The sequence below is a fragment of the Achromobacter sp. MFA1 R4 genome (genome assembly GCF_900156745.1).
GTDB lineage: Bacteria > Pseudomonadota > Gammaproteobacteria > Burkholderiales > Burkholderiaceae_B > Achromobacter.
This window is the reverse complement of record NZ_LT707065.1, coordinates 4830361-4887444: the sequence shown is the minus strand read 5'-3', so window position 1 is coordinate 4887444 and position 57084 is coordinate 4830361. Positions and strand designations below refer to the sequence as shown.

The window sequence follows — 57084 nt, the reverse complement described above, 5'->3', positions numbered from 1 at the left end:
GACCAGCGTGATCGGGCGGCTGGGATAGGCATCCTGGGCCGCGGCGGGGGCAACGGCGCCGAAGGCGCTGGCGACGGCGAGACTGACTGCAAGAAACGAGGTTTTCATGGCGGTGCTCGAAGGGAGGTGGTGGAAAGGCGGCGCGTCTGTCGGCGCCTAGGTACCGGCCGCGAGCGATCGCCCGCGGCTCAGGAAACGGTCATATTCTTCGTCGGGCACGAACAGGCCGCCCGTGGTCCAGGCCAGGTGCGTGGCGCGCGGCAGGTGCGGCAGGAGCCCCTGCGCCTCCAGCCACGCCCGGCCGGCGTCGGTGCCGCACAGGTGACGCGGCCCGCTGAATCCGGCCGCGGCCGACGGTTCGATGCGCAGGCCCTCGCTGTCCTTGAGGCGGGCCAGGTCGGCGTAGAGCGTGTCGTCCTGCACGGTGTAGACCCCGCGCAGGTGCGCGCCCACCGCCGCATACGCCAGCTCCGAGGCGGTCGGCACGGCCAGCCCGTCGGCTTCGGTCACATTGGTGAGCCCCACGTCGTAGACCGACGCGCTGGCCGGCGCGCCGGGCAATTCGCCGTGGCCGGCCATCATGCGCACCATGAAGCACGGCGACTGCACCGGCTCGGCGAAGAAGCAATGGACGTGCGGGCCATAGAGCTGCGTCAGTCCGAAGGCAATGCCGCCCGGCGCGCCGCCCACGCCGCATGGCAGGTAGACGAAAAGGGGATGCTCGGCGTCGACGCGCACGCCGGATTCGCCAAGCTGGATGCGCAGGTGCAGCGCCGCGGCGGCGTAGCCCATGAACAGGGATGCGGAGCGCTCGTCGTCCACGAAATAGCCGTACGGATCGGCCTCAACCTGCGCCCGGCCGGCGGCCACGGCCTTTTCGTAGTCGCCCGCGTGCTCGACGACCTCGACCCCGCGCGCGCGCAGCCGCGCCTTCTTCCAGGCCTTGGCGTCGGCCGACATGTGCACGGCCGACCTGAAACCCAGCGCCGATGCGATCACGCCGATGGACAGGCCCAGGTTGCCCGTCGAGCCCACGGCCACCTGGTAGCGGCCGAAGCAGGCGCGGGCCACGGGGCCCGCCAGCTTGCGATAGTCGTCGCCGGGACGCAGCAGGCCCTCGCGCAGCGCCAGCGATTCGGCGAATTCCAGCACTTCGTGGATGCCGCCCCGGGCCTTGATGGACCCGGCGACGGGCAATGCATGGTCGGCCTTGATCCACAGGCGCCCCGCGCTGTGCGGCAGGCCGATGGCCGCCTGCATGGCGGCGGCGGGCAGGAGCGGCGACTCGATCACGCCGTTCGTCTCGGCCAGTTCGGGAAACAGCTCGGCCAGCAGCGGCGCGAATCGCGCAAACCGCTCCTGGGCCGACAGCACCTGATCCATCAGGAAATGCGCGCCAGGGCCCCCGGCCGAACCGGAGGCGACAGGTCCGGTCCACAACACCGGCCTTGCCTGCCGGAGCGATTCCAGAACGGGGGACGGGGAAGAAACGTCGGATTGAAACATTGCGGTGATACCCGGTTGTCGGCACGATCGATGCCCACATCCTAGAGTCGCTTCGCGGTTTGCAGCAATATCAATGGTTAGAATTCTTCTTTGCGCTTTCCGCAAACTTTGGATCCCGCCATGAACCCTCGCGTCCTGCAGGAAATCTCCCTGCGCTACTTTTTGGAAGTGGTGCGCACCGGCTCGGTCAGCGAAGCCGCCGCGCGCCTGGATGTCGCGCCCTCGGCGGTCAGCCGCCAGATCGCCCGTGTCGAACGCGAACTGGGCACCCTGCTTTTCGAGCGCCGCGCGCGCGGCATGGTGCCCAACGCCGCCGGCGAACTGCTGGCCGCGCACGCCAAGCGCATGCAACAGGACGTGGAGCGGGTGGCGGGCGACATCCTGGCGCTGCGCGGCCTGCGGCAGGGCCATGTGCGCATCGTCAGCACGGAAGGCTATGCGTCGGAGTTCGTGCCCGCGGCGATCGCCGCGTTCCGCCAGCACTACGCGGGGATCCGGTTCTCGCTCGACGTCTGCTCGCAGCAGGAGATACCCCAGCGCATCCGGGACGGCTCGGCCGACATCGGCGTCACGCTCAGCCTGACCTCGCAGCGGGACATCCGGGTGGAAATGCGCGTGCCCGCCCCGGTCCGGGCGATCCTGGCCGCCGATCATCCGCTGGCCGGGCGCCGCGAGTTGGCGCTGGCGCAACTGGTCCCCTACCCGCTGGCGCTGCCCACGCCGGATTCCACGCTGCGCCAATTGATCGACATCAGTTGCAGCCGCCAGCAGCTGCGTTGCGAGCCGGCGTTCACCAGCCGCAGCATCGACGCGCTGGTCGGCTTTGCCAGCGCGGGCGGCGGCGTCGCCTTCTGCGGTGAACTGGCGATCCGCAATCGCCTGCAGTGGGGCAGGATTGTCGCCCTGCCCTTGCGCGACCGCGAAATGAACGAACGCCATTTCGAGGTGCAGACGCTGGCCGGGCGCATCCTGCCCGAAGCCGCCAAGGCCTTCATCGCCAGCATCGCGGACGCGGCGCGGGCGCCGTCCGGCCAGGACGGGCCCGCGTGACGCGCTGAACGGCCAGCTCGGCCAGGCGGTCGGGACGGTCAGTACTGGTAGCGCATCGTCAGCATCGCGCTGCGGCCCGCGGCCCATGCCCCCTGGCTGTAGAAGCCGATCTGGCTGTAGTACTTGCGGTCGAACACGTTGTTCACGTTCAGCTGCGCCGACAGGCTGCGGTTGAAGCGGTAGCGGGCCATCAGGTTGGTGATGGCGTAGCTGCCCTGTCCCACGCGTTCATCGCCGTTGGGACCGCTGGCGATGGTGTAGACGTGGCTTTGCCAGTTCACGCCCCCGCCCACGGTCAGGCGATGCCAGTCGCCCGGCAGTTGATAGGTCGTGAACACGCGCACCAGGCTGCGCGGCTGGTCGGTCTGGATCGCGTTGCCTTCGCCGTCGCTCGCGGTCCAGTGCGACCAGCCGGCCGCCACGTTCCACCCCGGCGTCACTTCACCCGACAGCTCCAGGTCGAAGCCGCGGCTGCGCGTTCCCTGCGCGGCCGTGTAGGCCTGGTTCGTCGTGCCGGGCACGATCTGGCCCGGATCCACCTGCGCCACGTTGTCCTGGTCGATCTGGAAGATCGCCGCGCTGCCGTTCAGGCGGCCGTCCAGCCACTCGCCCTTGATGCCGGCTTCGTAGGACTTGCCCTCCAGCGGGTCGAGCCAGTTCGCGTCGCGGTCCTGATAGCTTTGCGGATTGAAGATGCCTGTGTAGCTGACGTAGGCGGTGTAGGTGTCGTTGATGTCGTAAAGCAGGCCCGCGTACGGCGTGAAGGCATTCTTGTCGAACTCGGTGCGGCCTTCGCCGCCGAAGCCGACCGAGTTCGTCTTCCAGGTGCTGTAGCGTCCGCCCACAATGAGCTTGAGCGGGTCGGCCAGGTTCAGGCGCAGGGCGCCGTACCAGCCGGTCTGCGTGGTGGTGTAGCGGCTGGCGATGATGGAATCGTTCCAGTCGGGCTCGGGATACGAACCGTTCCAGTTCAGGAAGTTGCCCACGCCGGCCGCGTCGATCGCGGAGCGGTAGTCGAAGTCGCCCTTCTGGCGGCTGAAGCTTGCGCCCACCACCGCCTCGTGGCGGCGGCCGAACAGCGTGAACGGCCCGTTGGCCTTCAGGTCCAGCGAATTCTGCTTGCGGTCGCCCAGGTACCACGCGGGCGATGCGCCCATGCCCTCGCCGGTCTCGCGATCGGGCCAGCCATACAGGTACAGCAGCTTGCCGTCCATTTCGTTCTTGGAATAGGACGCCGTGGCCTGCACGCGCCAGTCGTTGTCGAAGCGATGGTCCAGGGTGGCGAAGGCGCCCTGCGTGGTGCTGCCCCACGAGGTCCAACGCGCGCCGGTGTTCAGCGAACGGCGCCAGTCGGTGCGGCCGCCATCCGCGTACCAGAGCGGGAATCCGCCCCAGCTGCTGCCTTGCGGGTCGTTGTCCTGGTAGTTGTAGCCCACGCTCAGGGTGGTGCGCGAACTCAGGTCGGCGTCCACCACGCCGTAGAACACCTTCTTCTGGTTCTGGTAGTAGTCCAGGTACGAGTGGTTGTCCTGGTATGCGGAAACGATGCGCCCGCGCACGCTGCCGCTGGCGTTGAGCGGCGACGACAGGTCGGCCGTCACGCGATAGGTGTCCCAATTGCCCACGCCCGCGCTCAGGTCGGCCTTGAACTCGCGGCTGTCGGCATGCTTGCGCACCAGGTTGATGGAGGCCGACGGATTGCCCGCGCCCGTCATGAGGCCCGTGGCGCCGCGCACGATTTCCACGCGGTCGTAGATGATGGGGTCGACGGAAGACTCGCCCGCCGAGTAGCCCACGTCAAAGGCCGTGGGCACGCCGTCGTACATGTAGTTGGTAATGCTGAAGCCGCGCGAATTGAAGGTGTAGCGCTCGCTGTCGAAGTTCTGCACCGAAATGCCCGGGGTGCTGGACATCACGTCCACCAGCGACCGCATATCCTCGTCTTCCATGCGCTGGCGCGTCATGACGGTGACCGATTGCGGCGTCTCGCGCAGCGACAGCGACAGGCCCGTGCTGGCCGCGGTGGCGCGGGGCGTGTACGAGCCCGTTCCTTCCGTCGTCGCGGGATTGGCGTCGTCGCCCACCACCTGCACCGAGGGCAGCGTGGCCACGCCGGCGTCCTGGGCCGTGGCGGCGGCCGAGGCCAGCGCCAGCACGACAAGCGCAGGCGTGCGGCGCAGTGCGAAACGAGGGTGAAGGACGGGGCGTCGGCCGACGGGCCTTTCTGCTTGCATAGTGACTTCCTACCAGGTTGGTCTGCGATGACAAATTGGCACGAAGTGTAAATGCAAATCCCTCTCATATCCATGCAGTGTTGTTTTTTCCCATTGCTGCGGCACGCCCCCAACCTGCCTCAGTCCCCGCCCTCGCGGGACAGCGCGTGCGCAAGATGCGCGCGCATCGCCGACCACGATCGCGCATCGGCCAGGGGGTCATACACCAGCCCGCGTTCCGGAAACCGGGCACCCGGAAAGGTGAACGCGTGGCGCGCGTGGCCATAGGCATGAAGCTGCCAGTCCGCGCCGGCTTCGGTCAGTTCGCGGGCGATCGCCAGCACATCGGCGGGCGGCGCCACCGGATCTTCCCAGCCGTGCAGCAGCAGGACGCGGGCATCGATCCGCCCCGCCGGCAGGCCCGCTGGCGGATGCAGCACGCCGTGAAAACTGACGGCAGCGGCCAGATCGGCAGGCGCCGCGCGCGCCAGATCCAGGGCGCAGAGTCCGCCGAAGCAATATCCCGCCACGGCCATCCGCGCCGGGTCCACGCCGGGCAGGCGGCGCGCCGCCGCGTACCCGGCCAGCAGGCGGCGCCGCAGCAGCATCCGGTCCGCCAGCAGCGGGCTCATCAGCGAGGTGTTGTCGCCCAGCGGATCGCCGCGAACGCCCTTGCCATAGACATCCAGTGCGAAGCAGACATAGCCCAGTCCCGCATAGCGCTCAGCCAGCCGCCGGGTCGGATCGTTCAGGCCGCTCCATTCGTGCGCCAGCACGACGCAGGCACGCAAGCGCGCGGATGGGCCGGGATCGACCGCATACCCTTCAAAGGTGAGGTCGCCGTCGGTGTAGTCGATGGCCTGCGTGCGCAGGACGGGCGGGGGTTCGGGCAGCATGGCCGGCTCTCCAGAAAAAAAGGAAGGCCGATCGTAGGCGGCGGCCGCCGCGCCGTATTGAACGAATGGGACAGGGGGAGCGCGACGCTTGCCTAGAGGTAGAACGCGGGCCCCGGCGTTCCCGCATCCGGGCGGAACTGCGCTGCCAGCGCCGAGCCGCCGCCGCGCGCATAGCTGCCGGGCGTCACGCCCAGCCTGCGCCGCCAGTTCCGGATCTGGTGCGCCTGGTCACTAAAGCCGGCCAGCGGATCGCCACGTCCGGACTGCACGTCGCGCAGACTGCGATGCAGGCGCTCCAGATCGGCCATTTCCTTGGGCCCGACGCCCAGATGGCGGTGGAACCACCGTTGCAGCTGGCGCCGGTCGGTCTGCGCAGCCTGGGCGGCCTGTTCGACCCGGCCTCCGGCGCGCAGCACCGCGTGCGCCGCCGCGACGCGCATTCCTTCCGGCACGCACCGGGCGCGGTCCAGCCGGGCCAGGAGCCATCGGTCGATCTGGGCGGCGATGCGCACGGGTCCGGCCTGCGCGTCCACGCAGCCGGCCAGCGATGCCGCGGCCGCGTCGCCCGCGAGGGCGCCCAGGTCGGCGAGGCAGTCCGCGCCGCCGGCCTGCACATGCGGAAACAGGCGCAGGACGCCCGGGACGGTCAGCATCGCCATCATGAAGCAGGTCTCGGACCAGGAACGCCATTCCCGCACGCGGGACTGCAGCCCCAACATCGAGACGCGCGGCACCAGCGCGCCGTCGCGCGTGGCGTTCGGCCGCCCCATGTTGACGGACAGCACCGCCAGCGGAATCGGACTGGTGCGGATGGCCTGCCCCGCGAAGTCTCCCGGCAGGTCCTGGACGAACCAATAGGCCTGCACAAGGCCGGCAAGCGGCGGAGCGGGAGGCAGGGACAGGAACATGCGCGGCAATCTATCACAGGGCCGGGCGCGGCGGGCAGGTCTGGAACGCGGTCGAACCCGCCGCCCGGCCCTTCGCCTCGGCCTTCGTCATGAGGCAGCTTCGCCGCGGGCTCAACCCGGATCCTGCCTTCTCAACCCTCCCTGCCCGGACGCTGGACGGCGCGCACCTTGCCGCTTTCTCCGCCGCCGCAGTAGAACCGGGCGCCGCCGTCGGATTCCAGCCCGGACACGCCGATGCCCGCCGGCAGCTCCACCGCCTCCAGCACTTCGCCGGTGCGCGGCTCCACGCGCCGCAACTCGCTTTCGTCCGCCTCCCAGGTGCCGTGCCACAGTTCGCCATCCACCCAGGTCACGCCGGTGACGTAGCGGTTGGACTCGATGGTGCGCAGCACCTGGCCGGTGGCCGGATCGACCTGGTGAATCTTGCGGTCGCGATAGGCGCCCACCCACAGGCTGCCTTCCGCCCAGGCCATGCCCGACACGCCGTCGCCGCCAGGCGCGGGGATGGTGGACAGGACCTTTCCGGTCTGCGGATCGACCTTCTGGATGCGGCCGTCGGCAATCTGGTAGAGATGCGTGCCGTCAAAGGCCGTGCCCGCGTTGGCGGTCAGGTCGAGCGTGCGCGAGGTCTGGCCCGTGGCGGGGTCGAGGGCAACCAGGCTGGCGCCGGTGGCGAACCACACCTGTGCGCCGTCGTACGTCAGTCCATGCACGGCATCGACACCCGGGAACGGGCCGTACTCGCGCAGGATTCGGGCTTGCGATCGTTTCATGGTGGCTTCCTTTTGTAGGGGTCCGTCCATGCTACTGGCCCGGCAGGATGGCCGGGAGTAACAAGCTTGTCGTGAATCCGGGCACGGGCGGAAGCATCCAGCGCCGGGCGCGCCCCTGGCCGTAGGCCTGCACCCGGCCGGCCGCGGCCAGCGCGTCCAGCGCCCGCTGCACGGTGCGCTGGCTGGTCCCCATGACGAGCGCCAGCGCCGAACTCGACCACCCCTCGCCATCGGCCAGGAAGGCGAGCAGCGCGCCCTGCTCCGGGTCCACGTCCCCGGCGGCAGGCGCCAGCACCGCCACATCGCGGCCGCCGCCGGGCGTGAGCAGGTAGCCATGGCGGGTGGCGCTGACGCTGGCGAGTCCGCGGACCGCCGCGCGCAGGCGGCCCATTTCCACGCGCAGGCGCGCGCGGTGCGTGTCGTCGAAATAGCGGGTGCGAAACGCCTGCACGATGAGCGTCTCGCGGTCCACGTCGCGCGGCCAGCCCTGCGCCAGCGCCCGGACCAGCGCAAACAGCACCGGCCGGCCGGCGAGCGCGACGCACGCGTCCGCGCGGCGCAAGGCATGCCGGCAGCCGTCCACGACCAGCGCGCCGGACGCCATCAGCGCCTCGACCTCGTCCAGCAGCAAGGGCTGCTCGCCGTCGCGTCCCATGCGCCGCGCGACCGGCGCATCCATGGCCTGCGCCGCGCCGCGGACTTCCGTCACCAGCGCCGCAATGCCCGCCTCGCCCGCCGCGCGCTCGGCACGCGACAGCGCGGCCCTCGCCGTCCCGGCCGCCTGCCGGCGCATGGCAATGCCGGCCACGATCAGGTCGTGGATGGCGCGCGAAGCCCAGGGCAAGGAGGCCGGCTCGATGCCTGCAAGCGTGCGGTCCGCGTCGTCCAGCCGGCCCAGCAGCAACTGCCGGCGCGCCGCCAGATGCAGCGCGTGCGCCGCGTTGACGAGGTCACCGTGCGCCTGCAGCGTGGCGCGGGCGGCCTCCAGGCTCTTGTCGGGGCTGCCCAGATCGCGTGCCGCCAGCGCGATCTCCGCTTCCGCAACGACGCAGCGGGCCCGGGGAACGGCCGCCTGCGGGCCGAAGGCGCGAGCGGCGCCGCGCAGCAGCGTGCGGGCGCGCGCCAGATCGCCCAGTTGCGCCATGGCGATGCCGCGCAGGGCCAGCGCAGGGGCATCGTCCCGCAAGGCCACGTGGTTCAGCGCGGCCAGGGGATCGCCCGCCGCCAGCGCACGCGCCGCGGATGCGATCAGAAAGTCCATGAGGAATCCGCCAATGCCCACCCCGTTGCCCGGTCCGGCATCCAATCTACACCAGGCGCCCGCGGGCGCGGCGGCAAGCCCGGCCGCCCCGGGCGCGCGCTTCAGGCCGCCGGGAACGCCACCGTCAGGCCGACGCCGGCGCCGTCCAGCCCTTCGCTCACCGTCACGGACGCGCCGTGCTGGCGCGCGATCTGCGCCACCAGCGACAGGCCGATGCCGCTGCCCCCGGCCGGCGCGCCGGCGGCGCGATAGAACCGGTCGAACACCCTGCGGCGCTCCGCGGGTGCAATGCCCGGGCCGTCGTCCGCCACGCGCAGGAAAGCCCCGCCGTCCGGCACCGGACCGCAGGACACCGCGATCCGGCCACCGCCCGGCGTATAGCGAACCGCGTTGTCCAGCAGGTTGCCCAGCAGCACGCCCAGCGCGTCCAGATTGCCCATGACCGCGCAAGGCCGCACGTCCAGGGTCAGCCGCTGCCCCGCCCGGCCAGCGCAGGCTTCCCAATCGCGCGCCAGCAAGGCGACCAGCCCGTCCAGTCCGACCTTTTCCGGCGCCTGCGCGCTATCGACCAGGGCGTCCATGCGGGCCTGGTCCAGCAACTGCTCGGCAATGCGCGTGGTCCGCTGCGCGACCAGGCGCAGTTTTTCGGCGGCCTGCGTGGATTCGGCCGAGCCCGCGCTGCGCGCAACCAGTTCGGCGTGCGCGCTCAGCGCCGCCAGCGGCGTGCGCAATTCATGCGCGGCGTTTTCGAGGAAGCGCCGTTCGCGGTCCAGCGCCCCCTTGACGCGCAGGAGCAGCTGGTTGATCGAGCGAATGAACGGACGCAGTTCGCCCGGCATGCCCGCCAGCGGCAGCGCGGCCAGGTCGAACGGACCGCGCCGCTCGATGGCCGCGCCCGCGCGGTCGACCTTGCGGAACGCCCGCCCGATCACCACGCAGGTCACGGCGGCCAACAGCAGGAACAGGATGGAAACGATGACCAGGCCGCGCGTCGCGTTGGCCAGCATCTTGGCGCGCAGCTCGCTCTGCGAATACGCCAGCTGCACCTGCACCCTGCCGCTCGCGTCGGTGACCGAATGCACGCGCCAATTCACGCCGCCCGCGTCGCTGTCCGTGTAGCCGTCCTGAAACGACGGATTCAAGGGCTGCGCGGGCGATTCCCTGGATTGCAGCAACGGCCGCCTTTCGGGCAGGGACCAGACCTGGAAGCTCGCCCGGTCGCCGTTGAACTGGACGGTCGGCGGCAACGCGAAGCGCTCGGCCGGGGCCACGTTGCCCAGCAGGCTGACGGGCATGGCCGTCAGGAGCTGGTTCGCCCCGTCGTAAAGCCCCTGATCCTGCAGGCCTGTTTGCGCGCGCCGCGTCTCGAACTGCTGGAACGCGAACACGAAGATCCAGGCCAGCAACAGCGTCAGCAGCAGCGTGACGGTCAATTGCCGTTGCAGGTTTTTCATTGATCCGCCTCGATGCGGTAGCCCATGCCATGCACGGTCGTGATCAGCTTGTCTCCCAGTTTGCGGCGCAGTTGATGGATGTACACGGCCACCGTGTTGCTTTCCAGCGCGGCGCTGTGACCGTAGACGGCGGTTTCGAGCTGCTCGCGGTTGACGGTGTGGCCGATGCGCTCCATCAACGCCAGCAGCGTCCGGTACTCATGCGCGCTCAGGCTGACCTCGACCCCGTCGCGCGTCACGCAGCGCCGGGCCGGGTCGAGCGCAATGTCGCGGCAGCGCAGCGCGGAAACGACGGCATTGCTGCTGCGCCTGACCACTGCGCGCAGCCGCGCGTGCAGCTCATCGAGCTGAAAGGGCTTGACGATGTAGTCGTCGGCGCCCGCATCCAGTCCCTGCACCCGTTCGCTCAGGCGGTCGCGCGCCGTAATGATGAGAACCGGGGTGGCGTCATAGCGCGACCGCAGGTGCTTGAGCACCGCAAGGCCGCTTCCGTCGGGCAGGCCCAGGTCCAGCAGCACGGCGTGAAATCCATGCTCCACCAGCGCCAGGCGCGCCTCGGACACGCTGCGGACCCAATGCGCATCGGCACCCGATTGGTTCAGGCTGATGTGCAAGGCGTCGCCCAGCATGGCGTCGTCTTCAACTAGCAGGACACGCAAGACAGCTCCAGAAAAACATAACGGCGCAAGCATGCCCGCGCCGCTTTAAAAACTTTTTAAAACCCGGCGCCCACAATGCGCACCGTTCGCGGCGGGCATGACGCCCCTCGCGCATCCCTGTAGAAAGGAATGGAATGAAGCTGGGTATCTTAACAAGCGCTCCCCTGGCTGCCGCCGCCGTGCTGGCCGCGGCCGCCGGCAGCGCCCGCGCCGACGAAGGCGGCAACAACTTCATCGGACTGGGGGTAGCCGCCCTGCCCGTCTACGAAGGCTCGCGCGAATACCGCGCGCTGCCGGTGCCCCTGATCAACTACCAATCGGGCAGCTTCTTCATCTCGCCCCGCGCCGGCCTGCCCGCGATGGGCTTGAAAGCCGATCTGGCGCCGGATTGGAACGCCGGCGTCTTTGTCGGCATGGAGCTTGGCCGCGACGCGTCCGACGCCGACCGCACGCGCGGGCTGGACGATATCGATTTCCACGGCGCCTACGGGGCGTTCGTCGAATGGTCGCCGGGCCCGTATTCCCTGATGGCCGCCTACCGCCAGGCCGCGCACAGCGGCTACGGCGGAACGCTGGAGCTGCGGGCCACCTACGCCGCCTGGCACGACGCGAACAACCGGCTCTCGGTGGGCGCCAGCACGCAATGGGCCAACGGCGACGCGATGCAGACCTGGTTCGGCGTCACGCCGTCACAGGCCGCGCGCAGCCGCGAGGGCCTGGACGCGTATTCGCCGTCGGCGGGCTTCAAGTCCGTGGCGCTCTTCGGCACGTGGGCCCACCGCTTCGACGCAAAATGGAGCGCGGTCACCACGTTGGGCGTCAACACACTCGTGGGCGACGCCCGCGACAGTCCCCTGACCGAAAAGAAGACAAACGTCTTTGCCAACGTGGGCGTGGTCTACGCCTTCTGACGCCCGGGTCCGGCCCGGCCCCGCTTGGGAGAGCCGCTATGAAACGCCTGCATGGCATGGAATTGTTCGCCGAGGTGGCGAAGGCGCACAGCTTCAGCCGCGCCGCGGCGGCGCTGGGGGTGCCCGCCTCGACCGTATCGCGGCAGGTCGCGGAACTGGAGCGCTCGGTCGGGCTGCGGTTGCTGAACCGCAGCACGCGGCGGGTCGAACTGACCGAGGCCGGGCGCCTGTATTTCGAACGCTGCCGCCGCATCGTCGCCGAAGCCGAGGTCGCGCACGAGGAGTTGCGCGGCGAACTGGAAGTGCCCAGCGGCCCGCTACGCATCCAGGTCGGCACGGCCTACGGCATGGACGCCCTGCTGCCCGCCCTGGCGGCCTTCGGCCAGCGCTATCCCGGTGTGCACTTCCACCTGAGCCTGACCAGCGGAACCGGCGGCGGGCGCGCGCCGCAAGCCTGCGACGTGTCGGTCCGCTTCGGCGACCTGCCCGACTCATCGCTGGTGGCGCGGCGGCTGGGCACGATACGCGCGCGCCTGTACGCCAGTCCCGATTACCTGGCGGCCCGGGGAGCGCCCGGCAGCCCCGCGGACCTCGCCCGCCATGACCGCATCGGCCTGCGCACCGGCGGCGGACAGACGGCGCCCTGGCCGCTGCAGCGGTGCGCGGACCGGTTCCTGGCGGACTTCCCGCCCCGCTACTGCGTCGACGACGCCGGCATGGCCGAGAAACTGGCGGTGCTGGGCGGGGGCATCGCCGCGCTGGGCGGCGACATGCGCCGTCGGCAACGCGCGGGCGAGCTGGCCCTCGTGCTGCCGGACTGGTCGCTGCCGCCCGTCGAGGTCCACGCCGTCACCGACACCCGGCTGCTGCCGGCCAAGACGCGGCGGTTCATCGACTTCCTGGCGGATTATCTGGACGGCTCCGCGTCCTGCGCCTGGCCGGAGACCGCGGTCGAGGACGCCGGCGCGGGCGCACGCAGCAAGGGATAGGGGTTCAGCGCCCCGCCGGTCGCATAGATGCCGTAGTGCAGATGCGGCGGCGTGCCCTTGGCGTTGCCGGTGTTGCCGACGAAGCCCAGCACGTCGCCCGGCGCGACGAGTTGGCCGCGGCGGATGTCCCCGTAGCCATCCAGGTGCGCGTAGTAATGCATCTGCCGGCCCGGTCCCATCACCCAGACGACCTGCCCGCCCAGCGTGTTCTCGCCGATGCGCGTGACCACGCCTTCTGTCGCCGACAGCACGGGCGTGCCGCGCTTGGCGAAGATGTCGATGCCCTGGTGCGTGCGGCCGCCCGATCGCGCCGCGCCCCAGGTGTCAGCCAGGCGCCGGGGCGCGACCCCCTGCACCGGCACGGGCAGGACCGCCGGGGAGTCCTGCCACGCCAGCCGGGCCATGTGCCATGGGGCGCGCGCCGCGTCGGGCAGGCGGGGCCAGGCCCAGACCGCCAGCGCGGCCAGCGCGCCCAGGAGAATCAATCGTCGGGCAAATCGCAAAGGGGTGCGGGGATCCATGAAAGGTTCGACGGACCGGCTGGCCAAGGGTTCCTGCCCGCCCGGCGGCGACACAGTGTTACGCCGCCGATGATGCGGCCCCTTTTTATACCAGGAACTGTCCGTCCGGCCGCCCGGGCAGGCCCTCCGGGGCCGGCGCAGCGTGTAAACTCCCCCCTTTTTGACTCTGGTGGTATGTTGCAAGCCCCCCAGCGCACAGGTTTAAGCGGCCCGACGCTCATTCGCTTGCTGACTCGCCTGACGGACGCGGATGTCCAGCAGTCCAGGCAGTCGCTATCCGACCATCTGAGCCAATGGCTTGGCTGGACGGACGCGATCGCCCTGTCGGCGGCGCTGAACACGAGTCCGCCCGTGATTGCCCCCGGCGCCCGCCTGTTCAGCAGCGCCGAAGAGCGCGAGTGCGTGCGCGTGCGCACCACCTTGGCGGACGCCATTGCCAGCGACACGGCGGCCACGGCCGCCAGGCGCGTCACCCCCGGGGCCGCCCCCGCGCGGGCGCCGGCTAAGAAGCTGGCTGCCGTCCTGGCCGAGGACGAGTTCGATTATTCGAGTTTCCGCCAGCGGTATCTGTCGCTGCAGCACACGATGGAAACCAGCATCGGCAACCTGCGCAGCCGTCTTCGCGGGATGGTGGCGGCGCGCAACGGGGAATGGACGCGGCTGGCGGTGGTCGACGCGATCATGGACCGCGCGCTGCTGCCCAAGGAGCGGGCCCTGCTGGGCGCCATTCCGAAGCTGCTGCAAACGCATTTCGACAGGCTGCGCAAGGCCGACGAAGCCGCGCGGGCCGCGGCCACGGCCCAGGCCGAGGCGGCGGAACTGGCGGATCCGGTGGATCCGGTGGATCCGGTGGACGCCGCTGCGCAGACCGATGCCGACGCGGGCGCGCCCGCCGGCGACGCCGCGCCGGCCAGCCCGGAACCGGCGGCCCCGCCACCGCCCCCGGGCGCGTGGCTGGACACGTTTCGCGCCGACATGCGCGCCGTCCTGCTTGCCGAGCTGGATGTTCGTTTACAACCGGTCGAAGGGCTGCTCGCCGCCCTTCGCACCCGCTAATTAGGACACCATGTCCAAGACTCTGATCAATATCGTGGTTTTCCTGGCCGGACTGGCCGTTGTGGGCTGGATCGGCGCAGGCTATGCGAGCACGAACCCGCTGGCCCTGGCCGTGACGCTGCTGATCGCCGTCTGCTACCTGGCCGGCGCGCTTGAGCTGCTGCGTTACCAGCAGGCAACGTCATCCCTCGCGCGCGCCGTGTCGGACCTGGACGAGGCGCCCGGCAGCCTGGGCGCCTGGCTCGACAAGGTGCCGGCCGGCCTGCGCAACGCGGTGCGCCTGCGCATCGAAGGCGAACGCGTGGGCCTGCCCGGACCGTCGCTGACCCCCTATCTGGTCGGCCTGCTGGTGCTGCTGGGCATGCTGGGCACGTTCCTCGGGATGGTGGTGACACTGCGCGGCACCGGCCTCGCGCTGGAAAGCTCCACCGATCTGGCCGCGATCCGCGCGTCGCTGGCCGCGCCCGTCAAGGGCCTGGGCTTTGCCTTCGGCACGTCGATCGCCGGCGTCGCCGCGTCCGCCATGCTGGGCCTGCTGGCCGCGCTGTGCCGGCGCGATCGCGTCCAAGCGGCGCAGCATCTGGACACCAAGGCCGCGACCACGCTGCGCGTGTACTCGCAAAGCTACCAGCGCGAAGAATCCTTCAAGCTGCTCCAGCGCCAGGCCGAGGTCATGCAACGCCAGGCCGAAGCCATGCCCGCCATCGTCGGCCAGCTCGAAGCCATGATGAAGGGCATGGAACAGCAGAACCAGGCGCTCAATGAACGCCAGCTCGCCAGCCAGACCGCCTTCCAGGGCAAGGCCGAGGCGGCATACGCCCGCCTCGCGTCCATCATGGAACAGTCCATGAAGGACAGCGTGGCGCAAAGCGCCCGCTCGGCGGGCGAAGCCCTGCAGCCCGTGGTGCAAGCCACCATGGACAGCCTGTCGCGCGAAACGGCGACGCTGCAGGAAACGGTCGCCCAGGCGGTCCACCAGCAACTGCAAGGCATGACGGCAGGTCTGCAGGCCGCGACCACGGACGTGGCCGGCATCTGGAGCCAGGCGGTGGCCGGCCAGCAGCGCGCCAGCGAAGCCATGGCGCAGGACCTGCGCGCCTCGCTGGACCGCTTTGCCCAGACCTTCGAACAACGCTCGGCCGACCTCCTGGACAGCGTATCGGCGCGCCTGGAGGCGTCGTCGGGCCATATGTCGCTGGCCTGGACCGAGGCGCTGTCGCGCCAGCAGCAGGCCGGTGAAAAGCTGGCCGGCGACAATCTGCTGGCCCTCACGGCGGCGGCGGCCAGCTTTGAACAGCATTCCGCCTCGCTGCTGCGCACGCTGAACGCGTCGCACACCGCCTTGCAATCGGAACTTGCCTCGCGCGACCAGCAGCGCCTGTCCGCCTGGACCGAGACGCTGGGCGCGATGGGCGCCACGCTGCGCCAGGAATGGGAACAATCGGGCGCGCAGGCGGCCGCCCGCCAACAGGAAATCAACGACTCGCTCGCGCAGACCGTGCGCGACGTCGCTGCGCAGGCAACGGCGCAGGCCGCCCTGCTCGATGGCGTGTCGGCCCGCCTGGAAGCCGCCGCCAACGGCGTGTCGGACCAATGGACCCGCGCCCTCGCCCGCCAGGAAGAAACCAGCGGCAAGCTTGCCGCCGGCAACCAGGCCGCGCTGGAGGCCGCCACGGCGGCCTTTGAACGCCATGCCGCCTCGCTGCTGCACACGCTGGACCAGTCGCACGCCGAACTGCAGACGGCCCTGGCCGAACGCGACGAAGCCCGCCTGGCCGCCTGGAGCGGCACGCTGGCCGCGATGACCGCCAGGCTCGGCCAGCAATGGGAACAGGCCGGCGCCAGCACCGTGGCCCGCCAGCAGGAAATCAACGACGCGCTGGCCCAGACCGCGCGCGGCATCGCCAGCCAGACCGAGGCGCAGGCCCAGCGGCTGCAGGACATGTCCGCCCGCCTGGAAGCCGCTGCGGGCAGCGTCACGCAAGCCTGGACCGATGCGCAGACCCGCCAGGAAGACGTCGGCAGGCAGCTTGCCGCCGACAACCAGCGCGCCCTGGAAACGGCCGCGGCCGCCTTCGGCCAGCACGCCGACGCACTCCTGCGCACGCTGGACCAGTCGCACGCCGACCTGCAGGCCGCGCTGGCCTCGCGCGACCAGGAACGTCTGGCCGCCTGGACCGGATCGCTGACCGCGATGGCCGCCAAGCTGGGCGAGGAATGGGAACAGGCCGGCACCCAGGCCGCCCTGCGCCAGCTCGAAATCAGCGACGCGCTCACCCAGACCGCGCGCGACATCTCCGCCCAGACGCAGCAGCAGGCTGCCCTGCTGGACGGCGTGTCGGCGCGACTGCAAACCGCGGCCAGCCACGTCACGCAGGCCTGGACCGATGCGCAGACCCGCCAGGAAGACGTCGGCAGGCAGCTCGCCGCCGACAACCGCCAGGCGCTGGAAGCGGCGTCGGCCGCGTTCGGCGCGCACTCAGCCGAATTGCTGCAGACGCTGGCGCAATCGCACACCGCCCTGCAGACGGCGCTGGCTGCCAACGACGAGGACCGGCTGGCCGCCTGGACCGGCCAGCTGGCCGCCATGGCCGACGCGCTGCGTTCGGAATGGGAACAGGCGGGCGCGCGGGCCGCCAGCCTGCAGCAGGATATCTGCGACACCCTGAGCCTGACCGCGCAGGACATCACGGCGCAGACGCAGGCCCATGCCAGCGAAACCATCGCCGAGATCGGCCGCCTGGTGCAGGCGGCGTCCGAAGCGCCGCGCGCCGCCGCCGACGTCATCGGCGAACTGCGCCAGAAGCTCTCGGACAGCATGGTCCGCGACAACGACATGCTGCAGGAGCGCAACCGCCTGCTGGAAACGCTGGGCACTCTGCTGGACGCCGTCAACCACACCGCCGCGGAGCAACGCACGGCCGTGGACGCGCTGGTCGCCTCGTCGGCCGACATGCTCGAGCGCGTGGGCGCGCAATTCACCGACAAGGTCGACGCCGAGACCGGCAAGCTGACCGAGGTAGCGTCGCTGGTCACCAGCAGCGCCGTCGAAGTGGCCAGCCTGGGCGAAGCCTTTGGCGCGGCGGTGCAGGCCTTCGGCGAATCGAACGACAAGCTGACGGCGCACCTGCAACGCATCGAGGCGGCGCTGGACAAGTCCATCGCGCGCGGCGACGAGCAGCTCTCGTACTACGTCGCGCAGGCCCGTGAGGTCGTGGACCTGAGCCTGATGTCGCAGAAGCAGATCATCGAAAACCTGCAGCAGCTGGCCGCCCAGCGCGCCACGGCGGGAGCGGAAAGCGCATGAGCGACGATATCGACGGCGGCGTGGAGCCCACGGCGCCCGCCTGGGCCGTCTTCGGCGACCTGATGTCGGTGCTGCTGGGCGCCTTCGTCCTGATCCTGGTGAGCGTCGTCGCGGTGCAGTTGCAACTGTCGACGCGGCTGGAAGAAGCGGTCAAGCAGCGCCAGGAAGAAACGCAGCGCCGCGAGACCCTGGAGCAGGCGCTGGCCGGCCCGCTGGCCGCCGGCCGCGTGACGTTGATCAACGGGCGCATCGGCATCAGCGGCAGCGTGCTGTTCGCGCTGAACTCCGACCAGCTCCAGCCCGAAGGCCGCGAGATCCTCAAAAGCCTGATCGAACCGCTGTCCGCCTACCTGACGACCCACAACGAGATCCTCATGGTCAGCGGTTTCACCGACGACCAGCAGGTGCGCGAAGGCAACCGGCGCTTTGCCGACAACTGGGACCTTTCCGCCCAGCGCGCGCTCACCGTCACCCGCGCCCTGATCGACGAGGGCGTGCCGTCCTCGATGGTGTTCGCGGCCGCCTTCGGCGCCGAGCAGCCCGTGGCGTCCAACGCCGACGAGGAAGGCCGCGCGAAGAACCGCCGCGTCGAAATCACGCCCATCCCCAAACCGTCCAACGAAGCGGGTAAGCCCGGTGAGCAGTGACGGCAGCCGCCCGGGCCTCGTGGACGCGCGCGCGGCCCTGGACGCCTGGCGCGCAAGCGGCGCGGACCGCGTCAATCCCCTGCGCTTTCACCTGATCGACGCGCTGGACCGCCGCGCGGCGGCCTACGGCGGGCAGGCTCGCCAGCGGCTGGACGAACGGCTGGCCGGATTGATCCAGGCCTATCAGGCGGAACTGACCGGCGCGGGCGGCGCGGCCGGGCCGGAGGCCTTGCCGGCGCCCGCCCAGGCCGGACCGCTCGCCGGCCTGGTCTCCTACATCGACCGGCCCGCGCCTGCGGACCGCCCGGACACCGACCCCGGCGCCGGCCCGGCCGCGCCCGGGCTGGCCGGTCCCGCCGACCACCTCGGTCGCGACGCGCTCGGGTTGCGCGCCGCCTACCCGGAGTTGCCGCTGCTCGACGAATTCCGGGCGCTCTGGTCCCGCTTCAGCGCCGACCGCCAGGTCCGCCAATCGCAGGAGCAGGTGCACAAGAACGCCGGGCCGCTCAATTCCAACCAGCTGGTGCACCGCGCGCTGTCCCTGATGCGCGAACTGTCGCCCGGCTACCTGCAGCAGTTCCTGTCGTACACGGACGCGCTGATGTGGATGGAACAGATGACGGCCGCCTCCGCCCCCGCCGCCAAGGAAGCGCCCCGGGCCAGCGCCGCCCGCAAATCCCCGCGCGGCAAGTCCCGCAAGGAAAGCAAGCCAGCCAAGGAAAGCAAGGACGGCGCCTGAAGGCGATTTGCGCGCGCCCCCCGCGCCGCAGTACCATACGTTCCATATACAAACCATATACGGAACATCCACTATGGGCATCGTCAAGATTTCCGAGCAAATGCACGAGAACCTGCGCGTGGCCAGCGGCGCTCTCAGCCGCTCCATCAATTCCCAGGCCGAACACTGGATGCGCATCGGCATGCTGTCCGAGCTCTATCCCGAACTGCGCCACGCCGACATCTGCCAATTGCTGATCCGCATCGAACAGGCCGACGGCTTCACCATCGCCGCGCTCTCGCAAGGGCGGCCGCAACCCGCGCAGCAGGAGGCCGCGTAAATGGCCAAGAAGGTTTCCATCAAATCGGCCGCCGACATCGAAATGGCCCGCAAGGCGGGCGCCATGGCGGCCGAAGTGCTGCACATGATCGGCGAACACGTCCGCCCCGGCGTCACCACCGATGACCTGGACAAGGTCTGTCACGACTACATCGTCAACGTGCTCAAGGCCACGCCCGCCAACGTCGGCTACCATGGCTTTCCCAAGACCATCTGCGCCTCGGTCAACCACGTCATCTGCCACGGCATCCCGTCGGCCAAGGTGCTCAAGAACGGCGACATCCTGAACATCGATGTTGCCGTCATCAAGGACGGCTGGTTCGGCGACACCAGCCGCATGTACTACGTCGGCCAGCCCAGCCCGCTGGCGCGCCGGCTGGTCAACACCACCTATGAAGCCATGCGCGCCGGCATCATGGCCGTCAAGCCGGGCGCCACGCTGGGCGACATTGGCCACGCCATCCAGACCGTCGCGCACCGCGAGCACTTCAGCATCGTCCGGGAATACTGCGGCCACGGCATCGGCCAGATCTACCACGACGACCCGCAGGTGCTGCACTACGGCCGCCCGGGCGAAGGCATGGTGCTGCAGCCCGGCATGATGTTCACCATCGAACCCATGATCAACGCGGGCAAGCCCCAGACCAAGCAGTTGCCCGACGGCTGGACCGTCGTCACCAAGGACCGGTCCCTGTCGGCGCAGTGGGAACACATGGTCGTCGTCACCGAGACCGGCTACGATGTGCTGACCACCTGGCCGGACGGCTTCGGCGACTATCCGCCGATACCCTGACCCCGCCGGTCCCTGCCGCAGCGCAAGGATCGGAGTGCAAGACAGCAAGGGCGCGATCAAGATCGTGCCCTTGTCGTTTGCGCGACGCTTGCCCCCTTTCCCTCGCTACGCTCACCTGGCTGCGTCCATCATGCCCGCCCATTCTTCGTCCGCCCCGTCCGCCCCGTCCGCCCCGGCTAGCGCCTTCCGGCGCCTGGCCGCCTCGAACCTGGCCGCGCAGTTCTCCGAGCAGATCGCCCTTGCCGCCGCGCCGCTGTACGCCGTGCTGGCCCTGGGCGCCGATGCCGCGCAGACCGGCTATCTGCAGACGGCGCAGACGCTGCCGTTCCTGCTGCTGTCCCTGCCCGCGGGCGTGCTGGCCGACCGCATGTCGCGCCGCGCGCTGATGACCGCCGCCGAAGCGGCCCGCGCGCTCAGCCTGATAGGCCTGCTGGCGCTGCTGTGGATGGGCGGCCTCAGCCTTGCGTGGCTGGCGGCGCTGGGCTTTGTGGGCGCGGTGGGCACGGTGGCCTACAACGTCGCCGCGCCCGCCCTGGTGCCCAGGCTGGTCCCGCCCACCGAGCTGGCCAGCGCCAACCGCTGGCTGGAACTGGCCCGCAGCGCCGCCTTCTCTGCCGGTCCCGCCGCCGGCGGCGCGCTGGTGGGCTGGATGGGCGCTTCCACGGCTTATGTGCTGGCCACCACCCTGTCGCTGCTGGCCGCCGTGCTTCTTGCCGGCCTGCCGCATGACACGCCCAAGCCCGCCCAGCGCCGCCATCCGCTGGCCGAATTGCGCGAAGGCGCGGCCTTTGTCGCCACGCATCCGCTCCTGCGCCCGGTGCTGCTGACCGCGCTCTTTTTCAATGCCGCCTGGTTCATCCTGCTGGCGATCTACGTCGCCTACGCCGTCGATCGCCTGGGCCTGTCTGCCGCCGGCGTCGGCATCACCCTGGGCGTGTACGGCGCGGGCATGCTGGCCGGCGCCCTGGCCGCCCCGTGGCTCGCCCGCCGCCTGCCGTTCGGCGCCATGATCGGCGCCGGACCGCTGTCGGCGCTGCTGGCCAGCCTCATTCTGCTGTCGACGCTGGCGTTTCCGTCGGGGCCGTGGGCCGCGGTGGGATTCTTCCTGTTCGGCGCGGGGCCGATCCTCTGGACCATCACCACCACCACGCTGCGCCAATCGGTGACGCCCAACGCCTTGCTGGGCCGGGTATCGTCCGTGATCGTGACGGCGAACTTCGGCGCGCGGCCCGTGGGCGCCCTGATCGGCGCGACGCTGGCGGCCCGGTTCGGCGTGGACGCGTGCCTTTGGGTGTCGACGGCGGGTTTCTTCATCCAGTTCGCCGTGCTGTTCACGTCGCCCGTGCTGCGGCTGCGCAGCCAACCGCAGGCCGTGGCGTCCTGATAGAAGCCCATGCGGGTCAAGACGACTGCACAGGCAAGCATTCAAGACCCGGATCGCCCCCAATGATCTACCCGCAATCCTGAAGAAGTCTCCTGCAAAAACCGCAGCACCGGCGCATCGCCAATGTCCATGCCCACGTCCGTGATTGCGTCGGTTCGCGCAGTTCTGATCTGCGGTTTCAGCTATAGCCAATCCGGGCGCGCTACCTAGAATTTGAAGATTCCAATAATTCAAAAATTCTGGAGACGCAGACATGACCCACCCACTTCCCACCCGCCGCGCCCTGCTGCTCGGCGCCCTGCTGATGAGCCTGGGCGCCAACGCCTTTGGCGCGCCAGGCGATTGGCCCGAACGCCCCATCCGGCTGGTTGTCGCCGGCTCGCCCGGCGCGGGCGGCGACATCTTCGCGCGCCTGATCGCCGCGCCGCTGTCCAAGGCGCTGAACCAGCCGGTGGTGGTCGAAACCAAGCCCGGGGCCAACGGCATGATCGCCTGCGACACCGTGGCCAAGGCTGCGCCCGACGGCTACACCCTGCTGTTCGCGCCGTCCTCCGCCATTCTCCTGAATCCCGTCGTGCTTCCCTCGCTGCCCTACGATCCAGAGAAGGACCTGCTTCCGATCGCTCAGGTCGGCGCGGCGGGCATATTGCTCGTCGCCAATCCCAGCACCGGCTTCAAGAACCTGGCGGACATGGTCGCCTATGCCAAGGCCCATCCCGGCAAGCTCGCCTACGGCTCCTGGGGCACCGGCTCATCCGGCAACCTGGCCATGGAAGGCATCAAGGCCCACTACGGGCTCGACATGCCCCACGTGCCCTACAAACTGCTGGTCACCGAAAGCACCGACCTGATCGCCAACAACATCAGCGTCGGGTTCATGGACATCGCCTCGCCCATTCCCCACATGCGCAGCGGCAAACTGGTCGCCCTGGGCCAGACGGGTTCGCGGCGCTGGCCCGCCTCGATGGACGTTCCCACGCTGGCCGAGCAAGGCTACAAATTCGAAGCCGACGGCTGGTACGGCGTCTTTGCCCCGGCGGGAACGCCGCCCGGGATCATCGACCGCCTCAACGCGGAAATCTACCGCGCCCAGCACACGCCGGACGTGCGGGAAAAAATCGAAGGACAGAACATGATCGTTCCCGCGGACATGTCGGCCAGCGACTTCGCGGCATCGATCAAGCGCGACGCCGTCATCTGGCAGGGCCTGGCGAAAGTCGCCGACCTGAAGAACAAGTAGGCCGCGCACATGGACATGTCTTCCAAACCCGCTTACGCGCCCGACGCCCTGCAAGGGCGCGTGGCCGTGGTGACCGGCGCCACCGGCGGCATAGGCCTGGCCATTTGCCAGCACCTGCGTTCGATGGGCGCCGCGGTGGCGCAGGTGGATATCAACATGGCTGACGCCGGCGCCGAGACCGACGGCCTGCTGAGCGTGCGCTGCGACATCGCCGATCCGGACTCGGTCGCCGACATGGCCGGCCAGGTGCGCAGGCGCTTCGGACGGTGCGACGTGCTGGTCAACAATGCGGCCGTCAGCGCGGCGCCCGTGGGCCTGGAGCAATTCCCGCTCGAACTCTGGGACCGCATCTTCCGCATCAACCTGCGCGGCGCCCTGCTCTGCGCGCAGGCCGTGTTTCCCCTGATGCAGGCGCAACAGGCGGGCAGCATCGTCAACGTGGCGTCGATCTCGGCGCAGACCCCGACCCGGGTAGGCGCCTACGGCACGACCAAGGCGGCTCTGCAGGCCCTCACGCGCCAGATGGCCGTCGAATGGGGACCGCTCGGCATTCGCGCAAACGCCATCAGCCCGGGGATGATCCGAACCCCCTTGTCCGAGCCGCACTATCGCGACGAATCCGTGCTGCAAAAGCGCATCGCCCATATCCCCGCCAGGCGGATCGGCTTGCCGTCGGACATCGCGGACGCGGTGGCGTTTCTTGCCAGCGATGCCTCCCGCTATGTCAACGGGCAGGACATCGTGGTCGATGGCGGGTTTGTCAACGCGTCGCTGGCCAATCTCCAATCGCTTCCCGCGCGCCGCCAAGGCCCGCCACCGTGACTGCAAGCACCGTATAGCCCTGCCCGTGCTGCAGCCGGCTTTCTTCGAGTACAGTGCCGTGTCCCCATCAATCGACCAAGGATTGGGCATGTCCGAAGAAGGCACGATTCTCGATGACAACGCGGTGTACCGGACCCTGCTGGAGTCCACCAAGGCGATCCCCTGGAAGCTCGATTGGGCCACCATGAAGTTCGCCTATATCGGTCCCCAGATCGAAGCGTTGCTGGGCTGGAGCGCCGAAAGCTGGGTAAGCGTGGAAGACTGGGCCATGCGCATGCATCCGGAAGACCGCGAATACGTCGTGAATTTCTGCGTGTCCCAATCCCAGGCCGGCGTCGACCATGAGGCGGACTATCGGGCGCTGACCAAGGACAACGGGTATGTGTGGATACGCGACGTGGTGCACGTCGTGCGCAATGACAGCGGCGAGGTCGACGCCTTGATCGGCTTCATGTTCGACATCACCGAACGCAAGAAGAACGAAGAACAGCTACTCCGCCTGCAAAAAGAGCTGGAGGTCCTGTCCTTCAAGGATGGCCTGACGAACATCGCCAACCGGCGACGCTTTGACAGCAGCTTCGAACTGGAATGGGAACGTGCGCGCGGCGAGCGCCGGCCGCTGTCGATTCTGTTGTTCGACGTGGACTATTTCAAGCAATACAACGACCTGTACGGCCACACGCAGGGCGACAAATGCCTGGTTGAAATCGCCCAGACACTGAGCCTGGCGCTGGACGGCCCTCGCGATCTGGTCGCGCGCTTCGGCGGAGAAGAGTTCGTCGTGCTGCTGCCCGAAGCCGATGCCGGCGCGGCGCGCAAGGTCGCCGAACGCTGCCAGCGATTGCTGCACAAGAAGTCCATCGTGCATGCGCTGTCGCCCCATGACAGGCGCGTGACGGTCAGCATCGGCGCGGGCACCATCGTGCCGGATGGCAAGGCGGACCGCGCCGGCTTCATCAAGGCCGTGGATCAGCAGCTCTATGCGGCCAAGAAGAACGGCCGGGACCGCACCGAGCATGTGCAGCTGTAGCCGCGCACGCGCGGCTACGCGTTGAGCGACATGGGCTTTGCGCCGCCCGGCGGCAGACCGAACAGATGCCTGACGCCGTTCAGGAAGGCGCCGTAGGGCCGTCCCAATAGCAGCATCATCGCCGCCGCACCCAGTACCCCGCGCACCAGCCCGCTTCCCGACGCCCCGCTTACGGCGATGATCGCGGCATAGATCGGCACCTGGAAACTCATCAGGGCCAGGCTATCCCAGAGCAGCCTGGACCACCGGGTTGCGGTGGCATGCCGCATCATCCAGTCCCGCCACATGCCATAAGGCCGTCCGACCGGGATCATCAGCGCGCCGCCGATCAGGCGCGCCTGGGCCACCTGTTCCCAGCTCATCCCGGCAATCCAGCGTTCGTTGATGATGCCGGTCGTCGTGAAGAACAGGATCAGTGCCAGCGTGTCGGCAAGGTACGCCTTGGTGGAAAGCTGCAATCGAGTCCCCTGGATTCTGTTATGCGCCGGCGCGCCGGATCTGTATCTGGCGGGGCGCGCGCGGCACCGCTAGACTGCGCCGGAACCTGTCCCGTAACGTGTCAACGCGAAGCGCCATGCTGAAAATCCTGGGCAAAGCCTCATCCATCAATGTGCGCAAGGTGCTGTGGACCTGCGCCGAACTCAACCTGCCGTTCGACCGGGAAGACTGGGGCAGCGGCTTTCGCGCCACGACCGACCCGGCCTTTCTGCGGCTCAATCCCAACGCGATGGTGCCCGTGCTGCGGGACGGCGATTTCGTGCTGTGGGAATCCAACAGCATCATCCGCTATCTGGCGGGCGAGCATGGCGGCAGCCACCTCTATCCCGCCGCGCCCAAACCGCGGGCCCGGGTGGATCAATGGATGGATTGGCAGGCGACCGACCTGAACCGGTCGTGGAGCTATGCCTTCATGGCGCTGGCCCGGCAGTCGCCCGCGCACCAGGACGCCGGCGCCATCGAGGCGTCCTGCCAGGACTGGGCGCGCTACATGCGCATCCTGGACCAGCGGCTGGCCGAAACGGGCGCGCATGTCGCGGGCGAGGCCTTCACGCTGGCGGACATTCCCGTGGGGCTGTCCGTGAACCGTTGGTTCGAGACGCCCTTCGACAAACCGGCGCTGCCGGCCGTGGCGGCCTATTACGACCGCCTGGCCAAGCGCGAAGGCTATCGGCAATACGGCCGCAACGGCAGCGCCTGAGCGCCGCCCCGCTACTTGACGACCCCGCAGACCAGGCGCCCGCCTCCGCCGCCCAGCGGTTCCGGCTTGTCGCTATAGTTGTCGCCGCCCGCGTGGATCATGAGCGCGCGGCCCTTCACGTCGGCCAGCTTCAGATGCGGGGCGACGACGGCCTTCGTCGCGCTGCCGTCGGCGGCCACCGTGAGGAACGGCAAATCGCCCTGATGCCCGTCCGTGGCCATCGGTCCCTTGTGGGCCTTGGTGCCCTTGGGATCCAGGTGACCGCCCGCGCCGCCGCCCGGCGCCGTCTTGCCGCCCACCATGCCCGGCTCGCACGACCCTTTCTCGTGGACGTGAAAGCCGCGCTCGCCGGGCGGCAGGCCTTTGAGATGCGGGGTCAGCTCCAGCCCCGCCTTGGTGTCTTTCAGGGTGATGGTGCCGGCGCTCTTGCCGACGCCTTCGGGCGTCAGGAACGACATCGAGACCTCCTCGGCCAGCGCCGCGCCTGATGCGCCCGCCAATGCCAGAGCCGTCACAAGCATCGAGAATTTCTTCATGAATTGCCTCCTGGAAAGGTGCCCGCGGGTTGCGGGCGGCCAACGGCGCAAGCCGCCCAGCACGTCGGGCGGCGCCAATCAAGATAGCACCCGCGCCGGGCGCTTCGCCAGCAAACTTCATTCCTGATACAAGGTTGCGACGCGGCGCGGGCCGGCCGCAATGCCGCGCCGCCTACCCGTTCACCAGCAGCACCATCGCGTGCAGCAGCACGCCGATCAGGCCGCCGACCAGGGTGCCGTTGAAGCGGATGTACTGGAGGTCGCGTCCCACGCTCAGCTCCAGTTCATCCACCAGATGGCGCTCGTCCCAGTTCTTGACCGTGCGCGAGATGTGCTCGGTGACCCCCACGCGCAGGCGCCCGGTCAGCCGGCGCGCCCCGCCCAGCACGTGGTTGTTGATGGCTTCGCGCAGCCCCGGGTCATCGCCCAGCTTGCGAGCCAGCGCGAGCAGCGCGCTTTCCAGGTGCGCGGCCAGGGCGGAGTGTTCGTCCGACAGGTCGCGCCGCAGCGCGGCGTGGATGTCGTCCCACAGGCCCTGGACATATTCCTGGACCTTGGGATGATCGATGGCGCGCTGCTTCAGGGCTTCGACCTGACCTGCCAGCGCCGGGTCGGTCTTCAGGCGTTCGATGTAGTTCATCACCCACGCCTCGTAGTCGCGGCGCACCGGATGATCGGGTTCGGACAGCACGTCGCGCAACTCTTCCACCAGCGCGCGCGCCAGCCGGTCGGCCAGGTTGTCGGCGATGTTGTCGACGGACTTGACCACGTCGACCGCCGCGATGATGCGCGGCCATTCCTTGCGGGCAAACTTCACCAGCAGTGTCGAGGCGCGTTCCTTCACGTCTTCTTGCGCCAGATAACCCCCCAGCCGCTCCATCGCGGCATCCAGCAATTCCTGGTGGCGCCCGTCGCGGGTCAGCAGGCCCAGCACGTCGCCGGCGGTAGCCGCTGCGTCCCAGCGCCGCAGGTTGCTCACGACGAACTCCTGGATCACCCCGCGCACCGCCCGGTCGTCCAGCAGGTCCAGCGTCTGCAGCGCCACCCTGCGCGCGCCGTCGCTCAAGGCACGCGCCTGCGCGGGCCGCGCCAGCCAGCGGCTGAGCCGCGCGGCCGGATCGAAGACGCGCAGTTTCTCGATGAGGGTGTCCGGGTCCAGGAAGTGGTCGCGCACGAACACCGCGAGGCTGTCGCCGATGCGATCCTTGTTGCTGGGAATGATGGCGGTATGCGGGATGGGCAGGCCCATCGGGCGGCGGAACAGCGCGACGACGGCGAACCAGTCCGCCAGCGCGCCCACGGTGGCCGCTTCGCAGAAGGCCCGCACCCAGGCCCACGCGCCCTGCCCGCCCATGACATGGCTGGTGATGAAACCGCTGACCATGGCCACCAGCAACGCCAGCGCGCCGATCTTCATGCGGCGCAGTTGCGCGCGCCGGGCGTCGGAGGCCAGCGCGGAGCGGGTGGCGGAAAATCGGTCGGCGTGGTGGCTGTCGGTAGTCATGGGGAGTCCAACGTATCGAGCCTGCAGCATACCAATCCGAAACGGCGGGACCGTTGCATCATGGCGCGGCGTCGCCCCCTATTCGCTCAGGAACTCCGACAATGCCTCCAACCCTTCGATGTGATCGGCCACCACCTTCGCGATGAACGCAATGGGCACGGAGAGCAGCGTCCCCCAGATCCCCCACAGCCACGTGAAAAGCAGCAGCAGGATGAATACCGCCACGGCGTTCATCCGCGCGATGCGGCCCGACATCCAGGTCGTGACCACCACGCCCATCAGCAGCGCGATGGCGACCGAACTCAGGGACACCGCCAGCGCGGGGCCAAGTTCGCCAAACTGCACCAGGCCCGCGATCCCCGTGCCCACCGCCGTCAGCAGCGGACCGAAATACGGAATGATGTGCAGCGCGCCCGCCACCACGGCCCAGGTCGCGGCGTTCTCCAGGCCCAGCAGCCGGAACGCCACCCACGACAGCAACGCAAGCGCCACGTTGGTCACCAGCATCATGGCCATGTACATGTGGATCGAGTTGTTGATCTGGTCCAGCATGTGCACGCTGATCTTCTTCTGCGACAGGGTGTTGCCGGCCATCTTCACGAACTTGCGCTTGAAGGCGTTGCCCGAGAGCAATAGGAAGAAGACCAGGAACACGCACATGGTGGCCTGACCCACGAAGGTGGCCAGGCCCTTGGACCCCCACAGCAGGATGTCGCTCAATCCCCCATCGGATTTCGCCACGACCACCCGCCCGCCCGTCTGGGGGGTGCCGGATTCCTGCAGGATGCTGGCCGCGCGGCGCAGCTTGTCCAGGAACGATCCGTCCCCGCTCAGCAGTCCGCCGAGCGTGCGCGACAGCTTGCTGGATATTTCGGGCAGCGCGTTGATGATGTCGCTGACCTGGTCCTGCGTGACGTAGAACATGCCGAAGATCGACACGGCAATGGCCGTCATCACGAGGATGGTGCCCGCCGCCCTCGGCACGCGGGCGCGCTCCAGCAACGCCACCACGGGATCCAGCGTGTACGCCACCACGATCGCCATGACGACCGGGACGATGAACTCCTGGGCCGCCTTCAGGGCAAACACCACGGCCAGCACCGTAAGCGTCACCAGACAGAAGCCGCTCACGCGCACCAGCGGGGTGGGCGCGGGCGGCTTGATGAGGCCGGCGTCCTGGGCGGTGACTTTCTCTTCGGCGGGCTCGGCCGCGGCCGGTTCCGGACCGTCCCTCGGCGACGAGGTGTCCACGGGTGTCGCGCTGTCCATCATTCCCCTCGCATCCAATTTAGCGAAGGCCATCAGCAAGTAGCGTGCCCGGGGTTCAGCCGGGGGGTTCACCCTGAGGTTCAGCCAGGGCTGACGGCCAGCAGGCCGGGCTCGCCGTCGTGCCGACGCTGCGCGCGTTCCAGGATGAATTCGATCATCATCGCCAGCGCCCGCGGATGATGGCGGTTGGGCATGTACAGCATATACATGCCGCGCCCGAAGATGCTGAGGCGCCAGTCCGTCAATGCCGGCACCAGCTCACCGCGCGCGATGTCCTCATGCACCACGTAGTCCGGCACCACGCCCACGCCCAGCCCCGCCCGGATCGCATCGCGCAGGAAGGCATAGTTGCGCGAAATGACGGTGGGCTCCAGCACGACGTGCTGGCGGGGCTGGCCGCCGTAGTAGGCCGACAGGCGCAGCGGCCGGCCGATCACGGCGGCGCTGATGACGGGCATGCCCGCCAGGTCTTCCGGCCGCTGGGGCAGGCCCCGGCTTTCGGCAAAATCCCGCGAGGCGCACGCCACGTAGCGGACCTGACCCAGCTCGCGGGCGACCAGATGCTGCGGCGGCTCGGACATGATGCGCACGGCAATGTCCACCTCGTCGCGCAGCAGGTCTTCGACACTGTTTTCAAACAGCACATCCAGCACGATATCGGGGTACGCTTTCTTGAACTCCAGCAGCCAGGGCGTCATCACGAATCCCCCGTAGCCGCTGGGCACGCTCAACCGCACCTTGCCCTGCGGCGTCTTGCCCAGCGTCTCGACGGATTCGCGCGCGGCCGCCAGTTCGTCCTGGATGCTGCGCCCGTGCTTGTACAGCTTCAGGCCGATTTCGGTGGGTTCCACGCGCCGCGTCGTGCGCCGCACGAGCTGCATGCCGACCGAACGCTCGAGCTGGCTCAGGTGATAGCTGACGTTGGCGCGCGTCATCTTCAGGCGGCGCGCCGCCTCGCTCAGATTGCCCGCGTCCAGGATTTCGACCAGCAGGGTCAGGGATTTGGTGTCCATATCGACGCTCCTTGCCGTGCATTGTCAAATTTTCTTGTCCGTAGTGTCAATTATCGATGTCATTGTCAAGACATCTTTACTAGGAAAGAATAAAGCCATAAGAGACGGGCCGCCCCTGGCCCGCCATGCTCCGCCCGCGCAGCCTGCGGCGCACCGGTACGCCGGCGCGGCGCGCGAGCAGGAAGCCACATCGGAGACACTGTCCATGACAGACAGCGCAAGCACCGGCGCCGCCCAGACGCGCCGCTACGAGGACATCCTGGTCGTCGTCATCGACCATCCCCCCGTGAACGCACTGAGCGCCGCCGTGCGCCGCGACCTGTCGGACGCGATTGCGCAGGCGCAGGCGGACACGCGCGTGCGCGCCATCCTGCTCATGGGCGCGGGCAAGAACTTCATCGCGGGCGCCGATATCCGGGAATTCGGCAAGCCCCCGCAACCGCCGCTCCTGCCGGACCTGTGCAACCAGATCGAAGCCAGCGCCAAGCCCGTCGTGGCGGCCTTGCATGGCGCAACGCTGGGCGGCGGCCTGGAGATCGCCCTGGCGGCCCACTATCGCGTGGCGCTCGCCAGCGCCCGGCTGGGCCTGCCGGAAGTGAACCTGGGGCTGCTGCCGGGCGCCGGCGGCACCCAGCGCGCGCCCCGGCTGATGGGCGCGCAGGCCGCGCTGGACCTCATGCTGACGGGCAAGCACCTGTCGGCGCAATCCGCGCTCGACGCCCGCCTCGTGGACGCGCTGTCCGCCGACGAGGATCCGCTGGACGCGGGCCTGACCTACACACGCCAGTTGCTGGCGCTGAAAGCGGGACCTCGCCGCACGCGCGACGCCACCGAGGCGCTGGCGGACACGCAGGCCCAGCTTGCCGCCGTGGACGCGGCCGCCCAGCGCGTGGCCGCCACCGCGCGCGGGCTGTATTCGCCGGCCAAGATCGTTCAGGCCGTGCGCGCCGCCATCGAACAGCCCTTCGATGAAGGCCTGCGCACCGAGCGGTCGCTCTTCCTGCAGTGCCTGGACAGCCCGCAGCGGGCCGCGCTGGTGCACGCGTTTTTCGCCGAGCGCGAAACGGCCAAGATTCCCGAACTGAAAGAAGCCCGGTCCCGTCGCCTGGAGCGCGTGGGCATCGTGGGCGGCGGCACCATGGGCGCCGGCATTGCCGTGGCGGTGCTGGACGCGGGCCTGCCCGTGGTCATGGTCGAGCAGGACGACGCCGCCCTTGCCCGCGGCCGCACCCGCGTCGAACAGGTGTACGACCTGCTCGTCAAGAAAGGCCGGATCACCGCCGACGAGCGGGCCGCGCGCCTGTCGCGCTTCACTGGCGCCACGGACTACGACGCACTGGGCGAGGCCGACCTCATCATCGAGGCCGTGTTCGAAGACATGGCCGTCAAGCAGGCGGTCTTCGCGCAGCTTGACCGCGTGGCCAAGCCCGGCGCCGTCCTGGCCACCAATACCTCGTACCTGGACGTGGACCGCATCGCCGAAGCGACGCGCGGACCGGCCGACGTGCTGGGCCTGCACTTCTTCTCGCCCGCCAACATCATGAAGCTGCTGGAAATCGTGGTGGGCCGGCACACCGCCCCGGACACGGTGGCCACCGGCTTTGAACTGGCGCGCCGGTTGCGCAAGGTTCCCGTGCGCGCCGGCGTGTGCGACGGCTTTATCGGCAACCGCATCCTGGCCGTGTACCGGCAGGCCGCCGACATGATGATGGAAGACGGCGCCTCGCCCTATGACATCGATGCCGCCGTGCGCGAATTCGGCTACCCGATGGGGCCCTACCAGATGGCCGACCTGGCCGGCGGCGACATCGGCTGGGCCACGCGCAAGCGCCGCGCCGCCACCCGCGACCCCGCGCTGCGCTACGTGCAGATTCCCGACCGCCTCTGCGAACGCGGCTGGTTCGGCCAGAAGACCGGCCGCGGCTTCTATCTGTACCCGGATGGCGCGCGGCAAGGCACGCCGGCCCCCGAGGTCCTGGCCATCATCGACCAAGAACGCGCCCGCGCCGGCGTCACGCCCCGCCCGTTTACCCACGAAGACATCCTGCGCCGCTACCTGGCCGCGATGGTCAATGAAGCGGCCAACGTGCTGCACCAGGGCATCGCGCTGCGCCCGTCCGACATCGACGTGGTGTTTTTGTCGGGCTATGGCTTTCCGCGCCACCACGGCGGGCCGATGCACTATGCCGACAGCGTGGGCCTGCCCCGCATCCTTGCCGATATCCGCAGCTATGCGGCAGAAGACCCGGCGTTCTGGAAGCCGTCGCCGCTGCTCGTGCAACTGGCCGAGTCCGGCCGCTCCTTCGGCAGCCTGAACGCCGCCTGATCCGATCACTACACAGGAATCCCCATGCGCGAAGCCGTCATCGTCTCAACCGCCCGCACCCCCATCACCAAGGCGGGGCGCGGCGAATTCAACCTGATCGCGGGCCCCACGCTGGCCGCGCACGCCGTGCGCGCCGCGGTGGATCGAGCCGGCATCGACCCGGCGCTCATCGAAGACGCCTTCATCGGCTGCGGCTATCCGGAGGGCGCCACCGGCCGCAACGTCGGCCGCCAGGCCGTCATCCGCGCCGGCCTGCCCGTCAGCGTCGGCGGCGCCACGATCAACCGTTATTGCGCGTCGGGCCTGCAAGCCATCGCGTCGGCCGCGGGCCGCATCGTGATGGACGGCGCCCCCGCCGTAATCGCCGGCGGCGTGGAGCTGGTGTCCCAGATCCGCACGCGCGACGACGGCGTCAGCGGCATGGACCCATGGATCCTCGCCAACAAGCCCCAGCTCTACCTGCCCATGATCGAAACCGCCGACATCGTGGCCGCGCGCTACGGCATCAGCCGCGAGGCGCAGGACCGCTTCGCAGCGCAAAGCCAGGCGCGCACCGAGGCCGCGCAGGCCGCAGGCCGTTACCGCGAAGAAATCGTGCCGGTCACCACCACCATGTCCGTCACGGACCGCGCGACGGGCGCCGTCACCGAACGCGAGGTGACGGTGGACAAGGACACCTGCAACCGTCCCGGCACCACCTACGAGGCGCTGGCGGGCCTGGCGCCCGTGCGCGGCGAAGGCCAGTTCGTCACGGCGGGCAACGCCTCGCAATTGTCGGACGGCGCGGCCGCCTGCGTGCTGATGGAAGCGGCCGAGGCCCAGCGCGCCGGCATCCGCCCGCTGGGCGCGTTCCGCGGCCTTGCCATCGCCGGCTGCGAGCCGGACGAAATGGGCATCGGCCCGGTCTACGCCGTGCCCAAGCTGCTGGCGCGCCACGGCCTGAAGGTGCAGGACATCGACCTGTGGGAGCTGAACGAGGCGTTTGCGTCCCAGGCGCTGTACTGCCAGGAAAAGCTGGGCATCCCCATGGACCGCCTGAACGTGGACGGCGGCTCGATCGCGCTGGGCCATCCGTTCGGCGTCACCGGCGCGCGGCTGGCCGGCCACGTGCTGATCGAAGGCCGCCGCCGCGGCGCCCGCTATGCCGTCGTCACGATGTGCATCGGCGGCGGCATGGGCGCGGCCGGCCTGTTTGAAATCTACTGAGAGACCCCGCATGGATCTGGAATTCACCCCTGAAGAACTGGCCTTTCGCGACGAGGTACGCGCGTTCCTGGACGCAAAGCTGCCCCGGCGCCTCGCCGACAAGGTCGCCGACGGCAAGCTGCTGACGCGCGACGACATGACCGAGTGGCACGCCATCCTGAACGCCCAAGGCTGGCTGGCCACGCACTGGCCCGTGGAATACGGCGGCACCGGCTGGAGCGCCACGCAGAAATACATCTTCGACAACGAATGCGCGCTCGCCAGCGCGCCGCGTATCGTGCCCTTCGGCTTGAGCATGCTCGGACCCGTCCTGATCAAGTACGGGTCCGAGGCGCAGCGCCGCCACTGGCTGCCGCGCATCCTGGACGGGTCGGACTGGTGGTGCCAGGGCTACTCGGAACCGGGCGCGGGATCGGACCTGGCGTCCGTCAAGACCACCGCCGTCCGCGACGGCGACAGCTACATCGTCAACGGCCAGAAGACCTGGACCACGCTGGGCCAGTACGCCAACATGATCTTCTGCCTGGTGCGCACGTCGCAGGAAGGCCGGCGCCAGGAAGGCATCAGCTTTCTGCTGATCGACATGAACAGCCCCGGCGTCGAAGTGCGCCCCATCATCACCCTGGATGGCGAGCACGAAGTCAACGAAGTCTTCTTCTCCGACGTGCGCGTGCCCGCGGAGAACCTGGTGGGCGAGGAAAATCGCGGCTGGACCTGCGCCAAGTACCTGCTGACCTACGAACGCACCAACATCGCGGGCGTGGGCCAGTCCACGGCCGCGCTGGAACGCCTGAAGGCCGTGGCCGCCCGCCAGAAAAAGCATGGCCGCCCGCTGGCCGAAGACCCCGACTTCGCCGCCCGCCTGGCGCGCGTGGAAATCGAGCTGGCCAACATGCGCACGACCAATCTGCGCGTGGTGGCGGCCGTGGCCGGCGGCGGCGCGCCGGGCGCGGAAAGCTCGATGCTCAAGATACGCGGCACGCAGATCCGGCAGGAAATCACCGCGCTGAACCGCCGCGCCATGGGGCCCTATGCCCGCCCCTTCATCCCCGAGGCCCTCCACGATGGCTACGACGCCCCGCCCGTCGGCCCCGAGGGCGCCGCCAGCGCCGCCGCGCAGTACTTCAACAACCGCAAGCTGTCGATCTTCGGCGGCTCCAATGAAATCCAGAAGAACATCATCTCCAAGATGATCCTCGGACTGTAAGGGCAGGCCATGAATTTCGAACACACCGAAGACCGGCGCATGCTCTCCGACATGCTGCGCCGTTTTGTCGCCGAGCAATACGGCTTCACCACCCGCATGCGCAACGCGGAATCGCCCCAGGGCTACAGCCCGGACTTCTGGCGACGCTATGCCGAGCTGGGCGCCATCGGGGCGCTGTTCGCCGAGGACGACGGCGGGCTCGGCGGCGCGGGCTTTGACATCTCCGTCGTCTTTGAAGCGCTGGGGCGCGGCCTGGTCGTCGAACCCTTCCTGGACGCCCTGATGGTGGGCAGCGCGATCGCCGCAGCCGGCACGCCCGCGCAGCGCGAGGCCCTGGACGGCCTGATCGCGGGCAGCCTTACCGCAGCGCTGGCGCAGGCCGAACCGGAATCCGGCTACGACCTGAACCGCGTGGCCACGCGCGCCCAGCGCAGCGCCGACGGCTGGGTGCTCGACGGCGCCAAGGCGGTGGTCTACGCGGGCGAACATGCCGACCTCTTCCTCGTGTCCGCGCGCACGTCCGGCGACCAGGACGACGAAGCAGGCATCAGCCTGTTCCTGGTCGACCGGGGCACGCCCGGCCTGGCGCTGCGCGGATACGGACTGATCGACGGCGGACGCGCCGCGGAACTGGTTATGGACAAGGTGCAGCTCGCCCCCGGCGCCCTCCTCGGCCAGGAAGGCGCCGGCCATGCGTTGCTGGAGCGCGCCGTCGGCCGCGGCATCCTGGCGCTGTGCGCCGAGGCCGTGGGCGCCATGGACTGCGCGCGCGACGCGACGCTGGAATACCTGCGCACGCGCCGTCAGTTCGGCACGCCCATCGGCAGCTTCCAGGCCCTGCAGCACCGCATGGCCGACGTGCTGTTGGAGATCGAGCAGGCGCGCTCGGCGGTCATCAACGCGGCCGCGGCCGTCGACCATCCCGACCGGGCCACGCGCGAACGCGCGCTGTCCGCCGCCAAAACCACCATCGGCCGCATCGGCACGCTGGTGGCCGAGGAATGCATCCAGCTCCATGGCGGCATCGGCATGACCTGGGAGCTGCCGCTGGCGCACTATGCCAAGCGCCTGGTCATGATCGACCACCAGTTGGGCGACGAAGACCACCACCTGCGCCGCTACATTGCGCTGGGCCAGGCATGATCGCGGAAGCACGGCCATGATCGACTCTCCTACCGCGACGCTCTCGCGCCCCTTAGCCGCCCCCTTCGCCGCCCCCTTCGCCGCCCCCTTCGCGGTGCGCACCGCGCAGGACGTCCAGCGGCTGCAGGCCCGGCCGCTGGCGGAAACGCTGACGGTGCAGAGCACCTACGAGATCTTCTGCAATTCCGCGGCCGCCTTCGGCGACCGGCGCGCCCTGACTTTCCTGCGCAGCGCCGATCCCGCCGACGACGCCATCAGCTGGACCTATCGCGAACTGCTGGCCGGCATCCACCAGACGGCCAACCTGCTGCACAGCCTGGGCATCCGCGAAGGCGACGCCGTCGGCGTGCTGCTGCCCGGCTGCCTGGAGTACCACCTGGCCCTGTGGGGCGGCGAAGCGGCCGGCATCGTCCAGCCGCTCAACCCGCTCCTGACCGACGACAAGCTCGCGTCGCTGATGACGACGGCGCGCGCCAAGGTGCTGATCGCCTACGGCTCGGACGTCGAATGCGGCTCCTGGTCCAAGGCCTTGCGGCTAATGGATCGGGTGCCGACGCTGCAAACGCTGCTGCGCGTGGCGCCGTGGCACGAGACGGCCGCCGACCGCCCCGCCCTGCCCGACGGCGCCCTAGACTTCGACGCCAGCCGCGCCGCGCAGCCGTCCGACCGGCTGGTGAGCGGGCGCGTCATCCGCGCCAGCGACGTGGCCGCCTACTTCCACACCGGCGGCACCACCGGGGCGCCCAAGCTGGCCATCCATACGCACGCCAACCAGGTGTTCTCGGCCTGGGCGGCCGTGCAATTGCAGAATGCCGGCCCGGGCGACGTGGTCATCAACGGCTACCCGCTCTTTCACGTGGCGGGCGTGCTGCCCGCGTCGCTGGCGGCCCTGTCGTCGGGCGTTGAAACCGTCATCCCGACCACGCTGCTGCTGCGCAACCGCGACGTGCTGCGCAACTATTGGCGCCTGGTGGAAAAGCACCGCGCGACCTCGCTGCAGGGCGTGCCAACCATCCTGGCCGCGCTGGCCGAGGTGCCGCTGGACGGCGCGGACATCTCCTCGCTGCGCTACTGCCGCACCGGCGCGGCGCCCTTGCCGGCCGAACTGGCGGCGCGGTTCAAGCGCCTGTTCGGCCTGCACGTCAGCGAGAGCCTGGGCATGACCGAGATGGCCGGCATCACCTCGATTTCCCCGCCCGGCTGCGAATTCCCGGTCAATTGCGTCGGCTTTCCGCTGCCCTACGTGCAGGTGCGCATCGTCGGCCTGGACCTGCCCGCAGGCCAGCCCGCGCGCGACCTGCCCCCCGGCACGCCGGGCATGTTGCTGATCAAGGCGCCCAACGTCATCCCCGGCTTCCTGGACCCCGAAGACACCGCCCGCGCCTTCACTGAAGACGGCTGGCTCATCAGCGGCGACGTCGGATACATGGATGCCGAAGGCCGCCTCCACCTGCAAGGCCGCGCCAAGGACCTGATCATCCGCGGCGGCCACAACATCGATCCCAAGACCATCGAGGACGCGCTCGCCACGCACCCCGCGGTGCAGTTGTGCGCCGCGGTCGGCGCCCCGGACGCCTACGCCGGCGAGCTGCCGATCGCCTTCGTCACGCTGGCCGAAGGCAGCGCCGCGACCGAAGCCGAACTTGTCGCCCACGCCGCCGCCCATGTGGACGAAGGCCCGGCGCGGCCCAAGCGCGTCATCGTGCTGGACAGCATGCCGATGACCAACGTGGGCAAGATCTACAAACCCGATTTGCGCCGCCTGGCGACCGCCGTGTCGGTCCAGGCCGTGGTGGCGCGCACCCTGCAAGAAGCCGGCCTCGCGCAAGACGAACCCGTCTTTCGCGTGCTGGCCGATGCGCAACCGTATGTCGCCGTAGAAGCCGGCGCCGGTGCGCCCGCGCCGCTGAAGGAACGGCTGCGCGAGGCGCTGTCCCGGCTGCCCGTCAAAGTCGACGTGCGCGACTGACTGGCATCCCATAACAACACACCAGGAGACAACCCACATGCCCCAACTGCCCCTGCGACGCGCCTGCCTCGCCGCCCTGACGCTCACCCTGGCAAGCGCCGCCTTGCCATTTTCCGCCAGCGCCCAGACCGACTTTCCCACCAAGCCCATCACCCTGATCGTGCCTTTCCCGGCCGGCGGCTCCACCGACCGCCACCTGCGGATCGTCGCGCAGGACGCCTCCAAGTACCTGGGCCAGCCAGTCATCGTGGAGAACCGCCCGGGCGCCGGCGGCACGCTGGGCACGGCCACCATGGCCAAGACGGCCAAGCCGGACGGCTACACGATCGCCCTGTACACGCTGGCGATGCTGCGCATGCCCTACATGCAGAAAAGCAGCTGGGATCCCATCAACGACTTCACCTTCATCGTGGGCCTGTCCGGCTACACCTTCGGCTTTACCGTGCGCTCGGACTCGCCGTTCAAGACCTTCAACGAATACATCGAGGCGGCGCGCAAGTCGCCTGGCCGGATCGACTACGGCTCCACCGGCATCGGCTCGTCGCCGCACCTGATCATGGAAGAAATCGCCATCAACGCGAACGTCAAGCTCAACCACGTGCCCTTCAAGGGCAACGCCGACATGCAGCAGGCCCTGCTGGGCGGCCACGTCATGGCGCAGAGCGACGCCACCGGCTGGGACCAGTTCGTGGATTCGGGCAAGATGCGCCTTTTGGTCACCTTCGGCGACAAACGCACCACCCGCTGGCCCGACGTGCCCACCGCGCAGGAGCTGGGCTACAAGGTCGTGTCCACCTCGCCCTACGGCCTGGCCGGTCCGAAGGGCATGGACCCGGCGGTGGTGAAGATCCTGCATGACGCCTTCAAGAAGGCGCTCTTCGACCAGGCCAGCATGGACGTCATGAAGCAGCTCAACCAGTCGCCCGCCTACCGCAGCAGCGAGGAGTACAAGGCGTGGGCGCAGGCCACCTACGTCAAGGAAAAGGACCTGATCGAACATCTGGGCCTGATGGCGAAGTAGTCCGCCGCGGGCACCCGGGGCGGCGACCCGGGGCGCGGGCCCGGCACGGGCGGGGCGCGGACAGATTTTGTATGCAAAAAATGTCTGCCGCCCCGCCCGGCTTTTGTTAGACTGGCTGCCCGATGGTTTCTCCCACCCGGCAGCCCCTGCCGCGCCCCATGATCCAGGAAGTCCAGCCCGACCCCAGCGCCGACGACATCGCCAAGGAAGTGGCCGCCGCCATCGTCGCGCACAAGCTCCCGCCCGGCACCCGGCTGCGCGAAGAGGCCCTGGCCCGGGTCTACAAGGTCAGTCGCACCAAGATCCGCGCCGCGCTCCTGATGCTGTCCAAGGACAAGCTGATCAACATCATCCCGGACAAGGGCGCGTTCGTCAGCAAACCCGATGCCAACGAGGCCCGCGAGGTCTACGCCGTGCGCCGCATCCTGGAAGCCGCGCTGGCCCGGGAATTCGTCGCGCGCGCCCAGGACGCCGACTACCGCCGCATCGACGCCCACCTTGCCGAGGAACGCCGCGCCGTCGAAAGCGGCGACGTGCAGGCGCGCAACCACCTGCTCAGCCATTTCCACATCCTGCTGGCCGAAGCCGTCGGCAATTCGGTGCTGACCGGCATGCTGCGCGAACTGTCCGCGCGCAGCGCCGTCATCACCGTGCTGTTCCAGAGCTCGCACGACGCCAGTTGCTCCTCGCGCGAGCACCACGCCTTCATCGAAGCGGCCCGCGCAGGCGACGTCGAACGCGCCTGCGCCCTGATGGACGAACACCTGGAACACGTGCTGGCCGCGCTGGACTTTGCCGGCGACCGGCAGCCGGGCAGCGACCTGGTGGCTGCGCTGTTGAGCTGACGCCTGGCGGCGTCGCCCGTCTACCCCGCCCGCAGCAACTGCTCCATGCGCTGCTGCAGCCACAGCTCCGTTTCACCCGGCTCCGCGCCCTGCAGCCACAGCGTGCGCACGGACAGCATCGGCAACGCCAGTTCCGCGCAGGGCACCGGGGTCAGCGTGGTGCGAAAGCTTTCGTATTCCGCGATGTTCAGAGGCAGGATCGCAAAGCCCAGGCCGTCGGCCACCATCCCCGCGATGCTGTAGAAGCTGTCGGTGCGCCACAACGTCGGGCTCAGCACCATGTCCTCGACGCCTTCCATCTGCATCACAAGCTGGCGGTGCCGCGCCAGGTCCTTGCGCGACACGGTCGGCAAGGCCGCCAGCGGGTGGTCCGACGCCACGAAAATGCCCTGCGCCACGGTGCCCAGGTACCGGTGCGCGAAGTCGCTGCCCGGATCGCCCCGGTCGAAATGGAACGCGATGCTCGCCCGGCCCTGCCGAACGTAGTCGGCCACCTCGGTCGCGGTGCCGTTCAACTGCGTCAGCTCCAGCGCCGGAAACCGCTCCGCCAATTCCACCACCAGCGCGCCCAGCACGAGATACGGCAGGGCCTCATCCAGCGCAATGGACAGCCGCGCCTCTTGCCCGCCCGCAAACGACAGCGCGCGTTGGGCAAGGCCGCCGGCCTGCCGCAGCAGCTCCCTCGCTTCCAGCAGCATCACTTCACCGGCCGGGGTCAGCACCGCATTGCGCCGGGACCGGTCGAACAGCGCCACGCCCAGATCCGCCTCCAGCAATCCCACTGACGTGCTGACCGCCGACTGCGCGCGGCCGATGCGCCGGCCCGCCGCCGAAAACGAGCCCGCCTCTGCCGCCGCCACGAATTGCCGTAATTGATCCAGGGTCCATTGCATGGTCCGCTCCGGTTGATTCCTTTTTACGCATCTATTTTATAGATGGAATCCAACTTCTAATTGAAATTATCCAGATGGATAATGCGCGCCCAGGGACCGGTGCGCGCCGGGCGCGCGCGCAAATCCCTGCTTTATGAAGGAGTAGAACCATGCAGCGGACTTCCCACGCTGTCGCCGCGTCCGCCCCCGGCCGCTGGCTGGTGCTGGCCATCGTGTCCAGCGCCTTGCTGCTGATCGTCGTCGACATGACGGTCCTGTACACCGCCCTGCCGCGGCTCACGCACGAACTGGGCGTCACCGCGTCGGCCAAGCTCTGGATCGTGAACGTCTACGCGCTGGTCGTATCCGGCCTGTTGCTGGGCATGGGCACGCTGGGCGACCGGCTGGGCCACAAGCGCCTGTTCATGCTGGGGCTGGCCGTGTTTGGCGCAGCCTCGCTGGCCGCCGCCTATTCGCCGGGCGCCGCCGTCCTGATCGCGGCGCGCGCGCTGCTGGGCGTGGGCGCGGCAATGATGATGCCCGCCACCCTGTCCATCCTGCGCCTGGCCTTCGCCGACGAGCGCGAGCGCGCCGTCGCCATCGGCGTCTGGGCCTCGGTCGCCTCGGGCGGTGCGGCGCTGGGGCCCGTGGTGGGCGGCCTTCTGCTGGAGCATTTCTGGTGGGGCTCGGTATTTCTCATCAACGTGCCCATCGTGCTGCTGGCGCTGCCGCTGGCGTGGCGCTGCATCCCGGCCAGCGTGCCCGACGCCTCGCGGCCCTGGGATCTGACCGGTTCGCTGCAGGTGATGGCGGGCATGGTCCTGTGCGCCTTCGCGCTCAAGGAACTGGGCCGGGCGTCGCCGTCCTGGCTGCATGCCGCGCTGGCCTGCGCGGCGGGCGCGGCGATCCTGACCGTCTTCGTGCGCCGCCAGCGGCGCCGGCCCCACCCGCTGATCGACTTCGCCATCTTCCGCAACGCCTCGTTCAGCTCGGCCGTGGCCGCGGCGCTCTTCGCCGCGGCCGCGCTGCTGGGGATGGAACTGGTGTTCAGCCAGCGGCTGCAACTGGTGCTGGGCATGTCGCCGATCCAGTCCGCGCTCTTCATCCTGCCGCTGCCGCTGGCCGCCTTCGTGGCCGGGCCGCTGGCCGGACTGCTGCTGGGGCGCGTGGGCAGCCGGCGCATGCTGTTCCTGGCGCTGCTGGTGTCGGGCGTGGGCATGGGCGGCTACCTGATGACCTACGACGCCGCGGTCGTGCCGCAGATGATCAGCCTGTGCGTGCTGGGCCTGGGCATCGGCGCCACCATGACGGCCGCGTCCAGCACCATCATGCAGAGCGCCACGCCCGAGCGCGCCGGCATGGCCGCATCGATCGAAGAGGTGTCCTACGAACTGGGCGGCGCGCTCGGCGTGACCCTGATGGGCTCGATCCTGTCGGGCGTCTACGCGCAGACGCTGTCCGTGCCAGCCGGGGTTGCCGAGGCGGCCGCCGCAAGCGCCGCGCGCGACAGCCTGGACGAAGCGCTCGTCATCGCCGCCGGCCTGCCCACGGAGCTTGCGGCCACCCTGACGGCGCTGGCCCGCGGCGCCTTTGAGACCGGCTACGCGGCGGTCATCGCCACCGCCACGCTGATGCTGCTGGCCACCGCCGCCTTCGTGTTGCTGAATCGCGCCCGGCGCACGGGGCAACCGGGCTGACGGTTCAACAGCTGCGAAACGCGTGATCCAGGTCCGCGATCAGGTCTTCCTCGTGCTCCAGGCCGATGGACACCCGGATCAGGCCTTCGGACACGCCCGCCGCGTCGCGCTCGGCGGCGGGCACGCCGGAATGCGTGGTCGACGCCGGGTGGCAAATCAGCGTCTCGGTGCCGCCCAGGCTGACCGCCGAGCGGAACAGATGCAGGGCGTTGATGAAGCGGAACGCGCGCTCGCGGCCGCCCTCCAGCACGAAAGCAAAGGTTGAGCCGGGGCCGGTGCACTGGCGCTTGTACACCTCTTGGTAGGCGCGGTCGGCGATCAGTTCCGGGTGAAATATCTGCACCTTCTCGTGCGGATTGCCCGCCAGCCACTGCGTGACCTTGGTGGCCGTGCGCGCGGCCTGCTTCATGCGCAGCACCACCGTCTCCATCGACCGCGTGATCATCCAGCAGGAATGCGGATCCAGTTGCGATCCGAACGCGCTGCGGATCGCGCGCACCTTCTTGATCAGCTCCTTGCTGCCTGTGACGGCCCCTGCCACCAGATCGCTGTGGCCGCCCACGTACTTCGTCAGCGAATACACCGACAGGTCCACCCCGTGCTCGGCCGGCTTCTGGAAGATCGGCCCGAGCAGTGTGTTGTCGCACACTGAAATCGGACGGTAGCCGTGGCGCGTCTCGAACGCGTCCAGCTCATTCTTCATGGCCTCAAAGTCGAACAGCGCATTCGTCGGGTTGGCGGGCGTCTCCACGTAGAACAGCTTTACCGGCCCCTTGGCCGCCGCCTGTTCCAGCACCACGCGCATGCTGCTGGGCGACAGCCCATTGGCCACCGGATGGGAACCAATGCCCCATTCGGGAAAGACCTTGCCGATCAGGGTCTCGGTCCCGCCGTACAGCGGCACGGACTGCACCAGTTGATCGCCCGGCCGCAAAAACGCCATCAGCACCGCGCTGATCGCGGACATGCCGCTGGACGTTACCGCCGCGTCCTGCGAGCCATCCAGCAGCGACAGCCGGTCTTCGACGATCTCCAGGTTCGGATGATTGAAGCGGCTGTACACCAGCCCCGCCGACTCGCCCTGCGGCAAGGGCTTGCGCCCCGACACCAGATCAAAGAACGCGGCGCCATCCTCCGCCGTGCGAAAGGCAAACGTGGACGTGAGGAACACCGGCGGCTTGACGGCGCCTTCCGACAGGAAGGGATCGTAGCCGTAGGACATCATCTGCGTTTCGGCATGCAGCGGGCGGCCGAAGATGTCCTTCTTGTGGTAGCTCGAGTAAGTCATGGAGTGCCTCCTGGGATGGTGGTCCAGACCGCCGGGCGCAAGCGGCAGCCCTTCGTCAGACGATACCCCCGAGCCGGGCGCGATGCATCGCGGGATGTGACCGGGAGACGATTGCCATCGCCGATTGAACGGGGGACTGATAGTCCCGTTTGACCCCTGTTTTGTTTTTTTTATGTACTTCATGGAGCATCAAACCGATATATAAACGGAAAAACACCGGGTAAACACCGACTATCCGCCGGCTTTCATCCGATCTATAAACGCACATTGTTTTTTTATTGTGTTTTCAACATGAAAATTGCATTGATCGGATGCGGCGAGGTGGGACACTGCTATGCGCGTGCCTGGACCGCCGCCGGACACACTCTCGTCGGCATCTGCGAGCTGCGCGCGGACGACGAAATGGTCCGCCGCGCCCAGGCCGCGGGCGCGCCCCTGCACACTGCGCCGGGCCCCTGGTTGGCGGCGGCGGACGCCGTCGTCTCCGCCGTCTATGGCTACAACGCGGCCGAGGTAGCGCAAGAGGCACTCCCGCACCTGCGCGCAGGCGCCGTCTACGCGGACTTCACCACCGCCAGCGCCGGCGACATGCAGGCGGCGGCCCGGGCTGCCGCCCGCTTTCCCATCGAATTCACCGACGTGGCCATCATGGGCGCCATCGCCCTGCTGGCGGAAAAAACGCCCCTGCTTTGCGCGGGCGGCGGATCCCAGGTGGTCACCGCGCTGGGCGAAAGCGCGGGCGCCCCGGTGCGCTTCATCGATGGCCAGCCCGGCGACGCCGTGCGCCTGAAGCTCCTGCGCAGCGTGATGACCAAGGGCATGGAAAGCCTGGCCGTCGAATGCATGGTCGCGGCCGAGCGCATGGGCCTGCGCGAATCGCTGTACGAAGTGCTGGCCGACATCGACCGCACGCCGCTCACCGCGTTCATGGACTCGTTCGTGCGTTCGCATGTGCTGCATGCGCCGCGCCGGCTGGCAGAGGTGCGCGAAGCCCGCGACCAGCTGCACGAGGCGGGCCTGGAGCCCTTGGTGCTCAATGGCGTCGAACAACTCTTTGACCGGACGACCCGCGGCATCGAGGCCGCGCGCGCCAAGGGCGACGCCCCGGCGCCCGACACGGTCGAAGCCCGGCTTGCCTGGCTGACCACGCTGGCCCGCCAGCCCTGATTTCCAACCCTGAATTTCAACCCTGAATTTCAACCCTGATTGGCGCCCCTGACTACCGACCCCGCCGCAGAGCGCGGGCCCGATCCCAAATAAACCCCCTGTGAGGAAGACAATGAAACTGTTCAAGAAACTGCTGGCCGCCACGCTCGTGCTGGGCTGCGCCGCCACCCAGGCCGCCGATCTGGGCAGCGCCCCCATCACCCTGATCTCCCCCTTCCCGCCCGGCGGCGGCACCGACACGCTGACCCGCATGATCGGCACCGCGATGAGCCAGGACGCCGGCTGGAACATCGTCGTCGAGAACAAGCCCGGCGCGGGCGGCAACCTGGCGCTGGATGCGACCGCGCGCGCCCGGCCGGACGGTCACACGCTGGTCATGGCGCAGACCGACAACATCGTGCTGAACCCCTGGCTCTACAGCAAGCTCAGCTACGACACCTTCAAGGACTTCAAGCCGGTGGGCCCGGTGGCCTCGTCGCCCAGCGTCTTCGTCGTGCTGCCCGATTCCCCGTTCAAGTCCATCGCCGACGTCGTGAAGGCCGCAAAGGCCAAGCCCAACCTGGTTTCGCTGGGAATCCCGGGCATCGGCGGCACGGGCGACCTGACCGGCTATCTGTGGCGCAAGGCCGCGAACATGGAACTCATGCATGTGCCGTACCGCGGCTGGAGCCAGGCGTTCCCCGACCTGGCCAGCGGCCGGATCGACATGTATGTCGGCTCGGTCGCGTCGCTGCTGCCGCAGATCCGCGGCGGCAAGGTGCGCGCGCTGGGCGTCGTCGCCAATGAGCGTTCGCCCGCGCTGCCCGACGTGCCCACGTTCGTGGAGAGCGGCTTCAAGACCATTAACCAGTCGATCTGGTGGGGCCTGATGGCGCCGGGCAAGACGCCCGATGACGTGATCGCGGCGCTGAACCAGGAGCTGCAGAAGGTGCAATCCAACCCCGAACTGATCAAGAAACTGGAAGACGCCGGCTACACCGTCATGAAGGGCTCGCCCGAGGATCTGGCGCGCCGGCATCGCGCGGACCACGACGCCTTCGGCAAGGTCGTGCAGGAAGCCGGCATTCCCAAACAATAGTCCCCCACGGCATACATCCCCCATCAGGAGCAGTGATGACAGGCTTTGAAATCCATGCCCGCCAGCGCGCGGTCAGCCAGGAACTCGTCGAAAAATTCCGCCAGGTGCCGGTCGCCAACGTGAGCGACTGCATGTCGCGCATGACGGCCGGCGGCGCGCGCCTTCGCCCCATGCACGATGGCAGCCCGTTGGCCGGCCCCGCCCTGACCGTGCGCACGCGGCCCGGCGACAACCTGCTGGTGCACAAGGCCCTGAGCCTGGCGCAGCCGGGCGACGTGATCGTGGTGGACGCCGGCGGCGACCTGACCAACGCGATCATCGGCGAAATCATGACGACCTACGCCGAATCGCGCGGCATCGCGGGCATCATCATCAACGGCGCCATCCGCGACTGCGGCACGATCCGCCGCAGCGCCTTTCCGGTCTACGCGGCCGGCGTCACCCATCGCGGCCCCTACAAGGACGGCCCCGGCGAAATCAACGGCGTGATCGCACTCGACGGCATGACCATCGCCCCGGGCGACCTGATCCTCGGCGACGACGACGGGTTGCTCGCCGTCCCGTACGAGCAGGCAGAGGCCATCTACCAGGCGGCCGCCGCCAAGCACGACGTGGAAACCAAGATGCTGGCGGATATCGCCGCGGGCACCCTGGACACCTCCTGGATCGATGCCCGTCTGCGGGCCCTGGGCTGCTCGGGAGTCTGACCATGAGCGTTCCGGCAGTCGGCAGGCCCGCGTTGCGCGTCGCGCGCCTGGATCTCTGGATCGATCCGGCATTCGACGCGGCGATCGCGCGCGACGACACCCTGGACCTGCGCGTGCTGCCGGTCAACGGCGATGCCGTGACGGCCGCCGGCCTGGCCTGCGCCCACGCCTACCACGTCAGCGCGGCCAAGGATGAGGTGCCTGCCCGCTGGCAGGTCTCAGCCGACCTGCTGGCGCACTGCCCCCAATTGCTGTGCGTGTCTTCCGGCGGCGCCGGGTACGACACGGTCGACGTCGCGGCCTGCACCCGGGCGGGCGTGGCCGTGGTGAACCAGGCCGGGGCCAACGCCGCCTCGGTCGCGGAAATGACCTTCGCCCTGCTCCTGTCCCTGGTCAAGCGGCTGGGCGAGTCCGAGGCCGCGCTGCGGGCCGGCACGGCCGTCAGCCGCGAAGCCCTGATGGGCCACGAAATCGAAGGCCGCGTGCTGGGCATCGTCGGCATCGGTGAAATCGGCCGGCGAGTGGCGGCAATCGCGGCGGGCTTCGGGCTGCGCGTCCTCGCCTACGACCCGCTGGTCGCGCCGGACGAGATCCGCGCGCGCGGCGCCCAGCCCGTCACCTTCGACGCGCTGCTCGAACAGGCCGACATCGTCAGCCTGCATTGCCCGCTCGATGGCGTCACCCGGAACCTGTTCGACGCCAGCGCCTTCCTGCGCATGAAACGCGGCGCGCTGTTCATCTCCACCGCGCGCGGCGGCATCCACGACGAGGACGCCCTGCTCGCCGCGCTCGATTCCCGCCACCTGGCCGGCGCCGGACTGGATGTATGGAAGGTGGAGCCGCCGCCGCCAGGCAGCGCCCTGCTGCAGCGTTCCAACGTGGTCGCCGCCTTCCACACGGGCGGCGTCACCCACGAAGGCCGCCGCAAAGTGGCGCAAGGTTCGGCGACGCAGATCATGGACATGCTCGCCGGCCGCAAGCCCGCCCGCCTGCTCAACCCCGAGGTCTGGCCGCGCTTTCTGGCGCGCCTGGCCGAGTGCGGCGTGAAGGCGTAGCGTCGCGGCGCGCGCCGTTGGTATAGTCCACTGTTTCACATCCGCAAGGGCAAGCCCTCTCATGTCGAGCGCCAGTGATTACGTATACGGGGAATTGCGCCGGCGCCTGATGGCCGGATCGTTCCTGCCCGGCGAACCGCTGCGCGAAGAACACATCGCGACCCAGCTCTCCGTCAGCCGCACCCCCGTGCGCAACGCCATCGAACGCCTGATCGCGGACGGCCTGGTCACCCGCGAAGGCCGGCGCGGCGCCGTCGTGCTGGGCTGGCAGGACCGGGACATCGACGAAGCCTTCGAGCTGCGCATGCTGCTCGAGCCCTATTCCGCCAAGGCGGCCGCCCAGCGCGCAACGCCCGAACAGATCGACGAACTCGAGCGCATCAACCAGTGCATGCTGGACGCCATCAACGCCGGCGCACCCGACCACGTCGCCCAGGTCCAGCACTACAACAACCAGTTCCACCACGCCCTGCTCAATGCCGCGCAGTCGGCGCGGGTTCGATCCCTGGTGGAAAACCTGCTGGATATGCCGATCATCATCGGCTCCTTCTATTTCTACGGCCGCGACGACATGCTGCGCAGCGTGGAACACCACCGCCAGATCATCGCCGCGCTGCGCGCCCGCGACGCCGAATGCGCCGAGCTCGCCATGCGCTTTCATCTGGCCGCGACGCATTTGTTGTTCCGGACGCACCGGAAGGCGGGCGACTGACCGCGGCGGTTGGGCCAGCGCGGTGCGTGACGCCCAGGTCGTCGGGCATGCGTCGTCAGATCTGCCCCGGCACCACCCGGTTGCGCCCCTGCCGCTTCGCTTCATACAACCCCCGGTCCGCCGCCTGGATCAGCTCCGTGCAGGGCTGGCCATCCTGCGGCGTCGCGGTGGCCAGGCCCACGCTCACCGTGAGCCAGGGACCGGCGCCCGCGTCGCGTTGCGGGATCTGCATGGCTTCGACGGCGCGGCGCAGTTTCTCGGCGGCCAGGCGCGCGCTCCCGGCGGGCGTGCCGGGCAGCACCAGCGCGAACTCTTCGCCGCCGAAGCGCGCCGCCAGGTCGGTGGAGCGGTCGCAGCTTGCAAAGATGGTGTTGGCCACGCGCTTGAGGGCCTCGTCGCCCGCGATGTGGCCGTAGGTGTCGTTGTAGGACTTGAAGTGGTCCACATCGATCATGAGCATGCTGATCTCGCGCCGGTCGCGGCCCGCGCGCAGCCATTCGGCGTTGAGGTATTCGTCGAAATAGCGCCGGTTGCCCAGGCCGGTCAGGCCGTCCGAATTGGTGAGGCGGCGCAATTCCATGTTGCTTTCCAGCAATTGCTGCTGGCTCTGGCGCAGGGCCTGGTAGGCCTCGTCGCGCTGCACCAGCGCCATGTAGGAGCGCGAGTGGTAGCGGATGCGCGCGATCAGTTCGATGGAATCCGGCAGCTTCACGAGGTAGTCGTTGGCGCCCGCGGCAAACGCCGCGCTCTTGATCGCGGGGTCTTCCTTGGTGGACAGCACGATGATGGGGATGTCGCGCGTCACGGGGTGGCCACGGTACTCGCGCACGAGGCTCAGGCCGTCCACGCCGGGCAGCACCAGATCCTGCAGGATGACCGTGGGCCGCGTCTGGATCGCCACGCTCAGGGCCTTGTAGGGATCCGAGCAATAGTGGAAATCGATGTTGCCCTCGGGCACCAGCGCCCGCCGGATGGCTTCTCCCACCACGACCTGGTCGTCAACGAGCAACACCATCGCCCCATGCGAATTCAGATCCGCAGAGACCGCGCCGTCAGAGGAGGCAAGCATAGTAAGTCCTTGATTTCTGCACATATGCCGCGGCTCAGGCAAACGCCTGGATGACGCGGGAAGCAATTTGTTCGAGGGGCCTGATCTCGACCGCGGCCTGCATGGCCGCGGCCGCCTTGGGCATGCCATAGACGGCGCTGGTGGCCTGGTCTTGCGCGATGGTCAGGCAACCGCGCTCGCGCAGCGCCTTGAGTCCACGCGCGCCGTCCTGGCCCATGCCCGTCAGCAGGACGCCGACCGCCACGCCGCGCCAATGCTGCGCCACACTATGAAAAAACACGTCGATGGAAGGCCGGTACAGGCTTTCACGGGGGCAACTGGTGTATTCAAGGGTGCCATCCTCGCGCAGCGCAAGATGGTCATCCGTGCCCGCCAGCAGGATCTGTCCCGGTAGCGGCCGCTCGCCTTGGCGCGCCAGCCGGACTGGCAGCGGCACCTGGTCGTTGAGCCAGTCCGCCATGCCGGCGGCAAACAAGGCGTCCACATGCTGCACCAGCACGATGCCCGCCGGAAAATCCAGCGGCAGGTCGCGCAACAATTGGGCGAGCGTGGCCGGTCCGCCGGCCGACGCACCGATCGCCAGCAGCCGTCTTGCGCCCGCCGGCGGCGCGGGCCTGGGGACAGGGGTCAGTGCCGGGCGATTGCCGTAACGGCCGATCAGCCAGCCGATATTGCGGATCTTGCGCAGCAGCGGCGCCGCCGCGCTGCGCATGTCCGAGCCGCCGACGACCGGCGTGTCCACCGCGTCCAGCGCGCCGTGGCCCATGGCATCGAAGACGCGCGCGGTCTGGCGCTCGACGTCGGACGTCACCACGACGATGGCGCAAGGCGTTTGCGCCATGATGCGGCGCGTGGCCTCGACGCCGTCCATGACGGGCATGATGAGGTCCATCAGCACCACGTCGGGACGGTCGCGTTCGCACTGCTGGACCGCCTCCAGGCCGTCGGCCGCGGTCCAGGCAATCTCCAGGCCGGGCTCGAGCGCGATCGCGCGCCGCAGGGTCTCGACCGCGAGGGGCATGTCATTGACGATCCCGATTCTCACGTCCGTGCCTTCCCGATGAGGTCTTCGACGGCATCGAGCAGCGCATCGTCGTGGAAGCTGCCCTTGGCAAGGTAATAGTCGGCGCCGGCATCCAGCCCGCGCCGCCTGTCCTCTTCCCGGTCCTTGTACGACACCACCATGACGGGCAGATTCTGCAGCTTGGGATCGGCCTTGATGCGCGACACAAGTTCAATGCCGTCCATCCGCGGCATGTCGACGTCGGTCACGATCAGGTCGAAATCCTCGCTGCGCAACATGTTCCAGCCATCCATGCCGTCCACGGCCACGGCCACATCGAAACCGCGGTTCAACAGCAGCTTGCGCTCAAGCTCGCGAACCGTCAACGAGTCATCGACGACCAGGACGCGCTTGCGACGCCGCGTCGCCGTCGCGCCGGCCCCGCTGTCGACGCGCGACAGCCGGCCGCCCTCGATCAGTTTCTGGACGGACACCAGCATGTCTTCCACGTCCAGGATCAGCAGCGGCGTGCCGTCGTCCATCAGCGAGCCCGCCATCACGTCCTGCACCTTGCCCAGCCGGGGGTCCAGCGGCTGCACGACCAGCGTGCGCTCGCCCACGTAGCGGTCCACGGCGATGCCGTAGAGCCGCTCGTGGTCCCCTACCACCACCACGGACAAGGTGTCGGCGGCCGGCGCCGGCTCGCCGGCGCGCAGGATCTGTCGCGCCGACACCAGCCCGATCTGGCGGTCCATGAAGCGGAAATGCTGCTGGCCTTCGAGCTGTTCGATGTCCTGGGCGTCCACCTGCAACGCATGGCTGACGTAGGCCAGCGGAAACGCGTAGATCTCGCCCTGCACTTCGACCAGCAGACTGCGCACCACCGACAGGGACAGCGGCATCTCCAGCACGAACCGCGTGCCCCGGCCCTGCTGCTGGTGGACGCGCACCGCGCCGCGCAGTTGCCGCACCATCGTCTGCACCACGTCCAGCCCCACGCCGCGCCCGGATATCTCCGTCACTTCGTCGCGGGTGCTGAAGCCCGACAGAAAAAGGAATTCCAGCAGCTCGGCCTCGGTCAACCGGGCCGCGGTCTCCGCGTTGGTGAGCTTGCGCTCGACGACCTCGCCGCGCAGATGGTCCAGCGAGATCCCGGAACCGTCGTCGGCCAGCTCGACCAGCAGCATGCCGGCCGAGTGGCGAGCGGACAGCGTAATCAGGCCCTCCGGCGGCTTGCCCGCCCGCTCGCGGGCCGCGGGCGATTCGATGCCGTGGTCCACGGCGTTGCGCAGCAGGTGGGTGAGCGGCGCATCCAGTTTTTCCAGGATGTCGCGGTCCACCTGCGTCTGCTCGCCTTCGATCTCCAGGCGCACCTGCTTGCCCAGTGAGCGGCCCAGGTCGCGCACCATGCGCGCCATGCCGCCCACGCCGTCGCCGAAGGGCCGCATGCGGCAGGCCAGCGCGGTGTCGTACAGGCGCCGCGTCAGATGGCTCATGCGCCAGCCGAAGTCGTCCACTTCGCTGGTGCGCTGCGTCAGTTCACGCTGGCACTGTTCCAGGATGCGCTGCGCATCGTCAAGCGCCGCCTGGCCGCGCGCATCGAGGTGCTGCTCGGCCAGCACGGCGCGCACGCCGTCCAGCGCACGCGCCGCCCCCGCCTGCAGGCGCCGCAGCCGCAGCATGGCGGCGCTGAAAGGGCCGACCCATTGCGACTCGACCAGTGTTTCGCTGGACAGCCCCAGCAGCTTGTTCAAGGTGTCGGCCGTGACGCGCAGCACGCGCTCGCCCTCGCCCGCCGCGCGGTCGGAACTGCGGCGCGACGGCGATGCGGCGGCATTCGACGCGCCAGGAGTGGACACGCCAGGAGTCGATGTACCGGGCGTTGATACCCCGGAGGCCGATGCGGCCGGGGTCGTTGTCGCCGGGGTCGATGCCGCGGTCCCCGACAAGGCGCCTGTCGGTCCGGGCGACGCCGCCGTGAAAGCCGGGCCCGCCGCGGCGGGCTCATCTTCGAGCCGCACGATAGGCGGCAGGAAGTCGGATGGCCGGGGCGCGCGCGGCGGCGGGGCCGGCGGCGCATTGGGCGCGTTGCTCAGCCGCGCCACCAGGTCGGTGATTTCCGTGTCCAGCTCCACGCCGGGCGTCGCGACGCGTTGCAGCAGGTCCGCGCCCAGCAGCAAGGCGTCGATGTCGGCGGCCTGCAGGCGCAGGCGACCTTCCTGCGCCGCCACGAGGCAGTCTTCCATCGCGTGCGCGATGCGCACGGCCGGATGCAGGTCCACGATGCGCGCCGCGCCTTTTAGCGAGTGGGCGGCGCGCATGCAGGCTTCGAGGTCCGGCGCGGACGTGGGGTTCTTTTCCAGGGCCAGCAGGCCATCGTTGAGCACCTGCACCTGCGTGCGGGTCTCGATCTGGAACAGTTCGAGGAGCGAGGCGTCGCGCATCTGATCGGGATTCACGCGAGACTCCGTTGCAATGCCTGCATCAGCAGGGTTTCATCCAGCACGCCGACGGCGCGGCCGCCGCAGCGGGCCATGCCGCGGGAATACTTCAGGCTTGCGCCCTGCACGGTCGACGGCAACGGATCGAGCGCCTGCAGGTCGACGTCGTGCATGCCCTCGACCTCGTCCACGGGCAATACCACCGCCCGGCCCGCGCCGCCGAATATCAGCATGCGCGCGGCGGCTGGGCGCTCGCGCGCATGCGGCGCCGCGCCGTCCAGCCCCAGCAGGCGCGCCCGCGACACGCATACCGTCAGCGTTCCGCGCACATTGGTGACGCCCAGCACCGCGGGATCGCGGCGGTGCGGCAGGCTGATGATGCCCCGCATGCCCGCCACCTCGTCCAGCGACCGCGTCGGCAACCCCAGCCATTCCCGTTGCAGGCGAAAGACCAGCAGCGACGACAGATTGGCGGCGTGCTGCGGCGGCGGCGCTTCATCCTCTGACGCCATGCCCGGCGGCAGGCGGTCAAGGATACGCTTGGCCGCCGAGGCGTACACCGGACAGTTGCGGCAATGCACGTGCGCGGCAAGCTGGCCGCAGCTTTTGTCGCCGCGTATGCCGATGCGGTTCCAGCAATCGTCCACGTCGGACAGCACCCCCATTGCATCAGCCACGGCGTGCCTCCTGGCGCGCCGCGCGCGCCTGCAGGCGGGTGGCGCCGTCATGGTCACCCTCCGCGGCCACCAGCGCGGCAAGGTGTAGCAAGGCTTCGCGGTGGTTCGGGTCCAGGTACAGCGCCTTGCGGTAGGCGGCCTGCGCCTGCCGCGCCTGGCCATCCGCGTCCAGCAGCAGGCCCTGCAGGTGCAGCGCGTCTGCGCTGGCGCCGTGGAGCTCGATGTGCGCATGGCATTGCGCCATGACATCGCGCACCCTGCCCTGGTCAGCCAGCGCGGCGATATGGCGCAGCGAGGCCTGGGCGGCCGGCTCCGGCGGCGCGGCGGGCGTGTCGGCGATGGCGGCGTGCGGCACGGGCAGCCTCGGCGCGGGCGTCTGCGCGACCGGACGCCGCGGAGGCGCCCAGGCATGCACGATGGGACGCGGGCCAGACTGCGGCGGGCGCGGTGGCGCGGGCGTGGCCGCGGGCGCCGGCGCGGCCTTTGCGCGGAACGCGAACGACCGGGCAAGCGCCACCGACGGCAGGCGCCGTCCCGTCAATAGGCTGGTCTCGGCCGGCCCCACGAAAATCACGCCGTCCTCGCGCGCGAATCTGCGCAGCACCTGCACCGCGCGCTCCTGCGTGGCCATGTCGAAATAGATGAGCAGATTGCGGCAGAACACGAAGTCATAGGGCGCGGCGCCCGCCCGCAGGTTCGGATCGAACAGATTGCCGGACTGGAACCGGACCTGGCCGCGCACGCGGGCGGCAAGTTGATGGCCCTCGGGCACTTCCGAGAAATACCGGTCGCGAAACGCCAGGTCGCCGCCGCGGAACGAATTGCGGCCATACACGGCGCGCTGCGCGAATTCCACCATGCGTACGCTGATATCCACGGCGTCCACGTGGAAGCGCTGCGGCGGCACGCCCGCGTCGAGCAGCGCCATGGCGATGGAATACGGCTCTTCACCGCTCGAACAAGGCACGCTCAGCACGCGCAGCACGCGGCCCTCACTGCCGGGCGCAAACAGCCGTTCGCGCGCGAGGGTCGCCATCGCGACCTGGGATTCCGGATACCGGAAAAACCAGGTCTCCGGCACGATCACGGCCTCGATGAGCTGCTGCATCTCGTCGGGCCAGGCCTGCACCCGCGTCAGGTAATCCTGTTCGTCGTCCACGCCGGCCGCGTGCATGCGATGCCGCACGGCCCGTTCCACGGCGGCCTGGCCGATGGAGCCGCTGTCCAGCCCCATCCGGCGCTTGAGCAGGCCGCTGAATTCCTCGAGCAGGCTCATGCCGCCACCTCGCCCGCCGCGCCATCGCCGGACGGAAAAAGAAGCGCCCGCACGGCGGCGGGCAAGAGGTCATCGACCTTGACGGCCTGGACCATGCCGCCCGCGTCGGCCAGCACGGGGCCCAGGTATCGGGCCTGCGTATTGTCCAGCGCATGCGGCTGGAACGCGGCGGGGTCATAGTGCACGGTCTCGGTGGCCTGTTCCAGGATCAGACCCAGCAGGCGCTCGGCGGCGCCCGCGCCGGACCGATAGCGCACCAGCGCCAGGCGCGTGCTGGTCACGGCGGCACAGGCGCCCGCGCCGGCCAGCGCGCTCATGTCGATGACGGGCACGGCCACGCCGCGGCGTTCGGTCATGCCAGCCACCCAATGCGGCGCACCCGGCACCTGTTTGAGCGCGCGCAGCCCGAGGACTTCGGCGACGTCCCCGGCGTCCAGCGCATAGCGGTCCGCGCCGATACGGAAAAGCAGATAAAGCCGGCGCCCGGGGCCGGCATGGCCCGCGGCGGTCCGTGCGCGGACGGCGGCAGATGTCATGGCAGCGTTCACACCTTGAAGCGGGACACGCCGCTGCGCAGATCATTGGCCACCAGCGTCAGCTCTTCGATGGCAAGGCTGGATTGACGCAGCGATTCCACCGTCTGCTGCGCCGCGTCGCTCAGTTGCTGCAGGGCCTGGTTGATCTGTTCGGCGCCCGTGGCCTGCGCCTGCATGCCCTCGTTCACCATCTGCACGCGCGGCGCCAGCGTCTGCACCTGCTGGATGATCTGCGAAAGCTGGTCTCCCACCTGCTGCATGTCCGCCATGCCGCGGCGGACTTCCTCGGAGAACTTGTCCATGCCCATCACGCCAGCGGACACCGACGACTGGATTTCACGCACCATCTGTTCGATGTCGTAGGTGGCGACTGCCGTCTGGTCGGCCAGGCGCCGGATCTCGGTGGCGACCACCACGAAGCCGCGGCCGTACTCGCCGGCCTTCTCCGCTTCGATGGCCGCGTTCAGCGACAACAGGTTGGTCTGGTCAGCCACCTTCGTGATCGTCGTCACGACTTGCGTGATGTTGCCCGCCTTTTCATTGAGCACCGCCAGTTTGGCGTTGACCGACCCGGCCGCGCCCACCACATTGCGCATGGTGTCCTCCATGCGCGCAAGGCCCACCTGCCCGCTGCCCGCCAGCGTGGCGGTCTGTTCGGCGGCGCTGGAAACCTCGGTCATGGTGCGCACCAGTTCGCGCGAGGTTGCCGAGATCTCGCGCGAGGTGGCGCCGATTTCCGTGGTGGTGGCCGCGACTTCCGACGCGGTGGCCTGCTGCTGCTTGGACGTGGCGGCGATCTCGGTCACGGACGTGGCCACCTGCACCGCGGACCGCTGGGTCTTGCCGACCAGGCCGGTCAACTCGTCCACCATGCCGTTAAAGCCGATTTCAATGGCATTGAACTCATCCTTGCGCGACAGCCTGAGCCGGCGGCTCAGGTCGCCTCCGCCCGTCGCTTCCAGCGTCTTCACGATTTCGCGCATGGGATTGGCGATGGCGCGCATCAGGAGGTAGCCGCACACGATGGACGCGGCGATGGCCATGGCCAGAGACACCAGCATGCCGACCTCGGCTGCTTGCACGGATTCGCGAATGCTCACGGCCGCTTCGTCGGCCTGCGCCTTGTTTGCGCTCACCATTTTGGCCAGGATGTCGCGGCCCCGATAAAAGGACGGGCGCAATTCTGACTGGATACGCATCAGCGCAAGGGACGTATCCGCCTGCACGCTCGATGACAGGATATCGGCGCGGATGCGCTTGTATTCCTGCAGCTCCTTCTGGAATTCCTCGAACATGTGTTCGTCGTCCTGCCGGCCGATGGTGCGCAGGTAGAACTCCACGTGCTCGTCGAGCTGCTTGTCGTTGCGCGGCAGGGCTTCCAGCGCCGCGCGGCGGTCCGCCTCGGTCGGCGCATGGAAGGCATCCTGCACGGCCACGAAGCCGGCGAACCACGCTGCCCGGATCGACGTGCTGTAGTAGATGCCCGGCACGGCGTCGGCGTTGATCATTTCGACTTCCGCTTCGACATGCAGAAGCCGCCGGTAGTCCACCACCACCATCAGCGTCATGATGGCGAGAATGGCCAGGAAACTGGCCAGGATGCGCTGGCGGAGCGTCACATTCTTCATACCGGGAGACCTTTGCACTGTATCGAATTGCGACGTCCTGCCGGGACGCCCCAGGGGTGATTCCCCTGCTGTCCGGAATTCCGGACAGCCCTTATCGGTGGGGAAGATGGGAAATATCGATAATTATTACAAAGGTGCCGCATCACAGCCATGAAAAACAGGGC

51 protein-coding genes (1 of these 51 only partly in view) are annotated in these 57084 nt (G+C 69.0%); 27 read left to right on the top strand and 24 right to left on the bottom strand.

Annotation, left to right across the window (positions count from 1 at the left end; translation table 11 throughout):
* On the bottom strand, positions 1-108 hold the start of the coding sequence (locus tag BXA00_RS22400) for a tripartite tricarboxylate transporter substrate binding protein (protein ID WP_076520595.1). 873 nt of this gene lie to the left of the window's left edge; the window shows 108 of its 981 coding nt (coding positions 1-108); its start codon is at positions 106-108; the stop codon falls past the left edge of the window.
* A gap of 48 nt (positions 109-156) precedes the next feature.
* Positions 157-1506, bottom strand: a complete 1350-nt coding sequence (locus tag BXA00_RS22395) for a D-serine ammonia-lyase (protein ID WP_076520594.1) — start codon at positions 1504-1506, stop codon at positions 157-159.
* A gap of 120 nt (positions 1507-1626) precedes the next feature.
* On the opposite strand from BXA00_RS22395, the gene BXA00_RS22390 reads away from it, so the two are divergent.
* Positions 1627-2556 (top strand): LysR family transcriptional regulator, encoded by a 930-nt coding sequence (locus BXA00_RS22390; RefSeq protein ID WP_076520593.1) that lies wholly within the window; start codon positions 1627-1629, stop codon positions 2554-2556.
* Positions 2557-2594: 38 nt separating this feature from the next.
* On the opposite strand, the gene fhuE is transcribed toward BXA00_RS22390, so the two are convergent.
* The 7 genes from fhuE to BXA00_RS22355 form a co-directional block, all read right to left on the bottom strand.
* The gene (gene fhuE, locus BXA00_RS22385; RefSeq protein WP_076520592.1) at positions 2595-4790 is read right to left on the bottom strand and encodes a ferric-rhodotorulic acid/ferric-coprogen receptor FhuE; all 2196 of its coding nucleotides are present in this window, start codon (positions 4788-4790) and stop codon (positions 2595-2597) included.
* Between the two features lie 119 nt (positions 4791-4909).
* The gene (locus tag BXA00_RS22380) at positions 4910-5665 is read right to left on the bottom strand and encodes a dienelactone hydrolase family protein (protein WP_076520591.1); all 756 of its coding nucleotides are present in this window, start codon (positions 5663-5665) and stop codon (positions 4910-4912) included.
* A gap of 92 nt (positions 5666-5757) precedes the next feature.
* Positions 5758-6573 carry a helix-turn-helix domain-containing protein gene (locus tag BXA00_RS22375; RefSeq protein WP_076520590.1) on the bottom strand — a complete coding sequence of 272 codons (816 nt, stop codon included), beginning with the start codon at positions 6571-6573 and terminating at the stop codon, positions 5758-5760.
* Positions 6574-6704: 131 nt separating this feature from the next.
* The gene (locus BXA00_RS22370) at positions 6705-7346 is read right to left on the bottom strand and encodes a PQQ-binding-like beta-propeller repeat protein (protein ID WP_076520589.1); all 642 of its coding nucleotides are present in this window, start codon (positions 7344-7346) and stop codon (positions 6705-6707) included.
* A gap of 31 nt (positions 7347-7377) precedes the next feature.
* Entirely contained in the window at positions 7378-8607 is a 1230-nt protein-coding gene (locus BXA00_RS22365) for a helix-turn-helix domain-containing protein (RefSeq protein WP_076520588.1), read from the bottom strand.
* 101 nt (positions 8608-8708) lie between these two features.
* Positions 8709-10061: an ATP-binding protein gene (locus BXA00_RS22360; protein WP_076520587.1), complete on the bottom strand. Its 1353-nt coding sequence runs from the start codon at positions 10059-10061 to the stop codon at positions 8709-8711.
* Positions 10058-10720 carry a response regulator transcription factor gene (locus BXA00_RS22355; protein ID WP_076520586.1) on the bottom strand — a complete coding sequence of 221 codons (663 nt, stop codon included), beginning with the start codon at positions 10718-10720 and terminating at the stop codon, positions 10058-10060. The genes BXA00_RS22360 and BXA00_RS22355 overlap by 4 nt, the downstream gene beginning before the upstream one ends.
* A 134-nt stretch (positions 10721-10854) precedes the next feature.
* Between BXA00_RS22355 and BXA00_RS22350 the strand changes: the two genes are divergently transcribed.
* Both BXA00_RS22350 and BXA00_RS22345 read left to right on the top strand, forming a co-directional pair.
* Complete coding sequence (locus BXA00_RS22350; RefSeq protein ID WP_076520585.1) at positions 10855-11631, top strand: MipA/OmpV family protein; 777 nt, start codon at positions 10855-10857, stop codon at positions 11629-11631.
* 38 nt (positions 11632-11669) lie between these two features.
* A complete protein-coding gene (locus BXA00_RS22345) occupies positions 11670-12620 on the top strand; it encodes a LysR family transcriptional regulator (RefSeq protein WP_076520584.1) in 951 nt (316 codons plus the stop codon).
* Here BXA00_RS22345 and BXA00_RS22340 read toward each other — a convergent pair.
* Positions 12539-13141 carry a M23 family metallopeptidase gene (locus BXA00_RS22340; RefSeq protein WP_076522072.1) on the bottom strand — a complete coding sequence of 201 codons (603 nt, stop codon included), beginning with the start codon at positions 13139-13141 and terminating at the stop codon, positions 12539-12541. The genes BXA00_RS22345 and BXA00_RS22340 overlap by 82 nt on opposite strands.
* Positions 13142-13315: 174 nt before the next feature.
* On the opposite strand from BXA00_RS22340, the gene BXA00_RS22335 reads away from it, so the two are divergent.
* The 10 genes from BXA00_RS22335 (at position 13316) to BXA00_RS22290 (ending at position 24477) form a co-directional block, all read left to right on the top strand.
* Positions 13316-14197, top strand: coding sequence for a DUF3348 domain-containing protein (locus tag BXA00_RS22335; RefSeq protein ID WP_076520583.1), 882 nt, complete (start codon positions 13316-13318; stop codon positions 14195-14197).
* Between the two features lie 10 nt (positions 14198-14207).
* Positions 14208-17504, top strand: a complete 3297-nt coding sequence (locus BXA00_RS22330) for a DUF802 domain-containing protein (protein ID WP_076520582.1) — start codon at positions 14208-14210, stop codon at positions 17502-17504.
* Positions 17501-18151 (top strand): OmpA family protein, encoded by a 651-nt coding sequence (locus BXA00_RS22325; protein ID WP_076520581.1) that lies wholly within the window; start codon positions 17501-17503, stop codon positions 18149-18151. The genes BXA00_RS22330 and BXA00_RS22325 overlap by 4 nt, the downstream gene beginning before the upstream one ends.
* Positions 18141-18890 (top strand): DUF2894 domain-containing protein, encoded by a 750-nt coding sequence (locus tag BXA00_RS22320; RefSeq protein WP_076520580.1) that lies wholly within the window; start codon positions 18141-18143, stop codon positions 18888-18890. Before BXA00_RS22325 ends, BXA00_RS22320 begins: the two co-directional genes overlap by 11 nt.
* Positions 18891-18963: 73 nt before the next feature.
* Positions 18964-19209, top strand: a complete 246-nt coding sequence (locus BXA00_RS22315; protein WP_076520579.1) for a ParD-like family protein — start codon at positions 18964-18966, stop codon at positions 19207-19209.
* Positions 19210-20001 (top strand): type I methionyl aminopeptidase, encoded by a 792-nt coding sequence (map, locus tag BXA00_RS22310; RefSeq protein WP_076520578.1) that lies wholly within the window; start codon positions 19210-19212, stop codon positions 19999-20001. It begins immediately after the preceding gene.
* 130 nt (positions 20002-20131) lie between these two features.
* On the top strand, positions 20132-21385 hold the full coding sequence (locus BXA00_RS22305; RefSeq protein WP_076522071.1) for an MFS transporter: 1254 nt from the start codon (positions 20132-20134) through the stop codon (positions 21383-21385).
* A 253-nt stretch (positions 21386-21638) separates the two neighbouring features.
* A complete protein-coding gene (locus BXA00_RS22300) occupies positions 21639-22625 on the top strand; it encodes a tripartite tricarboxylate transporter substrate binding protein (RefSeq protein WP_076520577.1) in 987 nt (328 codons plus the stop codon).
* A 9-nt stretch (positions 22626-22634) separates the two neighbouring features.
* Entirely contained in the window at positions 22635-23447 is an 813-nt protein-coding gene (locus tag BXA00_RS22295; RefSeq protein ID WP_083714310.1) for an SDR family NAD(P)-dependent oxidoreductase, read from the top strand.
* An 88-nt stretch (positions 23448-23535) separates the two neighbouring features.
* The gene (locus tag BXA00_RS22290; RefSeq protein WP_076520576.1) at positions 23536-24477 is read left to right on the top strand and encodes a sensor domain-containing diguanylate cyclase; all 942 of its coding nucleotides are present in this window, start codon (positions 23536-23538) and stop codon (positions 24475-24477) included.
* 14 nt (positions 24478-24491) lie between these two features.
* Here the strand turns inward: BXA00_RS22290 and alaE are convergent, their stop codons facing one another.
* Positions 24492-24935: an L-alanine exporter AlaE gene (gene alaE / locus BXA00_RS22285; protein WP_231952133.1), complete on the bottom strand. Its 444-nt coding sequence runs from the start codon at positions 24933-24935 to the stop codon at positions 24492-24494.
* A 116-nt stretch (positions 24936-25051) separates the two neighbouring features.
* Here alaE and BXA00_RS22280 point away from each other — a divergent pair, with 116 nt between their 5' ends.
* A complete protein-coding gene (locus tag BXA00_RS22280; protein WP_076520574.1) occupies positions 25052-25675 on the top strand; it encodes a glutathione S-transferase family protein in 624 nt (207 codons plus the stop codon).
* Positions 25676-25686: 11 nt separating this feature from the next.
* Here the strand turns inward: BXA00_RS22280 and sodC are convergent, their stop codons facing one another.
* The 4 genes from sodC to BXA00_RS22260 all read right to left on the bottom strand — a co-directional run bounded on the left by sodC (position 25687) and on the right by BXA00_RS22260 (position 29997).
* Complete coding sequence (gene sodC / locus BXA00_RS22275; protein WP_076520573.1) at positions 25687-26211, bottom strand: superoxide dismutase family protein; 525 nt, start codon at positions 26209-26211, stop codon at positions 25687-25689.
* 172 nt (positions 26212-26383) lie between these two features.
* Complete coding sequence (locus BXA00_RS22270) at positions 26384-27715, bottom strand: DUF445 domain-containing protein (protein ID WP_076520572.1); 1332 nt, start codon at positions 27713-27715, stop codon at positions 26384-26386.
* A 78-nt stretch (positions 27716-27793) separates the two neighbouring features.
* A complete protein-coding gene (locus BXA00_RS22265; RefSeq protein ID WP_076520571.1) occupies positions 27794-28987 on the bottom strand; it encodes an AI-2E family transporter in 1194 nt (397 codons plus the stop codon).
* 77 nt (positions 28988-29064) lie between these two features.
* Positions 29065-29997 carry a LysR family transcriptional regulator gene (locus BXA00_RS22260; protein WP_076520570.1) on the bottom strand — a complete coding sequence of 311 codons (933 nt, stop codon included), beginning with the start codon at positions 29995-29997 and terminating at the stop codon, positions 29065-29067.
* A 205-nt stretch (positions 29998-30202) separates the two neighbouring features.
* Here BXA00_RS22260 and BXA00_RS22255 point away from each other — a divergent pair, with 205 nt between their 5' ends.
* From BXA00_RS22255 to BXA00_RS22225, 7 genes are all read left to right on the top strand, one after another.
* Entirely contained in the window at positions 30203-32323 is a 2121-nt protein-coding gene (locus tag BXA00_RS22255; RefSeq protein ID WP_076520569.1) for a 3-hydroxyacyl-CoA dehydrogenase NAD-binding domain-containing protein, read from the top strand.
* Positions 32324-32347: 24 nt separating this feature from the next.
* Positions 32348-33529, top strand: a complete 1182-nt coding sequence (locus BXA00_RS22250) for an acetyl-CoA C-acyltransferase (RefSeq protein ID WP_076520568.1) — start codon at positions 32348-32350, stop codon at positions 33527-33529.
* A 10-nt stretch (positions 33530-33539) separates the two neighbouring features.
* Positions 33540-34736, top strand: coding sequence for an acyl-CoA dehydrogenase family protein (locus BXA00_RS22245; protein ID WP_076520567.1), 1197 nt, complete (start codon positions 33540-33542; stop codon positions 34734-34736).
* A gap of 9 nt (positions 34737-34745) precedes the next feature.
* Entirely contained in the window at positions 34746-35879 is a 1134-nt protein-coding gene (locus tag BXA00_RS22240; protein WP_076520566.1) for an acyl-CoA dehydrogenase family protein, read from the top strand.
* A 16-nt stretch (positions 35880-35895) separates the two neighbouring features.
* Positions 35896-37848: an acyl-CoA synthetase gene (locus BXA00_RS22235; RefSeq protein ID WP_076520565.1), complete on the top strand. Its 1953-nt coding sequence runs from the start codon at positions 35896-35898 to the stop codon at positions 37846-37848.
* A 37-nt stretch (positions 37849-37885) separates the two neighbouring features.
* The gene (locus BXA00_RS22230; RefSeq protein WP_076520564.1) at positions 37886-38869 is read left to right on the top strand and encodes a tripartite tricarboxylate transporter substrate binding protein; all 984 of its coding nucleotides are present in this window, start codon (positions 37886-37888) and stop codon (positions 38867-38869) included.
* Positions 38870-39027: 158 nt separating this feature from the next.
* Positions 39028-39714, top strand: coding sequence for a GntR family transcriptional regulator (locus BXA00_RS22225; RefSeq protein WP_076520563.1), 687 nt, complete (start codon positions 39028-39030; stop codon positions 39712-39714).
* Positions 39715-39734: 20 nt separating this feature from the next.
* On the opposite strand, the gene BXA00_RS22220 is transcribed toward BXA00_RS22225, so the two are convergent.
* Positions 39735-40607, bottom strand: coding sequence for a LysR family transcriptional regulator (locus BXA00_RS22220; RefSeq protein WP_076520562.1), 873 nt, complete (start codon positions 40605-40607; stop codon positions 39735-39737).
* Between the two features lie 149 nt (positions 40608-40756).
* On the opposite strand from BXA00_RS22220, the gene BXA00_RS22215 reads away from it, so the two are divergent.
* Positions 40757-42283, top strand: coding sequence for an MFS transporter (locus BXA00_RS22215; RefSeq protein WP_076520561.1), 1527 nt, complete (start codon positions 40757-40759; stop codon positions 42281-42283).
* Between the two features lie 4 nt (positions 42284-42287).
* Here the strand turns inward: BXA00_RS22215 and BXA00_RS22210 are convergent, their stop codons facing one another.
* The gene (locus BXA00_RS22210) at positions 42288-43571 is read right to left on the bottom strand and encodes a cystathionine gamma-synthase family protein (protein WP_076520560.1); all 1284 of its coding nucleotides are present in this window, start codon (positions 43569-43571) and stop codon (positions 42288-42290) included.
* Positions 43572-43862: 291 nt separating this feature from the next.
* Between BXA00_RS22210 and BXA00_RS22205 the strand changes: the two genes are divergently transcribed.
* The 5 genes from BXA00_RS22205 (at position 43863) to BXA00_RS22185 (ending at position 48290) form a co-directional block, all read left to right on the top strand.
* Positions 43863-44738: a DUF1932 domain-containing protein gene (locus BXA00_RS22205; protein ID WP_076520559.1), complete on the top strand. Its 876-nt coding sequence runs from the start codon at positions 43863-43865 to the stop codon at positions 44736-44738.
* A gap of 112 nt (positions 44739-44850) precedes the next feature.
* The gene (locus BXA00_RS22200) at positions 44851-45816 is read left to right on the top strand and encodes a tripartite tricarboxylate transporter substrate binding protein (protein ID WP_076520558.1); all 966 of its coding nucleotides are present in this window, start codon (positions 44851-44853) and stop codon (positions 45814-45816) included.
* 35 nt (positions 45817-45851) lie between these two features.
* Positions 45852-46523, top strand: coding sequence for an RraA family protein (locus tag BXA00_RS22195; RefSeq protein WP_076520557.1), 672 nt, complete (start codon positions 45852-45854; stop codon positions 46521-46523).
* Positions 46524-46525: 2 nt separating this feature from the next.
* Positions 46526-47578, top strand: coding sequence for a hydroxyacid dehydrogenase (locus BXA00_RS22190; RefSeq protein ID WP_076520556.1), 1053 nt, complete (start codon positions 46526-46528; stop codon positions 47576-47578).
* A 61-nt stretch (positions 47579-47639) separates the two neighbouring features.
* Complete coding sequence (locus tag BXA00_RS22185) at positions 47640-48290, top strand: GntR family transcriptional regulator (RefSeq protein ID WP_076520555.1); 651 nt, start codon at positions 47640-47642, stop codon at positions 48288-48290.
* Positions 48291-48345: 55 nt separating this feature from the next.
* On the opposite strand, the gene BXA00_RS22180 is transcribed toward BXA00_RS22185, so the two are convergent.
* The 7 genes from BXA00_RS22180 to BXA00_RS22150 are packed head-to-tail and all read right to left on the bottom strand — an operon-like array spanning position 48346 to position 56920.
* On the bottom strand, positions 48346-49359 hold the full coding sequence (locus BXA00_RS22180; RefSeq protein ID WP_076520554.1) for a diguanylate cyclase: 1014 nt from the start codon (positions 49357-49359) through the stop codon (positions 48346-48348).
* 34 nt (positions 49360-49393) lie between these two features.
* Entirely contained in the window at positions 49394-50404 is a 1011-nt protein-coding gene (locus BXA00_RS22175) for a chemotaxis response regulator protein-glutamate methylesterase (protein ID WP_076520553.1), read from the bottom strand.
* The gene (locus BXA00_RS22170) at positions 50401-52821 is read right to left on the bottom strand and encodes a hybrid sensor histidine kinase/response regulator (protein WP_076520552.1); all 2421 of its coding nucleotides are present in this window, start codon (positions 52819-52821) and stop codon (positions 50401-50403) included. The genes BXA00_RS22175 and BXA00_RS22170 overlap by 4 nt, the downstream gene beginning before the upstream one ends.
* Entirely contained in the window at positions 52818-53468 is a 651-nt protein-coding gene (locus tag BXA00_RS22165) for a chemotaxis protein CheW (protein ID WP_076520551.1), read from the bottom strand. The genes BXA00_RS22170 and BXA00_RS22165 overlap by 4 nt, the downstream gene beginning before the upstream one ends.
* A gap of 4 nt (positions 53469-53472) precedes the next feature.
* Positions 53473-54756, bottom strand: a complete 1284-nt coding sequence (locus BXA00_RS22160) for a protein-glutamate O-methyltransferase CheR (RefSeq protein ID WP_083714309.1) — start codon at positions 54754-54756, stop codon at positions 53473-53475.
* Positions 54753-55292, bottom strand: a complete 540-nt coding sequence (locus tag BXA00_RS22155) for a chemotaxis protein CheW (RefSeq protein WP_076520550.1) — start codon at positions 55290-55292, stop codon at positions 54753-54755. The genes BXA00_RS22160 and BXA00_RS22155 overlap by 4 nt, the downstream gene beginning before the upstream one ends.
* An 8-nt stretch (positions 55293-55300) precedes the next feature.
* Entirely contained in the window at positions 55301-56920 is a 1620-nt protein-coding gene (locus BXA00_RS22150) for a methyl-accepting chemotaxis protein (protein WP_076520549.1), read from the bottom strand.
* Between the last annotated feature and the right edge of the window lie 164 nt (positions 56921-57084).

Coding starts and splice junctions, on each gene's coding strand:
- BXA00_RS22395 (WP_076520594.1), bottom strand. CDS start 1,506: ATGTTTCAATCCGACGTTTCTTCCCCGTCCCCCGTTCTGGAATCGCTC.
- BXA00_RS22390 (WP_076520593.1), top strand. CDS start 1,627: ATGAACCCTCGCGTCCTGCAGGAAATCTCCCTGCGCTACTTTTTGGAA.
- fhuE (WP_076520592.1), bottom strand. CDS start 4,790: ATGCAAGCAGAAAGGCCCGTCGGCCGACGCCCCGTCCTTCACCCTCGT.
- BXA00_RS22380 (WP_076520591.1), bottom strand. CDS start 5,665: ATGCTGCCCGAACCCCCGCCCGTCCTGCGCACGCAGGCCATCGACTAC.
- BXA00_RS22375 (WP_076520590.1), bottom strand. CDS start 6,573: ATGTTCCTGTCCCTGCCTCCCGCTCCGCCGCTTGCCGGCCTTGTGCAG.
- BXA00_RS22370 (WP_076520589.1), bottom strand. CDS start 7,346: ATGAAACGATCGCAAGCCCGAATCCTGCGCGAGTACGGCCCGTTCCCG.
- BXA00_RS22365 (WP_076520588.1), bottom strand. CDS start 8,607: ATGGACTTTCTGATCGCATCCGCGGCGCGTGCGCTGGCGGCGGGCGAT.
- BXA00_RS22360 (WP_076520587.1), bottom strand. CDS start 10,061: ATGAAAAACCTGCAACGGCAATTGACCGTCACGCTGCTGCTGACGCTG.
- BXA00_RS22350 (WP_076520585.1), top strand. CDS start 10,855: ATGAAGCTGGGTATCTTAACAAGCGCTCCCCTGGCTGCCGCCGCCGTG.
- BXA00_RS22345 (WP_076520584.1), top strand. CDS start 11,670: ATGAAACGCCTGCATGGCATGGAATTGTTCGCCGAGGTGGCGAAGGCG.
- BXA00_RS22340 (WP_076522072.1), bottom strand. CDS start 13,141: ATGGATCCCCGCACCCCTTTGCGATTTGCCCGACGATTGATTCTCCTG.
- BXA00_RS22335 (WP_076520583.1), top strand. CDS start 13,316: ATGTTGCAAGCCCCCCAGCGCACAGGTTTAAGCGGCCCGACGCTCATT.
- BXA00_RS22330 (WP_076520582.1), top strand. CDS start 14,208: ATGTCCAAGACTCTGATCAATATCGTGGTTTTCCTGGCCGGACTGGCC.
- BXA00_RS22325 (WP_076520581.1), top strand. CDS start 17,501: ATGAGCGACGATATCGACGGCGGCGTGGAGCCCACGGCGCCCGCCTGG.
- BXA00_RS22315 (WP_076520579.1), top strand. CDS start 18,964: ATGGGCATCGTCAAGATTTCCGAGCAAATGCACGAGAACCTGCGCGTG.
- map (WP_076520578.1), top strand. CDS start 19,210: ATGGCCAAGAAGGTTTCCATCAAATCGGCCGCCGACATCGAAATGGCC.
- BXA00_RS22305 (WP_076522071.1), top strand. CDS start 20,132: ATGCCCGCCCATTCTTCGTCCGCCCCGTCCGCCCCGTCCGCCCCGGCT.
- BXA00_RS22300 (WP_076520577.1), top strand. CDS start 21,639: ATGACCCACCCACTTCCCACCCGCCGCGCCCTGCTGCTCGGCGCCCTG.
- BXA00_RS22295 (WP_083714310.1), top strand. CDS start 22,635: ATGGACATGTCTTCCAAACCCGCTTACGCGCCCGACGCCCTGCAAGGG.
- BXA00_RS22290 (WP_076520576.1), top strand. CDS start 23,536: ATGTCCGAAGAAGGCACGATTCTCGATGACAACGCGGTGTACCGGACC.
- BXA00_RS22280 (WP_076520574.1), top strand. CDS start 25,052: ATGCTGAAAATCCTGGGCAAAGCCTCATCCATCAATGTGCGCAAGGTG.
- sodC (WP_076520573.1), bottom strand. CDS start 26,211: ATGAAGAAATTCTCGATGCTTGTGACGGCTCTGGCATTGGCGGGCGCA.
- BXA00_RS22270 (WP_076520572.1), bottom strand. CDS start 27,715: ATGACTACCGACAGCCACCACGCCGACCGATTTTCCGCCACCCGCTCC.
- BXA00_RS22265 (WP_076520571.1), bottom strand. CDS start 28,987: ATGATGGACAGCGCGACACCCGTGGACACCTCGTCGCCGAGGGACGGT.
- BXA00_RS22260 (WP_076520570.1), bottom strand. CDS start 29,997: ATGGACACCAAATCCCTGACCCTGCTGGTCGAAATCCTGGACGCGGGC.
- BXA00_RS22255 (WP_076520569.1), top strand. CDS start 30,203: ATGACAGACAGCGCAAGCACCGGCGCCGCCCAGACGCGCCGCTACGAG.
- BXA00_RS22250 (WP_076520568.1), top strand. CDS start 32,348: ATGCGCGAAGCCGTCATCGTCTCAACCGCCCGCACCCCCATCACCAAG.
- BXA00_RS22245 (WP_076520567.1), top strand. CDS start 33,540: ATGGATCTGGAATTCACCCCTGAAGAACTGGCCTTTCGCGACGAGGTA.
- BXA00_RS22240 (WP_076520566.1), top strand. CDS start 34,746: ATGAATTTCGAACACACCGAAGACCGGCGCATGCTCTCCGACATGCTG.
- BXA00_RS22235 (WP_076520565.1), top strand. CDS start 35,896: ATGATCGACTCTCCTACCGCGACGCTCTCGCGCCCCTTAGCCGCCCCC.
- BXA00_RS22230 (WP_076520564.1), top strand. CDS start 37,886: ATGCCCCAACTGCCCCTGCGACGCGCCTGCCTCGCCGCCCTGACGCTC.
- BXA00_RS22225 (WP_076520563.1), top strand. CDS start 39,028: ATGATCCAGGAAGTCCAGCCCGACCCCAGCGCCGACGACATCGCCAAG.
- BXA00_RS22220 (WP_076520562.1), bottom strand. CDS start 40,607: ATGCAATGGACCCTGGATCAATTACGGCAATTCGTGGCGGCGGCAGAG.
- BXA00_RS22215 (WP_076520561.1), top strand. CDS start 40,757: ATGCAGCGGACTTCCCACGCTGTCGCCGCGTCCGCCCCCGGCCGCTGG.
- BXA00_RS22210 (WP_076520560.1), bottom strand. CDS start 43,571: ATGACTTACTCGAGCTACCACAAGAAGGACATCTTCGGCCGCCCGCTG.
- BXA00_RS22205 (WP_076520559.1), top strand. CDS start 43,863: ATGAAAATTGCATTGATCGGATGCGGCGAGGTGGGACACTGCTATGCG.
- BXA00_RS22200 (WP_076520558.1), top strand. CDS start 44,851: ATGAAACTGTTCAAGAAACTGCTGGCCGCCACGCTCGTGCTGGGCTGC.
- BXA00_RS22195 (WP_076520557.1), top strand. CDS start 45,852: ATGACAGGCTTTGAAATCCATGCCCGCCAGCGCGCGGTCAGCCAGGAA.
- BXA00_RS22190 (WP_076520556.1), top strand. CDS start 46,526: ATGAGCGTTCCGGCAGTCGGCAGGCCCGCGTTGCGCGTCGCGCGCCTG.
- BXA00_RS22185 (WP_076520555.1), top strand. CDS start 47,640: ATGTCGAGCGCCAGTGATTACGTATACGGGGAATTGCGCCGGCGCCTG.
- BXA00_RS22180 (WP_076520554.1), bottom strand. CDS start 49,359: ATGCTTGCCTCCTCTGACGGCGCGGTCTCTGCGGATCTGAATTCGCAT.
- BXA00_RS22165 (WP_076520551.1), bottom strand. CDS start 53,468: ATGGGGGTGCTGTCCGACGTGGACGATTGCTGGAACCGCATCGGCATA.
- BXA00_RS22160 (WP_083714309.1), bottom strand. CDS start 54,756: ATGAGCCTGCTCGAGGAATTCAGCGGCCTGCTCAAGCGCCGGATGGGG.
- BXA00_RS22155 (WP_076520550.1), bottom strand. CDS start 55,292: ATGACATCTGCCGCCGTCCGCGCACGGACCGCCGCGGGCCATGCCGGC.
- BXA00_RS22150 (WP_076520549.1), bottom strand. CDS start 56,920: ATGAAGAATGTGACGCTCCGCCAGCGCATCCTGGCCAGTTTCCTGGCC.